Source organism: Dellaglioa sp. BT-FLS60, from assembly GCF_054941065.1.
Map to the genome: position 1 here is coordinate 1 of NZ_JBSOLI010000030.1, position 57,671 is coordinate 57,671.

The window sequence follows — 57,671 nt, forward strand, 5'->3', positions numbered from 1 at the left end:
TAGAAACTTTTATAGATTTCGCATCAGAATATTTTATACCCTTAAGATTCATACAAAAAAAGGCCTAATCACTAAGTGATTAGAACCTTCATAATATCATTCACCAACAACAGTTGACGAAGAACCCGAAAACAAGGATGCAACCCCGATATGGAGTTGCATCCTTGTTTTTTTGTAAAAAAAAACTTACCCGAAGGTAAGTTTTAAAGGCTTATAATTAAGCTTTAACAACGTTAGTTGCTTGTGGTCCACGATCAGAATCTTCAACATCGAAAGTAACTGCTTGGCCTTCGTCAAGTGATTTAAAACCGTCACCTTGGATAGCTGAGAAATGAACGAAAACGTCGTCGCCAGATTCGCGAGTAATAAAACCAAAACCTTTATCTGCATTAAACCATTTTACTGTACCTTGTTCCATAATATGAAACCTCCATGTGCTGTAAGCACTAATATATTTTGCATTTGTTGATTGAACTATTAAAAAGAAGTGTGTTCATAAATGAAACAAATCACCTTTAAATAACCGAACCATAAATACATAAGTTTAATATAACACCTAATGGCAATTAATGCAAACTTTATTTATCTGGTTTCATGTGTTTTTTTAGATAATGAAGTAATTCTGTTTCATTACGAAATTCGTGTGGACCTACATGATTATGGAGGCGAATCGTAATTTTATTAATTTTAATTCGACCAGTCCAAGTATACGTGTATTCTACGATGAATCTATTATTGAGATCATCTTCGTCTAAGCCAAAATTTAATACGTAAACACGATCTGGAACCATAAGTGGGTTGAGATGTTCTTTATCATAATAAATTTTGTTTGCTCTTAAGAATTTTTTTGTCTTACTTAACATAGTGTATAAACCTCCAAACTATTAATAGTGTATTCAAAATGAAGGAGACAGAATTGAACCGAAAATTTAAGCTGCTGTCACGTTATTATTTAGGTACCATCATTAAAATATCTCATTAAGTATATCATAAATTAAACATAAAATGAGAGAAAATTGCTAATTAGTTAAAAAAATATTTGACAATAAATAAAATTATGTTAAAGTTGAGACAGCTCAATATTAATATTCTTTAGTATAAATTATTCAGTTTGATGATTTCTATTCATTTATTCACGCTGGCGCAACCAAGGAGTTGCAAGGATGTAAAGTAGGTAGGGTTACATCGTTTAGAAGTAGAATTAGTAACTTATTTTAAAATTAATTAGATGAAATTAAATATAAATATTCAGTGAGAAGGCTACCAACAGAATTTGTTGGTAGCCTTCGTCAATTCTATAGAAGTTTTGCTTGCTATTAAGCCTGTATAATCCCCCTAGACAAATTTTGTTTAGGGGGATTTATTTGTCTAGGCAATTCTATTTCTAGAGTTGCTAGGACAGCGTGTTACGGCAGGTTCTATGTTAAAATAAAGACAGATTCTTGAAAAATTAAAGTGATTAATATAGTGGAAAAAGTTTTTTGTTCTATAAATAATGAGTGATTTTACAATCTATCAAAATAAAAAGATAATTTATTTGACTTGGAGTGCACTTCAAGTACTATACTGAATTTAAATTAGTAGAGGGAGGCTTTTATGAGCAACTTGAGTATTACTGAAATGAGTCAAAAATACAGTATTAAAGCGGATACGATTCGATATTATGAACGAATTGGGTTATTGCCTGATGTACCACGATTGAAGAATGGTAATCGTTATTTTGAAGAAGGCATGCAAGGTTGGATGGAGATGATTGTTTGTTTACGACACTCTGGTATGCCAATTGAAACTTTACATGATTATGCGACGATGGTTAGACAAGGGGACGATACCTTATCTGCCAGAAAAGAATTATTAGAGGAGCAAGAAAAAGAATTACTTAATAAACAAAAAGATATTCAGCGGTCAATCGATCGGTTGCATCATAAAATTAGTCTGTATGATACTGGTGAAATTAAAGAACAAAAAAGTTACTTTGAAGAATATAAAATTGCGGATGATTTAATTTAATAAAAATAAATGATTTAAAATAGAGGAGAATAAAAATGACAACAATGCAAAAAGAATTAAATATGCCAAAAATGGTTTTAGGAACTTGGGCTTGGGGCGATAATGGAACTGTATTTGGTAATCAATTAACTGAAAAAGATTATCAACCCGTTTTTGAAGCAGCAATGAAAAATGGGTTGAATTTATGGGATACTGCCGCTGTTTACGGAATGGGTGCCTCAGAAACGATTCTAGGTAATTTAGCACAAAAGAGTGACCGCGATAAAATTCTTTTTTCAACTAAATTTACACCACAAATTGCGGACGGTACAGATCAACCAGCTGAAAATATGATTGCGGATAGTTTAAAACGACTTCATACAGATTATGTAGATATCTACTGGATTCATAATTCAGCAGATGTTGAAAAGTGGACGCCAGAAATGGTTTCAGTAATGAAGAGTGGCAAAGCTAAATATTTAGGTGTTTCTAACCATAGTTTAGCGCAAATTAAACGTGTTCAAGAAATTTTAGCACAATATGATTTAAAATTATCAGCTGTTCAAAATCACTTTAGTTTATTAAATCGTGTTTCTGAAACAACAGGAATTATTGATTACTGTCAGAAAAATGACATGGATTTCTTCGCTTATATGATTTTAGAACAAGGTGCATTATCAGGTAAATACGATACAGCACATCCTTTCCCTGCCGGAAGTGATCGCGCTAATACGTATAATGATAAGTTAGCAGGATTGGAAAGCTTAATTACAAAAATGCGTGAATTAGCTGATAATCATCAGGCAACAGTTGCAGAAATTGGAACAGCATGGGCTATTAATAAAGGAACAACGCCAATTATTGGTGTGACTAGCGTAGGTCAAGTTGAGGATGCTGTTAAATCAAGTCAAATTACGTTAACTGCAGACGAAATGACAGAATTAGAAAAATTGGCTGATGAAACTGGTGTGAATACAGTGCGTGGTTGGGAATAATAGTGATCAGATAGTCCATGGATTAAATTAATGGCTAATTTTAATAAGAAATAATTCATATATTATAGAAGGTAGGTTATTTAAATGAAAACTATTTTAATTTTGGGTGCTTATGGTCAAACGGCTCAAATAGTTACAAAACGATTATTGGCAGAGACAGATGATCAGTTGGTCCTTTTTTTACGAAAAGCATCACGCTTGGCACAATATCAAAATGAACCAAGGGTATCGGTGATTGAGGGCGACACAAAAGAAGTTTCTCAACTAACACGTGCCATGGATAATGTTGATATTATCTATTCGAATGTCGGTGGGACTGATTTAGCTGAAACAACTAAAAGTATTTTGGCAGCAATGAAAGCAGCTGGAAAACAACGCCTGATTTTTTATAACGCTTTGGGCGCTTATCATGAAGTACCTGGCAAGTTTGGCGAATGGAATGAACAAGCAATTGGTGCTTATTTACCAGGATTCCGGGCATCAGCAACGTTAATTGATGCGGCTCCGATTGAAGCAACACAAGTTCGTCCGGCTTGGTTGACAGATAATGCTGAAATTGATTACGAGTTAACAAGTCGTGATGAAGCCTTTAAAGGGACTGAAGTTTCACGCCAAAGTGTTGCAGATTTTCTAGTTAAATTAATGAAACAACCTGACCAATATATTGGGGACAGTATTGGCCTTGATAAAGCAGGTACTGACGGCGACAAACCAGCTTGGATATAGGAGACTAAAAAATGACAACTATTGACGTTTTTGCACATGTTTTACCTCCTCATTTCTATAAAGAGATGTTAGCAATTGAGCCTGATTTACCTCAGAAGATGCCATTTATTAAGCAACCATTGTTGACTGATATTAAACAAAGACGTGATCTATGGGATGGTCAGGGACAACAAGTGATTTCTGCGGTTAATATTAATCCAGAAGATTATGTTGATCCTAAAAGAGCAGCCCAATTATGTTGGGAGGCTAATGCTGAAATCATTGACTTAGTACAAACAAATTCGGATATGTTCAGGGCAGGAATTGCGATGGTGCCTATGAACAATTTACTTGAAGCAATCCGAATTTTAGAAGAACAAGTGATGATAAATCCTGAACTAATTGGGATTCAACTCTTTACGCGTGCTTTAGGTGACTCAATTGCAGCTAAGCAGTATCGACCTATTTTTGAAAAGGCAGCGCAATTAAAGATACCTATTTTATTACATCCCATTTTTGATGCACGTAAGCCAGATAATAACATTATTTTTAGTTGGGAATATGAATTGACACAGGCTATGCTGCAATTAGTACAGGCTGATTTGTTTAAGGACTTGCCAACGTTAAAAATAATTGTTCATCATGCCGGCGCGATGGTACCTTATTTTGCAGAACGCATCAATCATATTTTGCCACCTGAGCAAGCTGCTGATTTTAAGCGTTTCTATGTCGATACAGCTCTGCTAGGAAATGCTAAAGCATTGGCACTAACCATTGATTATTATGGCATTCAGCACGTTCTATTTGGAACGGATGCACCATTAGGTATTGCGCCTGCTGGAGCAACAAGTGCAATTATGTCGGCACTTGATCAGCTTGACTTGCCAAAAGAACAACGCGCTTTAATTGATTATCAGAATTTTAATCATGTGATAGGACTGGATGAATAAAGATGGTAACTTTAAAAAAGGCACCTTTGTTAAGATTATTTAAATTAACGATTGATGCAGCTAATTCGACTCAGTACAAGGCGGTTGGCTTGCATAATCTAACGACTTCGATTCAACAAGAAAAAGGGACATTAGCGATGTATAGTGCGCATTTAGATTCAGCTGGGACCGATAATATTGTCATTGAGGCTTATCAGGATGAAGCGAGCTATGAAAAGCATGCGAAGTCCAGTCAATTTGGAGACTTTAAGACTGTTGCCGGTCAAATTGTGATTGATAAAAAGATGATTAATTTGAAGCCTGAATTATTATTGTCACAACCCATGCCGCTTTATGAAGTGACTCAGTTACGTAATCAATGTCGATTAACGCAATTGGAAATAAGACCGGATGCACAAGCTGATTTTAAAGTGGCACTAGTTGCGATGATGACACAATCATTGGAAAATGAGTCAGGGATGCAGGTTATGTATGCGGCAACAGATGAAAAAACACCTAATCAGTGGGTTTTAATTGAAATCTATCAGGATGTCGTGGCGGATGAAAAGCATCAACAAACAGGTTATTTTAAGCACTATCTTAAAATAACTCAAGGGATGATTAGTAGTCAGATTATTCAAAATCTGCAACCAGATGTATTAGTTAATCAAGGTGGCATCAGGTTCGAGTCATTAAATTAGCCGCAATTAACAATTGTTAATGAGACAAGGACGATTTTACGTTAATATAAATTTATTAACTAAAAGGAGTCCTATCAAATGAAAATTGTCATTGTCTTCGATCACCCTTATACTGCAGCTGCATCAAATAATGAACCACATAACCGCTCGTTTTTGGCGGCACTTTTAAAACAAATGACGACAAAGCTAAGTCGTGAAGGAAATGAGATTGATTTAATCGATTTACATGCGGATCACTTTAATCCTGTGATGACTAAAGCTGATTTAGCACATTGGCGACAAGGGAAACCCTGTGATGACCAAGTGGCTGATTATCAACAACGATTATTGGCAGCTGATCGCATTGTTTTCATGTTTCCAGTCTGGTGGGAAGTTATGCCCGCAATGACAAAAGGCTTTTTAGATAAAGTTTATGCTAAAAATATCCTTTACTCAGCTGAAAATATGAAAACGTTGATGGTTAAACAACCTAAGATTGATATTGTAACCACAATGAGCACGCCTAATTGGATCTATCGTCTTATTATTGGCGCACCATTGGCTAAAATGTTGTTCCGCGGGACTTTTTTAAAGACACGGTTACGTCATTTTAAATGGCATAATATGGCTAATTTAGATCATAAAACGGCTGAACAACGAGAATCAATTTTAACTCACTTTTCAATCTAAAAAACTAGCCTGTTTCATGGGTTAGTTTTTTTGGTTAATGATGTTTTACTGATTATTATTATGGTACGATAATCAGATAGAGGTGAGGACAAATGAATCAATTTTTACATGATAAAGTACCTGTTTTAGAGGCACATTGGGCTGAAATACACGCTTTATTTACGCATGAAAAGGTTTCAGCTAAAGAAACTTTGTTATTTGAAGGTGAAGTGGCCGAGAATATTTATTTTATTGAATCAGGTGCCTTGAGATTATGGAATAACGATGAAGGAAAGGATATTTCATTTCAATTTTTCTTTGAAAACCAGGTAGTCGCATCTTTTGAAAGTTTTTATTTAGGCGAGCCGAGCCAATTTTCACTCGAAAGTTTGGAACCAAGTGATTTAATGGTTTTGAGTAAGGCGCATTTAGATGAACTTATTCAAAAATATCCTGAAATTAATGAAGATATAACTAAGATATTTGCGGGACGTTTTATGGAATATACGAACTACTTTTTATCTCGCATTAAAGAAAATCCTGTTGATCGTTATCTTAGTTTGGTTGAGAATCAGCCGATGATTTTGAAGCGCGTGCCTGATTATCATATTGCGTCTTATTTAGGCATAACACCTGTTTCTTTAAGTCGAATTAAAAATAGAACAAAATAAAAGATAAAGGAGTCTTTTAAATGAAATATGCTAAGTTGGGTAATACCGATATTGAAGTTTCTAAAATATGTGCAGGGGCTATGAGTTTTGGTAAACCGGGGACTATGCATGATTGGACACTTGATGAAAATGCTAGTGAAAAAGTGATTAAACATGCACTTGATCAAGGAATTAATTTTTTCGATACGGCTAATGGTTATTCAAATGGAACTAGTGAAGAATATCTAGGTAAAGCACTCAAAAAAAATATTGCGCGTAATAAAGTTGTTATTGCGTCAAAAGTTTACTTCAATCCTGGACGACTTTCCTCAGAAGCGATTAACCGAGAGATTGATGGGACACTTTCTCGATTGGGAACAGACTATCTGGATCTTTACATTATTCATCGGTTTGACTACAACACGCCTATTGAAGAAACGATGGAGGCTTTGAACAATTTGGTTAAAGCAGGTAAGGTTCGAGCAATTGGAGCGTCTGCTATGTATGGGTATCAGTTCAATAATATGCAACAAGTCGCTAAAGAAAATGGCTGGGCTCAATTTCAAACGATGGAGAATCATTACAATCTGCTCTATCGTGAAGATGAACGAGAATTAATTCCTATTTGTAAACAAATGAATGTCTCATTGATGTCATATAGTCCCTTGGCAGCAGGTCATTTAAGCCATTTGGGTTGGCGGACAGATTCACTTCGTAGTAAAACTGATCGGATTGCAATGGGAAAATACGATAAAACAGAAGATGAAGATTATAAAATCGTTCAACAAGTTAATGAATTAGCACAAAAATATCATGTTTCCATGACTCAGATAGCATTAGCATGGCAATGGTTTAAAGGTGTTACAGCGCCTATTGTTGGAACAACTAAGCCTAGTCATTTTGATGATGCAGTGAATGCATTAGACGTAAAATTGACACAAGAAGATGTTAATCGTCTTGAAGAGGCTTACGTGCCACATAAAATTATTGGAGCAATTAATCAAAATCCACCAGAAGGTGCTGTCTTCATTGATGAGAAAAAATAATAGTCACTGATGCTTTTCCGTCAATTGAATAATATTAAAATAAAGTGCGTCATAATTGTTAGATAAACTCTGATAATTATGGCGCACTTTTTAGGTAAGGAATACTATATAAATGGGCAGTCAGTCATTTTTTTAATTAATAACAATAGAGCGTTCAAATGATAGACTGATTTTGAATATTGAAGTTATAGAATCATAATGTGGGTAAATTTGTGCTTTATTAATTGAAATTAGTGGGGTACAAATCATGTAATGACTACATAAGAAAGTTCACGGATGACTATTTATGATATTAGTAGTATAAAGGAGTGAAGGATAAATAAATACTTTTTGTAGGGGGAAATAATGGCAAAAAAATATTTAAGTGATCGAACAAGAACAGGACATACTTATGAATTTTATAAAGATAGACAAAATAATCCGCAATGGCGAGATGACTTTTTAAGGGTTAGAGCAACAAGAAGACGGAATATCGTGATTCAATTGTTTGTAGGAATAATCATAATTGGAATTCTTGCTGTATTAGGGTTATATTTTATGGCGGAAAGAAATACTGCTAAGAATATGACTACTCAAAGTACCAGCATTTTGAGTAGTAAGGCTTCCAGTGAAAATGTTGATTCAACTACAAATAGTTCTTCAGCTGATAGTTCTGATGAAGATAATATTCCTATTTCAGATGTTAATGAGACTAGTGTCTATCAAGCAACTACAGAAATAGGACCATATTCTGTTTCTACAGAGGATATGAATGCAGTTAAAATGTTTTCTTGGAACTTAGGTGCGGTAAATAGATATGAAAAGTTTTCACTAAAACTTAATAATCAAACTGGTGTGGGTACATTATTTGAGTATGATGATAGCATTGTAAAAAGGGGGCAAATAAAAGTACATTACCGTGAAATAAAAACTAAAAAAATTGTGGTTGCTGGCAGAACGGTAAAAGTAAATACTCTTTTAATCTCAAAGAATGCTTCTCCGAGATATGTATTTGAAAATAATAGTGGTGGTATTTCGATTGCTCAAGTGGTTACTGATAATTCAATTCCACACCCATTCTATGTTGAGGCAAAATAAAAGCTATTTTACATGTTCATTGTTAAGTAAATAAAAAGAGCCAACGTATTAACGTTATCTCTTTCTGCGCAATTAGTTTTAAGAATGAACAAATTTCAGATATTTGTGTTGAAAATACGCTATCCTACTCTGCTAAAAGTTAGGGATAGTTTATTTTTTTACACTTTTTTACTACTTTAAGGTGGGAATATACTGATTTCAATTTGATGGTTATAAATAAAAATACACTTACCTGTAAAAGCATCAAAAATTATTAATCTACAGGTAGTGGCAACTAATATGAATATTCTTCGCTTAATGAAAAATGTGACTGACTTGCATGACCTAGATATCAAGAAAAAATAAACTTATAAGATTTCGAACGGCAATGAGGCGAATGCTGACGTATAAATGGATTATAGAATACAGAAAGAAAATGGTGCTATTATGTGTATGTTCTAATGTGTTCTTAAATATGGAGGAGAAGATTATATGATAAAAAGTGTAAAAGTAGTGACAATAATGGTAGCTGTTATGATTTTAGGAGGAGCGGTTGCTCCATCAACCGTTGCATTCGCGAATAATATTAAAACTGATACGGTGGCTGATTCCAATTCTAATCGTAAAAGCTTTTCAGAGTTATATTCAGGATTATCTTCTGAAAAGAAAGATGAATTTCAAACATTAATTGAACATAGTAATCTTACTAAAGAACAACAGTATCAATTGTTACAAGATAGATATAACGAAAGTAATCAAATAACACCAAAATGGAAAGTTGCTCTTTTGAAAAAAGCTATTAAGTATGCTGTTAAACTTCTTCAAATAAAAATATCTTCAAAAAGTTTAACAGATTTTGTAAATTATTTAACAGATTTTGAGGGTGGTTTACAAAAAGGACTCGAGAAGGGTTTAATTAAATATGTACATATTAATAAGACCCTTGCAAAGTGGACAGCTAGAACTGTTTTCTTTATTTTCTTTTAGAAAGGGGTAAAACATGGGAAATTGGGTTAATCAACATAAATCAATATTATTTGTGAGTTTTGTTATACTATGGGCAGTACTATATGTGCTGTTTGGAACTAACATTATTAATTGTAATGTTAAGCAGTATATGTTTGAAAATTTTCCGATTTGGTTAAATTGTACGTTCATAGCAATACCAATCTTAATATCAATTTATTTATGGCCAAAAAAGTAGATCAGAATTTTGATTTGGGAACACTATTGGCAGTATAAAAGTAGGATAATAAATAGCAATCTTTTAAAATATAGCTATCGGTTTTAATGGTTTTATGCAAGAAGCCCTGTTGAAAAGTGGGGCTTCTTTTTGTATACGTTTTTTATAGCATATAAAACGTATTGGATTATTTATTGTCTAAATATTAGAAGCAACACAATATTGTTGCTTAAATAAAGCTATTTAGTGTTTTTCTGGTTGCCATTTCGTAGTAGTTAATTGATGTAGGTACCATTATTAATTATGTACGACTCACTAGAGATAAATAAAAGTACAAAAAAAGAACACCAACTTAGTTAGTGTCCGCCTAATCATGCCCTAAAAATTTTTTATATGGCTCACTACTCATGTAAATACGTGTAAATGAATAATAACCAATGAAATAGAAAACCTTTAGTGCCAAGCTTTTTGAAAGTCTATGCTAACGACTGACAACAAAAATTGGGTAAGTAGGGATCGAACCTACAGATTGCGGATTCAGAGTCCGGCGCCTTACCAGTTTGGCTATTACCCAGTAACAATTTAACTTCCTAATTTTAGCGATATAACGTTCTTTTGTCAAATGAAAAATGAATAAATAAGAAATAGTAAAGATGGTTAAGTATTGATAAAGAAACCTATCTTTACTATGATAATTATTTGAGAACGTTATAATAAAAGACATAAAAGATTACTTAATAGAGAAGTTTGAGGCGGATGCATTGGAAATAAAATTAAGACGTGAATTAAAAAAATTATACGTTAGATTGTTGATTGCGTGTGTGACGACGTTATTGATAGGGACGACAAGAATTATTTTACAATATGGATGGTTGTCGTTTGTTATGTGGGCTTCTGCATTGTACTGTCTCGGCTTGTATTTATATTGTTGTTTTATCCAAATTTTGATTTGGCATAAAAATCGTTGACATCAATTTTATATGGGTTATACTTAAAGGAGTATTTTTGCCCAATGGTCAAATTGGTTAAGACGTCGCCCTCTCAAGGCGGAATTACGGGTTCGAGCCCCGTTTGGGCGATAAAAATGTTTTTAAAGCGTCAAATAAAGGGTGATTAACACGTTATGTGCTAATCACCCTTTTTGTCTAGACATCTTGTTCGAACGAAAGTTCAATTAAATAGGTATTATGATGTGTCAGGTAAGTAGTAGTTACCCAAACGTCCATATAGTTAGGAATGGCATTTTCTAACTTGTTGCTGAAGTAGTCTAATAAATCACCATGCTTCGAAACAAATTCATCAGCAAGGCGGTTAACGCTTAATTTGTCAGGTAAAAAATAAATATCAGCGTCAGCTACTTTGACGCTTCCGGGTAAGACAACCGTAATTGAATTTGTATAAGTTAAACGTGAGAAGAAAACTTGATCTGGATGGCGTTTAATATACGATAAGACAAAGAATATAGAATCTGAATTGCTAGCCATAAGTGATAATCTCCTTTGAATGATTTACCTTATTATACCAAGTTAAATGAAAATGTTTAGGATTATTTTAATAGTGGTCATTAAGGTTGATTATTATAGATAGAAATTTATCTAAAATGTTGGCCTTTTTTTAGGAATAATTTGAATGGTAGCGTATACTTAAAAGTGCAATATAAAACAATTTTATGGGAGGTGCCGGCGATGAAGACGGTCCATTTTTATTTAGTAAGACACGGTCAAACACGTTTGAACAGATTGAAAAGATTGCAAGGGGTAACCAATTCTCGTCTGACACATAAGGGTCGAGAAGCAGCCAGAGCTTTGGGCACACAGTTAAGGGGCATAGATTTTGAAGCCGTCTATACGAGTGACTTAAAACGGACCCAAGATACTGCGAACTTTATTCTTGAAAAACATCAATCAGTATTTGAAATTCAACCACTTATGGGACTTAGGGAAGTTGATTTTGGTCGTCTGGAAGAAATGAAAAATAAAAATTTAATTCCATTACTTGTGAAAAAGTTTGGATTTTTAAAAGTGAGTCAAGCCGTGTTAGGACATGATCGGTTTAGAAATTTAGTGAACATGTTCGCTGAACTTGAAGGAACGAGCCAAGCGGAAACATACGATAAGATGACAAGTCGTATTATTGATACGTTAACGGATATTGGCAACCAATACCAAACCCGTGGTGGCAATATCTTAATTGTGTCACATGGCTTAGTTTTATCGAGCTTTATTGATAGTTTAGAAAAAAATCAATTACCCGTGATGCTATTAAAAAATGCTAGTGTCAGTAATGTTGATTTTAAAAAAGGTAAATTTACGATTGTTAAAATTAATCAAAAGGGGTGATTAAGCGTGTTATATCCTGAGACGAAAAATAAAATACAACAATTGGTCAATGAAGGGGTCGTTCCAGGAGCTTCATTTGGCATTATTCACCATAATGAGATAATGACCCAAAGTTACCTTGGTTATTCGCAATTAGTGCCTGAACGTGACGTATTAACTGCTGATGCGTTGTATGATGTTGCGTCATTAACCAAAGTAATAGGAACAACAACCTTGATTTTAAAATTACAAGAAGCGGGTCGTTTAAGTGTTGATGATTCAGTTACAAAATATTTACCAAATTACCAAGATGAACGAGTGACTTTGCGGCATTTACTAACACACACAGCCGATTTTCAAGGGTACATTAAAAATCGTAATCAGTTATCGGCACCAGAGTTAAAACAAGCTTTATTTGGATTAAGTAATGGCGAAAATCTTGGTAAAAAAGTTGTTTATAGTGATATTGGACTTATTTTTTTAGGCTTTATTATTGAATCTATTTTAGACATACCCGTTCAGCAGGCGATACAACAAGACGTTTTAATGCCGTTAGGGTTAGCTGATAGTACATTTAAGCCAGAAGTGGCAAGAAGTGTTCCAACGGAGATTATTCCTGAATTAGGTCTTTTAAAGGGAATTGTTCATGATCCTAAAGCACGCATTTTAAAAGCGCATTGTGGGTCTGCGGGCCTTTTTTCAACCTTGCCGGATACGTTAAAGTTTATGCAGTGGTTTATGTCAGATAATCCTGAACGACCTGTCTTGAAGCCGGAGACAACTCAAAAGTTGTTTCATGATCAAACGCCAACTGGGCAATTAGGTCGTTCACTTGGTTGGGACCTTCGAGGAGAATCCGTTTATCATACGGGTTACACAGGGACATTCATGTTAATGGATCAAGCCACACAAGATGGACTAGTTGTTCTAACCAATAGAGTACATCCAACGAGTAACAATCCGCTTTATCTTACAAAACGAGATGACATCGTTGCGACCTTTTTAATGGAGAAAAATGCGATTATTACGGATTAACCAGCAAAAATGTAACCGCTTGTGTTAAAATGAATTTATAATAAGTTAGATGAAGGAGAACATAATAATGACAGAACCTTTATTTTTAAAACCTGTATTACAAGAAAAAATTTGGGGTGGTAATCATCTTAAAACGGTCTTTGGTTACGATATTCCAAGTGATCATACTGGTGAACTTTGGGCTATTTCAGCACATTCACATGGTCCAAGTACTGTTTTAAATGGGCCATTTGCGGGTAAGACATTGAATGAAGTTTGGGATTCAAATCGTGAGGTTTTTGGGAATGTTAAAGGCGACGTTTTTCCCCTTTTAACGAAGATTTTAGATGCCAATCAAGATTTGTCGGTTCAAGTGCATCCAGATGATGCTTACGCCATGACGCATGAACATGAACTTGGTAAAACGGAATGCTGGTATGTAATTTCGGCTGAACCTGGTGCAGAATTGATCTATGGGCATCATGCTAAAACGCGTGAAGAATTAGCAGAAATGATTCATGATGAAAAATGGGCTGATCTGTTTACGCATGTTCCTGTTAAAGCAGGGGATTTCTTCTATGTTCCTAGTGGAACGATTCACGCTATCGGTTCGGGTGTAATGGTGCTTGAAACGCAACAAAGTAGTGATACAACTTACCGCGTCTACGATTTTGATCGTGTTGATGCAACAACTGGTAAAAAACGTGACTTACATATTCAACAATCAATTGATGTCACGAATGTTCCTAATGTTGTACCAAAGTTAAACATTCAGACAAAAATGGTGGGGGATGCTAAAGTCACAACCTTCGTTGAAGCACCTTTCTTTAGTGTCTATGAATGGTTACTCGCAAACGGCTCAGCAACATTTAAGCGAACAGTTGCTCCTTATACCCTTGTTTCAGTTTTAAAAGGTGACGGTCAGATTGAAGTCGATGGTCAGAATTTTGAACTTAAAATGGGGATGCATTTTATTTTACCTAATGAAGTTAAAGACTGGACAATCACAGGTAATATGCAAATTATTGCATCAGAACCTGGCGAAAAAGCCTAAAAAATAAAGATTCAAACAATAAGTAATTATTGTTTGAATCTTTATTTTGTTATTAAAATGTTGGTTCGATAACAAGGGCTTCTTGTTCACTAAAATCAACATCTGGGTATTTACGATGTAGGGCAATTAACAGTAAGCGTTTAGCTAATTCGCCATTTCTAGTTAAGATAGGGCCATGGAAGTATGAACCGAAGACATTTTTGTACATAACGCCTTCTGAGGCATCACTGCCATTGTTTCCTTTACCTTTGAGAACTTTACCAAGTGGTCGTTCGTCTTCACCAAGGAAGGTCATCCCATTGTGATTCTCAAAACCATGGTAAGTTTCACCGGTTTCCTCATTTTGAATGGTAATATCGCCAATAAAACGGTTATTATCTTGTGTTTCTGTATAATGGCTCATTGCGCCGATACCAGGAATTTTTTCACCATCGGCACCAACGTAATATTTACCAAGCAATTGATAACCACCACAGATTGCAAGTAGGGGACCATCATCTTCAATATAATCAGTTAAGTCTTTTTTCTTTTTTTGAATGTCTTTTGAGACAATTTTTTGTTCAAAATCTTGTCCGCCACCAAAAAAAGTTAAGTCAAAATGATTTTTTTCAAAGGGTTGGTCTAAACTAATGACCTCAGTTGTTAACGAAACGTCCATTTGTTTAGCGTAATAGGCTAGGGCAAGTAAGTTACCCACATCACCATAAGTATTTAATAAATCGCCATATAAATGGGCAACAGTCAAATGATATTTTGCCATGTTACATGCCCTCCTTAATATAACCATCATTTGCTAATGATTTGCGTAATTGTAATACTGCTGTATAAGTGGCTAGAACATAAATATGTTTTGTTGGGAACGTTTTAAGACGTTCAACGACTTTAGAGACATCGGGTTCTTTGATTAACTGGTTATCTTCAACGCCAGCTACTTTGAAGCGGAATGAAACGTCTTTGTAGCGTTCGCCACCAGTCATGAATTGGGGGATATTCATCTGTGTTAATTGTTCGAAATTACCATCCCAAATCCAACTCGTATCGATACCGTCCGCATAGTTTGCATTTAATAAGAAAGCTAATGAGAAAGGTGCGGTATCTGTTGCAATCATATCTAGGACTTGATCCAGTCCAACGGGATTTTTAACAAGAACTAATGTGATTTCTTTGTCATCAACTTGGATAACTTCTTGGCGACCAAAGACCTGTTCATCATCTTCACTTAACGTGTTACTGATGGCTGCAGGACCAACTTCAAAAACGCGACCGACTGCATAAGCGGCAAGTGCGTTATAAATGTTATACAAACCACCAACATGGATTTCCATAGGTTGTCCATCAATAACAAAACGAGATGATGTTGGTGTTTGTTCTAGAAGTGATGTTAATTGATAGTCTAATTCAGGTCGACTGAAATGACAATTAGGACAATAATACTTACCAAGATTGCCGTATGTGCGGAGCTTATAATGCAAAATATGCTGGCACACAGGACAAAGAACACCATCTGTATTAGTTGGGGCTAGGCTTTCTGTTTCTTCTTCATGATTGAAACCGTAAAAAGCAAAAGGATTGGGTAAGTCAATTGAATGGAAAATGGGGGCATCCCCGTTTGCGATAATGGTTGCTTCCGGTGCCAATTTAATCCCATCAATAATTTTTTTATACGTGGTATAAATTTCACCATAACGATCCATTTGATCACGGAAAATATTTGTTAGAACAAATGCTTTTGGCGTGATATATTGTGTCACTTTAATGACATTAGCTTCATCGACTTCAAGAATGGCAAGGGGCCGTTCGTTCTTTTTACGTTTATCTGTTAAAAAAGCAGTGATAATCCCTTGTTCCATATTTGAGCCTGCTGAGTTTGTTAAAATATGGTCATATTTAGCACCTAAAACCTTAACGGTTAAAGCAGTTGTCAAAGTTTTACCATTGGTTCCAGTAATGACGATAACGTCATAATTGGCTCCTAAAGTTTTTAGAATTTCTGGGTCTAATGCGGCAGTTATTTTGCCGGGTAATGAGCTACCACCTTTTAGGAAGGTATGTAAAAACCAATAAGATGATTTCCCGGCGGCAGTTGCGAGTGAACTTTTTATCGTCATTAAAATATCCTCCGTTAACAGAAAAATTGACTACATGCGATAAAATCCACGTGGTAGTCCAATTGACTGAATTTATATTATGTCTATAATAGCATAATTACAAAATTCTACATATAAAATGCTTAATATTAAGAAAAAATTTTTATTTAATGAAATTTAAGTGCAAATCGGATATACTTAAAGACGGAAATCTGAAAGATAAAAGAGGTTTATTATGGCGCAATTATTTTTTAAATACGGTGCAATGAATAGTGGTAAGACAATTGAAATTTTAAAAGTTGCGCATAATTATGAAGAACAAAATAAATCAGTCATTATTTTAACGAGTGGTATAGATGATCGAGACGGTGTTGGATTTGTTTCCAGTCGAATTGGGTTGAAGCGTGAAGCGACACCTATTTTTGACGAAACAGATGTTTTTGAGTTAGTTCAAAAAACGAATTCAACTGCAGCTTGTGTCTTGATTGATGAATCACAATTCTTAAAACAAGATCATATTATTCAGTTAGCCAAGATTGTGGACGAATTGAACATTCCAGTCATGGCTTTTGGACTTAAAAATGATTTTAAAAATGAATTATTTGAAGGCTCAAAATATTTATTATTGTATGCTGATAAGATTGAAGAAATGAAAACAATCTGCTGGTTCTGTCTTAAAAAAGCCATCATGAATTTACGTATTCATGACGGGAAGCCCGTTTATAATGGGGAACAAATTCAAATTGGCGGCAATGAAGCGTATTATCCAGTGTGCCGCAAGCATTATAACAATCCGTTAATGACACAATTACAATAATCAGCTAAACTAGAAGGATAGAGAATTAAAAGGAGACAATATAAATGGATGAAATGTATGACCAATTACAATCAGTCGATGATCGTTATGAAGAATTAGGCGAATTATTATCTGACCCAGAGATTATTTCAAATAATCAACGATTTATGGAATTATCAAAAGAAATGGCAAGTATCCGCGAAACCGTTGAAAAATACCGTCAATATAAGGTTGTTGTTCAAGAACTCGCAGACGCTGAAGAAATGTTGGGTGAAAATCTCGACCCTGAAATGGCAGAAATGGCTAAAGAAGAATTAGCTGATGCTAAAAAAGCCAAAACAGCTTTAGAAGATGAGATTAAAATTCTATTAGTGCCAAAGGATCCCAATGATGATAAAAATATTATCATGGAAATTCATGGTGCCGCTGGTGGCGATGAAGCCAGTTTATTTGCTGCTGATTTATTCTCAATGTATTCAAAATATGCCGAAAAACAAGGCTGGTCTATTGAAGTTGTGGATAAAAATGTGACTGAAGTCGGTGGCTTTAAAGAAATTGTCCTTTTAATTAATGGGGATAGTGTCTTCTCTAAATTAAAATATGAGAGTGGCGCACATCGTGTTCAACGTATTCCATCAACTGAATCAGCTGGACGTGTGCATACTTCTACTGCAACGGTTGGGGTCATGCCAGAAGCTGAAGATGTCGAAATTGAAATTGACGCAAAAGATATCAGAACAGATGTCTATCGCTCATCTGGTGCTGGTGGACAACATGTTAATAAAACTTCTTCTGCCGTACGAATGACGCATTTACCAACTAATATTGTTGTTGCTATGCAAGATGAACGGTCACAACAACAAAATCGTGAAAAAGCCATGAAAATTTTGAAGGCTCGTGTTTACGATTTCTACTCACAACAAGAACAAAGTGCTTATAATGAAAATAGAAAATCAGCCGTTGGTTCAGGGGACCGTTCTGAACGAATTAGAACGTATAATTTCCCTCAAAATCGTGTAACTGATCATCGAATTGGTTTATCATTGAATAAATTAGATCGTATTATGAATGGTGAACTTGAAGAAGTGATTGATGCCTTGATTTTATATGACCAAACACAAAAAATGGAAAACTTGCAAGGAAATGACTAATCCAACCTACTATGAAGCCTTGAAATGGGCTTCTTTGTGTATAGAGAAGCATAAGTTAGAAGTGGAAAGTGCGCAATGGCTGTTGTTAGAACGTTTGAATTGGTCAATGACAGACTTATTGATGCACTATCAGACGGAAATGCCTCAGGCTGATTGGCAACAATATCAGGTAGATATTGACCAATTTTGTGAAGGAATGCCAGCGCAATACATTGTTGGTCATGCTTACTTTTTTGGTATGCAATTGAAAGTTACCGAGGCTACGCTTATTCCGAGACCTGAGACGGAAGAATTGGTAGAATGGATGTTGGCGCTATTACCTGCCAATGAAAAGTTACGCATTGCTGACATTGGGACTGGAACTGGCGCAATTGCGCTAGCTTTGAAACAGCAACGTCCTAATTGGCAAATTTTTGCGAGTGACATTTCAGAAGCGGCTATTGCAGTTGCTAAAAAAAATGCAGAAGACCAACAGTTAGACGTGACTTTCTTGATTGGCGATTTAACTGAGCCGATTCAGTCGGTAGGGGTGGATGTGATTGTGTCCAATCCACCTTATATTGCTGAAAATGAACAAAATGTGATGGATAAGAGCGTTATTGAACATGAGCCACACCAAGCCTTATTTGCTACTGAAAATGGCTTGAGATTGTATCGAAGAATGATTGAAGAAATGGCCGATTTTACGAAACAGCCAGCCGATATTTTTTTTGAGATAGGCTATCATCAAGAAGCGCCTGTGATAAAGATGTTAACAAATGCATTTAAAGATGCCGATTTAATAGAAGGAAAAAAGGATAGTTTTGATAATCAGAGAATGATTCATGCAAAATTATAAAAAGGAGTGTTGACTTAATGGAAACAATTATTTATCAACCAAATGAAATAGAAGCTGCTGCAGAACTTTTAAAACAAGGTCAACTTGTTGCCTTTCCAACTGAAACAGTTTATGGCTTGGGTGCCGATGCAACAAATGAAGAGGCAGTCAAACAAGTTTATGCTGCAAAAGGGAGACCTAGTGATAATCCACTTATTGTGCATGTAGCCGATGTGGCAACAGTTAGAAAGTATGCACAGCCCCTTTCTGATAATGTGGAAAAGTTAATTAAAGCATTTTGGCCGGGTTCATTAACACTCATTCTGAAATTACAACCAGGTGCCCTTTCAAAGACAGTTACAGGTGGGTTAGAGACAGCTGCTTTTAGAATGCCTGATAGTAAGGTCACGTTAGCACTTATTGCTAAAGCAGGGGTGCCAATTGTGGGTCCTTCGGCTAATACGTCTGGAAAACCAAGTCCAACGATGGTAGAACATGTTGCACATGATTTAAATGGCAAAATTGCAGGTATTATTGATGATGGGCAAACAAAAGTTGGCGTGGAGTCAACTGTTTTAGATATGAGTACGGATGTGCCCACTATTTTGAGACCTGGGGCAGTGACCTTGCCACAAATTGAAGCAGTGATTGGGGGACCTGTTAGTGACGAGACGCATGAAGTTGCTGCAGGAGAAATACCTAAGGCACCTGGGATGAAATACCGACACTATGCACCCAGAGCACAAGTTGTGATTGTTGATTCAACACAAAATTGGTCTGAAATTTTAGATTGGGTAGCTAAACAGGATATTGCAATCGGGTTGATGGCCAGAGAGGGTCAAATTGACACAGATCAAATTCCTAAAAATAGTGGCTACTCATCTTTAGGAAAAACAATTGAATCTGCGAGTCAATCACTTTTTGATGGGTTACGTTACTTTGATGATAATCCTAATGTTCAACTAATATTGGTTGAAGGATTTGACAAAACTGGCTTAGGCATTGCCTACATGAATCGTCTAGAAAAAGCAGCAAGTCAACAAAATATTACTGAACTTTTGGAAGCTGAAAAAGTAAAATATAAATTGCAAGATAAGGCGTTATGGGATGCGATTGCGCATGAAGAAAAACGTCAAGAAGAGAACATTGAATTAATTGCGTCTGAAAACATTGTCTCAGATGCTGTGCGCGCTGCTCAAGGGAGTGTCTTAACAAATAAATATGCTGAAGGCTATCCCGGTAAACGTTATTATGGGGGTTGTGAGTATATTGATGTGGTTGAACAGTTAGCCATTGATCGTGCTAAAGAGTTATTCCATGCGGAATACGTCAATGTGCAGCCACATTCTGGCTCACAAGCTAACATGGCAGTATATCAGGCCTTTTTGGAACCTAATGATAAAATTTTAGGGATGAAATTAAGCGATGGTGGGCATTTAACGCATGGTTCACCTGTGAACTTTTCAGGTGAACTCTATAACTTCGTTAGTTATGGGGTTGATTCGGAAACGGAACGGTTAAATTACGATGCGATTCGAGAAATTGCACTTAAAGAAAAACCTAAGATGATTATTGCGGGTGCATCAGCATATAGCCGAATGATAGACTTTACAAAATTTAGAGCTATTGCTGATGAAGTTGGTGCCTATTTAATGGTAGATATGGCACATATTGCAGGACTTGTAGCGACAGGTTTGCATCCTAACCCTGTTGATGTTGCTGATGTTGTGACAACGACCACGCATAAAACTTTGCGTGGTCCTCGTGGTGGGATGATTCTTGCTAAAGAAAAATATGCTAAAAAATTAAATTCGGCTGTTTTCCCTGGAACACAGGGTGGTCCGTTAGAACATGTTATTGCTGGAAAAGCAGCTGCCTTTTATGAAGCAGCACAGCCAACATTCACAACTTACATGTATCAAGTTGTGCAAAATGCGCAAGCTATGGCTGGTGTCTTTGCACAATCAGATTTAGTGAGAGTGATATCAGGTGGGACGGATAATCATTTAATGAACTTAGATGTGACACCATCTGGTTTAAATGGAAAAGAAGTTCAAAACCTATTAGATCGTGTTCATATTACTGTGAATAAAAATACAATTCCAAATGAACAGTTGGGGCCCTTTAAAACGTCTGGTATTCGAATTGGCACACCAGCAATTACGACTCGTGGTTTTGATAGCGAAGATGTCAAAGTCATTGCAATTTTAATTTTGTACGCGATTCAATTCCACGATGATGATGAAAAATTGGCTGAAATCGGCTCACAAGTTTTGGCATTATCTAAAAATCATCCTATTTCACAAATTAAATACGTTTAGGACTAGTATTTCAAGGTAGAATTCGCTAAAATAGAATAGACTAAAATTAAGGGAGTGTTTCGTAATGGGTAAATTTCAAGTAATGGATCATCCGTTGATTCAACATAAATTAACGATTATCCGTGATAAAAACTGTGGAACAAAAGAGTTTAGAGAAGTTGTTAATGAAATTGCTGAACTAATGGTATATGATGTTTCTCGTGATTTCGCTTTAGAAGATGTTACTGTTGAAACGCCCATGGGTAAAACAACACAAAAAACATTAGCTGGTAAGAAAATTGCCGTTATTCCTATTTTAAGAGCTGGTTTAGGGATGGTTGATGGTATTTTAGAATTATTACCAGCAGCTAAAGTTGGACATATTGGTATGTACCGTGATGAAACAACCTTTCAACCAACGGAATACTTTGTCAAAATGCCAGAAGATATTGCTAGCCGTGATCTCCTGGTTGTTGATCCAATGCTTGCAACTGGTGGTTCTGCTATTATGGCTGTTGATGCCTTGAAGAAGCGTGGCGCAAAGGCAATTAAGTTTGTTTGTCTTGTGGCTGCACCAGAAGGTGTTGAAGCATTACGTGAAAAACATCCTGATATTGATATTTATACGGCAGCACTTGATGATCATTTAAATGAAGATGGTTATATTGTCCCAGGTTTGGGCGATGCTGGTGACCGATTATTCGGTACAAAATAATTAAATTGATGACTTTTAGAATGCTTATATATAAGTAGTCTAGGGGTCATTTTTCTTTGTGCCAAAAAAAAATAAAATAAGTTGGAAATTCCTTTGTATTTTGTATCAATTGGTGGTATGATTTCTTTTGTAATTGGAGAATATTTATAAAGTTATTCTCTTTAAGTTATACCGTTTTAAACGGTCAAATCATAGTTTGGAAAGAGGTGAAATTCTGTGAATGGAGAAGCTTTCGTTGTAAAGCTTTATGGACTGCCTTTCAACATTACGAATGTCGCTTCCGGGTTGGTTGCATGTGTGATTGTTGCAATTATTGCAATTGTTTTATCAAGACGATTAACCATGAAACCGACTGGAAGGCAAAATGTTTTGGAATGGCTCATTGATTTCACCAATGGGATTGTAAAAAGTGCAATGCCTGGAGAAGAGGGTAAGAAATTTAATTTATTAGCGTTTACGCTATTCTTATTTATCTTTGTATCTAACCAATTGGGTTTGTTTTTCCAAATTAGTTTTGGCGACAAGACGTTGATCAAAAGCCCAACGTCGAGTCCGCTAACGACACTAACGTTTGCATTTTTGATTCTGCTATTATCACATTTTATGGGAATCATTCAATTTGGATTTAAAGGATATATTAAAAATTCCTATTTAAGTCCAGTTGCTTTTCTTTTACCCATTAATTTGATTGAAGAATTTACAAACCTGTTAACATTAGCTCTTCGTTTGTACGGAAACATTTATGCTGGTGAAGTACTGTTAACGTTAATTGGTGGTGCGGTTTCTATGAGCCCGTTAATGACTGTCGTTGCTTTCCCAGTCGAAATGATTTGGCAAGGATTCTCTCTGTTTATCGGAAGTATCCAAGCTTACGTATTCGTAACATTGTCGATGGTTTATATTGGTGGAAAAGTACAAAAAGAATAAAAACAAGATATCTAAGGAGGAAACAAATATTATGGGATTATTAGCAGCAGGTATTGCAGCTGGTTTAGCCGCTGTCGCAACAGGTATTGGTAATGGTTTAGTTATTTCTAAAACAATCGAAGGTATGGCCCGTCAACCAGAATTATCAGGTCAATTACGTTCAACAATGTTCATTGGTGTTGGTTTGATTGAAGCCGTTCCTATTATTGCTATCGTTATTTCATTCCTATTGATGGCTAAATAATTTTTGAAATTAAGTTTGATCCTTCGTTGATACAACGAAATATATTAATTTTAAAAAGGAGGTGTCAATAGATGTTTTCAGATTTAGTTTTCGGTGCGGTTGGTAATTTCCAACTTGGTGATTTCTTATTTTATATCATCTCTTTTGTTGTTTTGATGTTAATCATCAAACATTATGCATGGGGTCCCGTCACAAAAATGATGAGCGATCGTGCAGATAAAATTGCGAATGATTTAGATTCTGCTGAGGATTCAAGAAAAAAAGCCGATATTTTGGCAACCGAACGACAAGACCAATTAGATAATTCACGTCAAGAAGCATCTGAAATTGTTAGTCGTGCAAAAGACAACGGTAAAAAGCAACATGATGATATCGTTTCTGGCGCTCAAGACGAAGCAACGACGTTGAAACAAAACGCTGTTAAAGATATTGAGCAAGAACGTCAAGAAGTATTAAATGGCGTTCAAAGCGATGTCGCTGAATTGTCTATTGAAATTGCTTCTAAGATTATTCAAAAAGAATTAAATGAGAATGATCAAAAAGACTTAATCAATTCTTATATTGAAGGGTTGGTAAAGTAAAATGAAATTAGATAAGGCAACCGTCGCTAATCGTTATGGTGAAGCTATCTTTGAAATTGCTGATGAACAGGGTAACATTGTTGCCTTCTCAGAAGAATTAGAAGAAGTTAGACAAGTATTCATTGCTAATCCACAATTAAGTGAAGTGCTCGTTGATGCACGTCTTAATTTATTAGAAAAGCAGGACCTTGTTAAAGTTTTACTGAAAGAGGCTTCTCCAATTATTGCGAACGTCATCCAAATGGTCTTTGATTATGGTCGAATGGGTGATATGGTCGGAATAATTGAAGAATTTGAACGATTATGTGATGTTAAAGAAAAAGTAGTCCATGCAACTGTGACAACTGCAGTGAAACTTGATGCTGATCAATTAAAAAAATTGTCAGCTAAGTTTGCAGAACGAATCGGTGCAAATAAAATAGTATTTAACAATATTATTGATGAAAAAATTATTGGTGGCGTTGTTATCGAAGCAAATAATCAGATTTTTGATGGCTCAATTTCATCAAAAATCAACAAAGTAAAACGATTATTAGCTGAGTAACATATTAAAGTAGTTAAGAGGTGAACCTTGTATGAGCATTAAAGCTGAGGAAATCAGTGCTTTAATTAAAGAACAATTGGAACAATATAAAGACGAACTTATCGTTGATGAAGTAGGTACCGTTACTTATGTTGGTGATGGTATTGCTCGTGCACACGGTTTGGATAACGCTTTATCAGGAGAATTGTTAGAATTTTCTGATGGTACTTATGGTATGGCTCAAAATCTAGAAACAAATGATGTTGGTATCGTTATTTTAGGTGGTTATGAAGGTATCCGTGAAGGCGATGTTGTCAAACGTACGGGTAGAATCATGGAAGTTCCTGTTGGTGCAGAACTTATTGGACGTGTCGTTAATCCTTTAGGTCAACCCATCGATGGTAAAGGCGATCTTAAGACAACCAAAACTCGTCCAGTTGAAAAAAAGGCTCCAGGAGTTATGGATCGTAAGTCAGTTGATCAACCTTTACAAACTGGACTTAAAGCTATTGATGCTTTAGTTCCAATTGGCCGTGGACAACGTGAATTGATCATTGGTGATCGTAAGACTGGTAAAACATCAGTTGCTATTGATACGATCTTAAACCAAAAAGACCAAGACATGATCTGTATCTATGTTGCTATTGGACAAAAAGAATCAACAGTTAGCGCACAAGTGGAAACATTACGTCGTTTAGGCGCTATGGATTACACAATTGTCGTTAGTGCTGGTCCTGCTTCTCCCGCACCATTATTATGGTTAGCTCCATATACTGGTTCAGCAATGGGTGAAGAATTCATGTATAACGGTAAACATGTCTTGATTGTATTTGATGATTTATCAAAACAAGCAACTGCCTACCGTGAACTGTCATTAATTTTGAGACGTCCGCCTGGTCGTGAAGCTTATCCTGGTGATGTTTTCTACTTACATTCACGTTTACTTGAACGTGCAGCTAAGTTAAGTGATAAATTGGGTGGTGGTTCAATGACTGCTCTTCCATTTATCGAAACACAAGCTGGTGATGTTTCTGCATATATTCCTACTAATGTTATTTCGATTACTGATGGTCAAATTTTCTTGGATAGTGATTTATTCTATTCAGGGACTCGTCCAGCTATTGATGCTGGTACATCAGTTTCTCGTGTTGGTGGGTCAGCTCAAATTAAGGCTATGAAGAAAGTTGCCGGAAGCCTTCGTTTGTCTCTTGCATCATTCCGTGAATTAGAATCATTTTCTCAATTTGGTTCTGATTTAGATGCTGCAACACAAGCTAAATTAAATCGTGGTCACCGTACGGTTGAAGTTCTTAAACAACCTTTGCACAAACCATTAGTTGTTGAAAAACAAGTTTTAATTTTATATGCGTTAACACATGGATTCTTAGATGCAGTTCCTGTTGATGATATTCTTCGTTTTGAAGGTGAAATTTCTGATTTCTTTGATAATAATCATAGTGATCTTTTAAATCACATCAAAGAAACAGGCGATTTACCTGATGAAGATAAATTTGACGCTGCAATCAAAGATTTTTCAGAAGGGTTCCAAGCAACTCCTGGAAAAAGCGTAAACTAAAAGTAAATGAAAGATGGTGAGAATTAATGGGTGCTTCATTAATGGAAGTAAAGCGTCGAATCGCTTCAACTAAGAAAACAGGACAAATAACTGGTGCAATGCAAGTTGTTTCGACTGCTAAGTTAAGCCAAATTCAACGTCATACTCAAAGTTATCAAATATATGCTTCTAAAATTAGAAGTGTCATTACCCATCTTGCCCAATCTCACCTTTTAGATGCTAAAGCTGGAAAAGCAAAACAATCAGCTGAGGATGATAATTCAGTATTTTCAGGCTTCGATATGCTACAAAAGAGACCTGTTAAGAAAAGTGGTTATTTAATTATTACGTCTGATCGTGGTTTAGTCGGTAGTTACAATAGTAACGTGATTAAGCAAACATTAGATTTAATGAAACAAAATGGTCACACTGTGGACAATGCTGTTGTTATTGCTGTTGGTGGTACTGGCGCAGACTTCTTTAAAAATAGAGGATATGATGTTGCCTACGAATATCGTGGTGTAAGTGATATTCCAACATTTGTTGAAGTTCGTGAAATTGTTAAATCAATGGTGACAATGTATAGCAGTGAAGTCTACGATGAACTATTTGTTTGTTATAATCATTTCGTTAACAGTTTACAATCAGACTTTCATTCTGAACAAATGCTTCCAATTTCGGAAGTGAATATGGATTCAGAAGATGTTGAAGCGTCTAATGTAATGGGGAACGAAGATTATGACATGGAACCTTCAGGAGATGCAATTCTTGAAGTTGTTCTGCCTCAGTTTGCGGAAAGCTTAGTATATGGTGCGATTTTAGATGCTAAAACAGCTGAACATGCTTCAAGTTCTACAGCAATGAAATCTGCGACAGATAATGCCAAAGATATTATTTCATCGTTAGAACTGACGTATAATCGTGCACGTCAAAGTGCTATTACAACAGAAATTACAGAAATTACTGGTGCAACAGCTGCTTTAGAGTAAAATGACAGGAGGAATACAGAAGATGAGTCTCGGTAAAGTTGTTCAAGTTATCGGGCCCGTCGTCGATGTACAATTCTCTTTAAACGAAACCTTACCAGATATCAATAATGCGTTAAAAGTTACCCGTGAAGATGGTTCTGTTCTAATTATTGAAGTTACGCTTGAACTAGGTGACGGAGTTATGAGAACAATCGCCATGGATTCTACGGATGGCTTGCAACGTGGAACGGTTGTTGAAGACACAGGTGCTTCAATTTCTGTCCCTGTTGGTGAAGATACTCTTGGTCGAGTGTTTAACGTTTTAGGAGATACCATCGATGGTGGTCCTGAATTTAGTAAAGATGCAGAACGTAGCAGTATCCATAAAGATGCTCCTACGTATGATCAATTAAGTGCAAGTACTGAAGTTCTTGAAACAGGAATTAAAGTTATTGACTTGTTAGCCCCTTATATCAAAGGTGGTAAGATTGGATTGTTCGGTGGTGCCGGTGTTGGTAAAACTGTTTTAATCCAAGAATTGATTCATAATATTGCTCAAGAACATAATGGTATTTCAGTGTTTACCGGTGTTGGTGAACGTACTCGTGAAGGTAATGACCTTTACTTCGAAATGAAAGAATCCGGTGTGTTAGAGAAGACAGCCATGGTGTTTGGTCAGATGAACGAGCCGCCTGGTGCCCGTATGCGTGTTGCATTGACTGGTCTTACAATTGCGGAATACTTCCGTGATGAAAAAGGACAAGATGTGCTATTGTTTATTGATAATATCTTCCGCTTTACACAAGCCGGATCTGAAGTTTCAGCCTTATTAGGTCGTATTCCTTCAGCCGTAGGTTACCAACCAACATTAGCTACTGAAATGGGTCAATTGCAAGAACGTATTACGTCAACTAAAAAAGGTTCAGTTACATCAATTCAAGCAGTATATGTTCCTGCCGATGATTATACTGATCCCGCTCCTGCAACAACGTTTGCCCATTTGGATGCAACAACTAACTTGGAACGTAGTTTAACGCAACAAGGTATTTACCCAGCTGTTGATCCATTGGCTTCAACTTCAAGTGCTTTGACACCTGAAATTGTTGGAGAAGAACATTATCGTGTTGCTACGGAAGTTCAACATATGTTACAACGTTACCGTGAATTACAAGATATTATTTCTATTTTAGGTATGGATGAATTATCTGATGAAGAAAAAGTGATTGTAGCACGTGCACGTCGTATTCAATTCTTCCTTTCACAAAACTTTAATGTTGCCGAACAATTTACAGGGAAACCTGGATCATATGTACCAATTGCTGAAACAGTTCAAGGATTTAAAGATATTCTTGATGGTAAATATGATGCTCTTCCTGAAGATGCTTTTAATGGTGTCGGCCCAATCGAAGATGTTATTGAAGCAGCAAATAAGATGGCAAAATAGGGGGTAATAACAGATGGCTGAAGATTCAGTTTTGACCGTTAGTATCGTCACTCCTGATGGTAGTGTTTATGACAATAAAGCTAAAATGGTTATTGTCAAAACGCCCAGTGGAGAAATGGGTATTTTACCCAATCATATTCCAGTTATTGCTTCCCTTGAAATTGACGCAGTCAGAATCAAAGTAAGTGATAGCCAAGAAGATAAAGTTGCCGTAAGTGGTGGATTCATCGAATTTTCAAAAAATGTCGCAACGGTTGTTGCAAATGCAGCAGAATGCCAAGAAGATATTGATGAAAAACGAGCACAAGCTGCTAAAGCGCGTGCTGAACAGATGATTTCTACAGCGAAAGAAACAAAAAATAAAAATGAACTTAAAAGATCTGAAATTGCGCTTAGACGTGCAATTAACCGGATTAAAGTTTCTAAACATTAATCGATTAAAGGACGCTGAAAAAATTCAGCGTCCTTTTTTTGTATACATATTAAATATTTCATTTTTGTTACAAATATTAGCGACAAGTCGTGCAAAATATGCTATGCTTATGACGAATAAATTTTAGGAGTGTTTTGATGAATACTGTGGGGATACAATCACTAGTCACTTTAATGAGTCATTTAATGTTTATCGTAATTGCTTTTTGGGCAATTCAAGGGTTACGGATAGACAGATTTTTCCCACAAAGTAACCAGCAAAGAATTAGAGTATTAATTGTTTTGTTGGCTATTTTGTTAGGATACACAAGTAGTACTTTTTTCTTAAATTTTATTGATAATGTACGTAATTTAGTTTTTTTAGTTAAATAATGACGGAGGAATAACAGTGGAAAAAATTATTGTCAAGGGTGGAAACACACTCAACGGAACAGTTCGCATAGAAGGCGCTAAAAATGCAGTATTACCCATTTTGGCAGCTGGCATTTTAGCAAGTACTGGCGAAAATACATTATCAAATGTGCCAGTTTTATCTGATGTTTTCACAATGAATAATGTGCTACGTTTTTTAAATTTAGACGTTGATTTTAATGAAGAAACTAATGAAGTCAAAATGAGTGCTGCTAAAGAATTATCACCAGAGGCACCATTCGAATACGTCTCAAAAATGCGTGCATCGATTGTGGTAATGGGTCCTCTTTTGGCACGTCTTAAACATGCAAAAATTGCAATGCCTGGTGGCTGTGCAATTGGTTCACGTCCAATTGATTTACATTTAAAGGGTTTTGAAGCAATGGGCGCACATATTGAACAATATGATGGCTACGTAGAAGCTACTGTAGATGAATTAAAGGGTGCCAATATCTATCTTGATTTTCCAAGTGTAGGTGCAACACAAAATATTATGATGGCAGTAACATTAGCTACTGGAACAACTGTGATTGAAAACGTTGCAAGAGAACCAGAAATTGTTGATTTAGCTAACATTTTAAATAAAATGGGTGCTAAAGTTCAAGGTGCTGGAACGGAAACAATCCGTATTCATGGGGTGAAAGAACTTCATGGTGCAGAACATGCGGTTGTCCAAGATCGCATTGAAGCAGGGACTTTTATGGTCGCAGCAGCAGTGACTCAAGGTAATGTTTTAATTGAAGATGCAATTGCAGAACACAATAAACCATTAATCTCTAAATTAGAGGAAATGGGTGTAACAGTTATACAAGAAGAAAATGGCATTCGAGTGATTGGAACAGATAAAATCAAACCAACAACCGTTAAAACGATGCCTCATCCAGGGTACTCAACTGATATGCAGCCTCAAATGACTGTCCTTCAATTAATGGCATCTGGGACAAGTGTTTTAACGGAAACTGTTTTTGAAAATCGTTTCATGCATCTTGAAGAATTACGTCGAATGAATGCTAATTTCAAAATTGAAGGAAATTCAGTTGTGATGTATGGACCAACAGATTTTAATGGTGCAGAAGTTGCTGCAACTGATTTAAGAGCAGCTGCAGCACTTGTACTAGCTGGATTAGTGGCTCGTGGATACACACAAGTGACACATCTTGAATATCTTGATCGTGGTTACTATCATTTTAACCAAAAATTAGAAGCTTTGGGTGCTGAAATTAAGCGTATTGATGATGATACACAAAATTTAATTATTAAGACATCAAGTGAAGCACAATAGAAGAAAATGTCCATTTTGGACATTTTTTTATTGTGCATGTATATGGTATAATGGCTACATTAGTATAAGTTTTTAAGCGCCGAGAGGAGAAACATAATGGCTAAAGATATTGGTATTGATTTAGGAACTGCAAACGTGTTAATTAATGTTCAAAATAAAGGAATTGTCTTAAATGAACCATCTGTTGTCGCAATCGACACAAAATCAGGTCGGGTATTGGCAGTTGGATCAGAAGCATACAAAATGGTTGGTAGAACACCTGGTAGTATTAGAGCAATTAGACCTATGAAAAATGGTGTTATCGCTGATTTTGATATTACGGAACAAATGTTAACTTACTTTATTAAAAAATTAAATGTGAGTGGTTTTTTATCAAAACCAAATATTTTAATCTGTTGCCCAACAAATATTACATCAATCGAACAAAAAGCAATTATTCAAGCTGCTGAAAAAGCTGGTGGTGGCAAGGTCTTCCTTGCTGAAGAACCTAAAGTCGCAGCTATTGGCGCGGGATTAGATATCTATCAACCTCGTGGTAGTTTAGTGATTGATATTGGTGGTGGAACAAGTGATGTTGCGGTTATTTCATTAGGTGATATTGTCGCAAGTCGTTCATTGCGTGTTGCTGGTGACCAATTGAACAATGATGTTATTAACTTTGTTAAACAAAAACATAGCCTTCAAATTGGTGAACATACAGCTGAAAAAGCTAAAATCGAAATTGGGACGGTTTTCCCAGATAATCGTGCCTTAGAAATGGAAATTCGTGGACGTGACGTTGTTACTGGTTTACCAAAAACAATCGTGATTACTTCTGCTGAAATTGAAGAAGCGACTCATGATACAATGCAATCAATCGTTGCCGCAACAAAAGAAGTGCTTGAACAAACACCACCAGAATTAGCATCAGATATTATTGATACTGGTATTATTTTAACAGGTGGTGGTGCGTTATTAAATGGGGTTGATTTATTAATGTCAACGAATTTAAATATTCCTGTCATGGTTTCTGAATCACCATTAGATGACGTTGCAAAAGGAACAGGATTCTTGTTAGAACATATTGAAAAACAAGGTAGATAACAACTGCAATACTGGTTATTATGGGAGGTCTATTAACGGGGCAATCTGTTGATGGACCTTTTAATATAGGAGGTGTCATTAATTGATGCAAAACTTAATGTTAGCACCAATCAAGTTTTATCAAAAATTTATTTCACCGATGTTTCCACCTAGTTGCCGGTATTATCCGACGTGCTCAAACTATATGATTAAAGCTATTCAAAAACATGGCGCAAAAGGCATTATTATGGGTATTGGTAGAATTTTACGATGCCATCCTTTTGTTAAGGGCGGATTTGATCCAGTGCCTGATTACTTTACCGTACGTAGAAATAAGAACCCAAAAGGAGAAAGTCAACATGTCTAAGAAAGAAAAAGAAATTGAAGTTGCAGAGAATGATATTAAAATTAACGGCGAAGACGCTGTTTCATTAACAGTCGGTGGCATTGAGATTGGGACAGTTATGGCAAAAGACACAAAATTTGTTGCAACGTTGAGTAATGGTGAAATATTTAAAGCAAAAACGCGCGATGAAGGAATTGATACATTATTACGTGATTTCCATTTGCATCGTGGCTAAGTAGTTTAAGTAACTATTAATGGTAGTTGATTCAGAAATTTAATGAAATAAGTAACACCGTGTGGAGGGAAATTCTATGAGTAGTAGAAAAGATGAGGTCGATAGTGAAGCAAGAATCGATTATGGGATTATTTTCGCTGTCCTAGTTTTAGCAATCATCGGACTTGCTTCAACTTATGTAGCGGCGTCCCATGATACTAGTACGACTTCAATTGTTAGTCAGATGGTTTCCCAGTTAATGTGGTACGCCGTTGGTATTATTGCAATTGTTGTTATTATGCAATTTGACTCAGAACAGTTGTGGCGCATTGCTCCCATTGGGTACGGCGTCGGAATATTTTTGTTGGCGATTGTCTTAGTAGTTTATAGTCGACCTTTATTTATCAGTACAGGGGCTAAAAGTTGGATACCGATTGCTGGTTCATTGACATTTCAACCGTCAGAAGTAATGAAACCAGCCTTTATCCTAATGCTGGCTCGCGTCGTTACGGTACATAATAATACGTATCCAACGCACAGGCTAAGTACGGATATGATTTTATTGGCCAAAATGATTGCATGGACGGTACCAGTTGCTGTTCTATTGAAACTTCAAAATGATTTCGGAACAATGCTAGTTTTCTTTGCCATTTTAGGTGGGGTTATCTTGGTGTCCGGCATTACTTGGAAAATTATTGGTCCGGCATTTGGTGCAGTGACGATTATCGGTGGAACTGCGTTATACATGGTTATTTCAACAACGGGTCGAGCAATTCTAGAAAAAGTTGGATTTGCTGCTTACCAGTTTGATCGGATTGATAACTGGTTAAATCCATCAAAGGATACATCTGGGTCTGGCTATCAAGTATGGCAAAGTATGAAAGCTATTGGATCAGGTCAATTGACTGGTAAAGGGTTCAATGTTTCAAATGTTTATGTGCCCGTTCGTGAATCTGATATGATTTTCTCTGTGATTGGAGAAAACTTTGGATTTATTGGTGGTTGTGTTTTAATTTTCATCTATTTTTTATTGATTTATCGAATGGTTCGAGCAACTTTTGATACAAAAAATGAATTTTATGCGTACCTATCTACAGGGGTTATTATGATGATTTTATTCCATGTTTTTGAAAATATTGGAATGAGTATCGGATTATTGCCTTTAACAGGTATCCCATTACCCTTTGTCAGTCAAGGTGGATCTGCCCTGATTGGGAACATGATTGGGATTGGATTGATTATGTCAATGCGATACCATCATAAGAGTTATATGTTCAGTAGCGAAGAGGAAGACTTTGATTAAATAATGGTGCAGTGATTCTATTTCAGAATCGCTGTTTTTTTAAAATTAGGAGGTTTCTGACAATGATAGACTTTTATTGGTATCCCAAATGCTCAACTTGTAGAAAAGCAAAACAATGGTTAGATGAAAATAAGGTTGATTACCATTTGATAGACCTCATTCAAGAGACACCAAAGGCAGATTTAATTGAAAAGTGGTTGACTGAATCCAATCAACCGATGACTTACTTTTTCAATACGCATGGTGATAAATATCGTGAATTAAATTTAAAAGATGAGTTGCCAACGATGTCTATTAGTCGGGCAAGTCACCTTTTGGCATCAGATGGGATGTTAATGAAACGACCTATTTTAACGGATGGGACGACAGTTACGACGGGGTTTAAAGAAGCAATTTTTAAAGAAGTTTGGTTAAATAAATAAAAGTATTGACATTAAATTTTAATCTAGTTATAATCAAATACAATAAGAAATACAGATAAGACGTTTAGAAAAGATGAGTAGATTTTGGTAATGAGTTAAGAGAGTCTCGGTAGCTGAAAAGGGATCGAAATTACGGAATTGAAGATGGTCTTGGAACGTTTGGTGGATGAGCAATGTTAATCCACCTTGGGTACGCCCAATACAGCGAAAGGGTATCGATTAAGTGATTAATCTGTACTTGATGAGATTGTTATCGTGAGATGGCAATAAAACAAGGTGGTAACACGTGAAGTTTATGGCTTCTCGTCCTTCCGTTTATTAAACGGGGGATGAGGAGTTATTTTTTTACAAAAAATGAGGAGGGATTTAGATGATTGAATTTAAAAATGTATCAAAAGAGTTCATCACAAATAACGGTAAAGTGAGTGCTGTTTCTGATTTAAACTTGTCGGTCGAAGATGGGAGTATTTTAGGAATCGTTGGTTATTCAGGCGCTGGTAAGAGTACTTTAATTAGAATGTTGAATGGATTGGAAACACCCACTTCAGGTGAAGTTGATGTTAATGGAGCTAAGATGGCCTCATTAACAGGGAAGGCGTTAAGAAAACAACGTCAAAAAATTGGTATGATTTTTCAACATTTCAACTTACTCTGGTCACGAACGGTTGTGGAAAATATTATGTTTCCATTGGAAATTGCTGGGTTAAGTAAAACTGAACGTTTGGCTAAAGCTGAGGAATTGACAGCATTAGTTGGCTTAAAAGGAAAAGAAAATGCATATCCTTCTGAATTATCGGGTGGACAGAAGCAACGTGTGGGGATTGCCAGAGCATTAGCCAATGATCCCGAAATTCTTATCTGTGATGAAGCAACTAGTGCCTTAGATCCACAAACGACGGATGAAATTTTAGATTTATTACTTCAAATTAATCATAAATTGAATTTAACAATTGTCTTAATTACACATGAAATGCACGTCGTTCGTAAAATATGTGATCATGTTGCTGTGATGGAAGATGGTAAATTAGTTGAAAGTGGACTTGTCTTAGACGTCTTTAAACGACCAAAACAAAGTGTGACAAAACGATTCGTTAACCAAGAAGTGACACCAGCTTTGCATGATACTGAAATTGCGGTGAATGAATTAATCGAAGCTTATCCACAAGGCTTGATTGTGCAATTAACCTTTCATAGTACGCAAACGCAAATGCCGATTATTTCTGAAATGTTAAGACAGATACCAGAAGTTGATTTTAATATTGTTGAAGGGTCAATTCATCAAACACAAGGTGGGCCAATTGGAACGTTATATATTCAATTAACTGGGCCAAAAACCAGCTTGGACCAAGCAATTCCATTCTTACAAAAAATGAAAGTAGAAACGGAGGTACTTCATTATGGGGACTAATACGTGGGCATCATATTTTAATTTTAGCGCTGTTAATTGGGCTGATTTTTGGTCAAATACTTGGGAGACAATTAGTATGACCTTAATTTCCACAGTGGCAGTTGTTATTTTGGGTATTCTTTTAGGACTTTTTTTATTTGAAACGAAGCAGAAAACGACTGGTAAAATTACGTTCTGGGCTAAAGTCATTAATTGGGTTGTTTCAGCTTTAGTGAACATTTTCCGTTCTATTCCATTTATTATTTTAATTGTGCTATTATTGCCATTTACAAAAGCGTTAGTTGGATCAATTATTGGACCAGTAGCAGCGTTACCTGCTCTAATTATCTCGGCTGCACCATTTTATGCACGAATGGTTGAACTTGCATTTCGTGAAATTGATTATGGTGTAATTGAAGCCGCAGAAGCAATGGGCGCTAACAAAGGCCAAATTATTTGGAAAGTCTTATTGCGAGAAAGCCTACCTGCGCTTATTTCAGGAGCTACCGTTACCGGCATTACAATTATTGGATATACCGCAATGGCTGGAACAATCGGTGCTGGTGGATTAGGAAATTGGGCCTTCATTGAAGGTTATGGTGCCAATAATAATACGGTGACACTAGTTGCTACTGTTACAATCATTATCATTGTTGCTATTTTTCAACTGCTTGGTGATCGTTCAGCTAAATTAATTGATAAACGGAATAATTAGGAGGGCAGCATGAAAATAAATAAAAAAATCATTTTTTTGCTTTTCTTCTTACCCCTTTTATTAGCTGGGTGTGGCAAGAAATCAAGTGACATGACTACTTTGACAATTGGAGCTAGTAATCTACCGCATGCGGAGATATTAGCTCACGTAAAACCAATATTGGCAAAAGAAGGCATTGATTTAAAAGTAAAAGTTTTCCAAGATTACGTCATGCCTAATAAAGCGACTGAATCTGGTGATTTAGATGCCAATTATTTCCAACATAAACCCTTTTTAGATAATTGGAATAAACAAAATAATGGTGATTTGATAAGTGTTGGAAATGTTCATCTGGAACCAATTGGGGTCTATTCTAAACGAGTGACTCATTTAGCCGATTTGAAAAAAGGGAGTACTATTTTAGTGTCTAATAGCATTTCAGATTATGGTCGTGTGTTAACTATTTTTAAAGATGCAGGTCTAATTACCTTGAAAAAAGGGGTAGATGTTGCGACGGCAAACTTTAACGATATTAAAACAAATAAATTACATTTGGTTTTTAAACATACGTATGAACCTAAATTAATGTCTGATTTGTATGAAAATAACGAAGGTGCGGCGATTGTGATTAATGCCAATTATGCGGTTGAAGCGGGATTGAATCCGACGAAACAAGCCATCGCGTTAGAGCGTAATACATCGTCATATGCGAATTTAGTCGCTGTGACACCAAAGAATAAAAATAATCCGGCCGTAAAAAAATTAGTCAAAGCATTACAATCAAAAAACACCCAAAAATGGATTTTGAAGACATACAAGGGTGCAGTAATTCCAGCAAAATAGAAAGAATTGAAATTAGTCAGTGAAAGTGGGCTAATTCCAATTCTTTTTATTTTATTAATTAAATAAAGATTGTGAGTCGCGGGACTTTATTGAAATGGACAATTTATTGGGATAGAATGAACTATATTAATGAATCGGAGGAATACTAAAATGTCGACACTTGAAGTTAAAAATTTACATGTAGAAATTGAAGATAAAGAAATTTTAAAAGGCGTTAACTTAAAGATGGCGACTGGTGAGGTGCATGCCATCATGGGACCAAATGGAACGGGTAAATCAACTTTATCTGAAGCTATTATGGGAAATCCAGCGTATAAAGTGACAGAAGGCGAAGTGTTACTGAATGGCGTGAATATTTTAGATTGGCCTGTTGATGAACGCGCTCGAGCAGGGCTATTTTTGGCAATGCAATATCCTTCAGAAATTCCTGGTGTGACTAATGCGGAGTTCATGCGTGCAGCCATTAATGCACGCCGTCCAGAAGATGACCAAATACCAATTCGAGAATTCTTAAAAAAATTAGATAAAATGATGACCACTTTAGATATGACAGAGGAAATGTCTGATCGTTATTTGAATGAAGGTTTTTCGGGTGGCGAAAAAAAACGCAATGAAATATTACAATTAATGATGATTGAACCTAAATTTGCCATCTTAGATGAAATTGATTCTGGTTTGGATATTGATGCGCTAAAAGTAGTTTCTCGAGGCGTCAATGAAATGTTGAAAAAAGCTGAATTTGGCACCTTAATGATTACGCATTATCAACGTTTATTGAATTATATTGTGCCTGATGTTGTACACGTTATGATGGATGGACGTGTTGTCAAAACGGGTGGCGCTGAACTTGCAGAAAAACTGGAAGAAGAAGGCTATGCTGGTTTACGTGACGAATTGGGGTTAGAAGTGACTTTAACAGATGAGAACGTTTAATGGAGGCCGTGAAATGAGTGATTTGAAGGTCTTAAAACAAAGTATTAGTGATTTTTCTAATCTAAAACAAGAACCCGATTGGTTCCAACACTTGAGAAGTGCTGCTTTTACAAAAATGACAACGTTAGAGCTTCCTTCATTTGAGAAAATTAGATATCAAAGATGGCCCATTGTACCGGAACAAGTGGTTTCAGAATCAGGTGTAATTGAGGGTGATGTCAAAAAAATGGCTGAAAATACGTTCAGTCAAGTTGGGTCACGGACTTTAAGTTTGAATTTATCAGATGAGTTGAAAGCCAAGCACGTTATCATTTGTGATTGGTCAACAGCGCTATTAGAACATGCTGAGTTAGTCCAAAAGTATTTTATGACTAAAGCAGTTAAATGGGATGATGACCGGTTAACAGCAACTCATTTGGCCCAATTAACGAGTGGGCTGTTTATTTATGTCCCTAAAAATGTAGTCCTAGATCAACCTATCACCACTTATTTAACGCAGGATGCACGTGATGGCCAGGATTATGTCCATCACGTCTTAATTGTTGCAGCTGAAAATAGTCAGTTCTCTTATTTAGAAAATCGTTCTACCTTAGGAAATAAGGCAGCAACTGCGAATATTATTGTTGAAGTGATTGCTGAAGCGAATAGCCAAGTTAAATTTGCTGGCGTTGATCAATTAGGTGAACAGACCACTGCCTATATTAATCGTCGTGGCTATTTACTCGATAACGCAAAAATTGACTGGTCAATCGGATTACTTAATGATGGCAATATTATTGGTGATTTCGATTCTGATTTAATTGGTGCGGGGTCGCATGCTGATGTTAAAGTGGTTGCGATTTCGACGGGTAATCAAGTTCAAGGAATTGATACGCGTGTGACGAATTATGGCAAACATTCAATTGGGCAAATTCTGCAACATGGGGTGATTTTATCGCGTTCAACGCTAACGTTTAATGGAATTGGCCATATTATTAAAGGTGCAAAGGGTGCAAATGCACAACAAGAAAGTCGCGTGCTCATGTTATCCACAAAAGCTCGGGGTGACGCCAATCCTATTTTATTAATTGATGAAAATGACGTTCAAGCGGGGCATGCTGCGAGTGTCGGACGTGTCAATCAGGAACAACTCTATTATCTGATGAGTCGTGGGCTACACAAAGAAGAGGCAGAACGACTTGTTATTCGGGGATTCTTAGGCCCTGTGTTAACGGCAATTCCAGCAGTTGATGTTCGAGCAAGACTCATTGAAACAATAGAAGGGAAACTCATTAATGGCCAAAAATTTGAAAAAGTATCGCAATGATTTTCCTATTTTAAAACAACTTGTAAATGACGAACCGCTGATTTACTTTGATAATGCAGCGACTGTTCAGAAACCACAGAAGGTTATTGACGCTATCTCAAAGTATTATGAAAATGATAATGCAAATGTCCATCGTGGTGTGCATACGTTAGCTGAGCGTGCGACTGAACAATTTGAAGCTACACGACAATTAGTGGCTGATTTTATTCAGGCAAAAAGTGCGTCTGAAATTTTATTTACAAAAGGGACAACTGAAAGCTTGAACTGGGTGGCACGAGGGTTTGCACAAAATCGATTAGAGGCTGGGGATGAAATTTTGATTTCCATTATGGAACATCACAGTAATCTCGTCCCTTGGCAACAAGTCGCCAAAGCGACTGGTGCCAAATTAGTTTACGTCGGTCTAACAGATGATGGTCAGTTAGATGTTGACGATGCAAAATTAAAAATGACAGCCAAAACGAAAATTGTATCGTTAACGCAGATTTCAAATGTGTTAGGGAGTATTACGCCAATTAAAGAATTAACCGCGATGGCACATGTAGTTGGTGCAATCGTCATTTGTGATGGCGCACAGTCAGTTCCTAATATGCCAATTAATGTACAAGATTTGGATGTTGATTTTTTTGCATTTTCAGGTCATAAAATGGGCGCCGCAACTGGAATTGGTGTTTTGTATGGAAAAAGAACGTATTTAAATGACATGCAACCCCTTGAATTTGGTGGTGAGATGATTGAACTTGTTGAAGAACAACAGTCAACTTTTAAAGAAATTCCATGGAAATTTGAAGCAGGGACACCTAATATTGAAGGGGTTATCTCTTTGGGTGCAACCATTCATTATTTAAACGAAGTGGGAATGGCGAATATTCATGCACATGAACAGATGCTAGTTAAGGACTTAATGCCTAAATTAAAAGCGATTCCAGGTGTGACGGTTTATGGACCAGCTGATAGTGACAAACGTTCAGGCGTTATTTCCTTTAATTTGGCAGGATTGCATCCACATGATGTTGCGACGGCGCTAGATATGCAAGGAATTGCGGTCCGCGCTGGACATCATTGTGCACAACCACTTATGAAACGAATGGGTGTTTCATCAACCGTTCGGATCAGTTTTTACCTTTATAATACATTGGCAGAAAATCAAAAATTTATTGAAGCGTTAATCGCCACAAAGGAGTTCTTTAAATATGGGACTATCTAAATTAGATCATTTATACCGACAAGTTATTTTGGAACATGCAACGCATCCGCATCATCATGGGGCGTTAGTTAATGGGCAGAAAGCGATTGAACTTAGAAATCCAACTTGTGGGGATGTCTTGAAAGTTGAACTCGTGATGGCAGATGATAAAGTTCAAGAAGTGGCTTTTTCGGGGACGGGTTGCACAATTAGTCAGGCGTCCGCAAGTATCATGACAGATGAAATAATCGGTAAATCAAAAGAAGAAATAGAAGAAATGGTAACGACATTTTCAAAAATGGTCACAGGTGAAGCAATTGACGATGCTCTTTTAGGTGAAGCAGCTATTTTAGAAGGTGTCGCACAATTTCCCGCACGGATTAAATGTGCAACATTAGCTTGGAAAGCAGCTTATCAAGCTGTTAATTTAGAAAATTAGAAAGGAGGAATCAGTATGAAAGAATTAGATGTTGGTGGCGAATACGAATACGGATTTAAAGATGATTTTGAACCGATTTATTCAACTGGACGTGGCTTAACTGAAGCAATTGTTCGAGAAATTTCGGCAGTCAAGAATGAACCAGCGTGGATGTTGGATTACCGGCTTCGCGCATTTGCCTTGTATCAAAAGATGCCAATGCCAAGTTTTGGTCCTGATTTATCCAAATTAGATTTGGCTAACATGCGTTATTTTCAACGTGCCAGCGATAATGTCGCTAGAGATTGGGATGATGTTCCAGATAAGATTAAAGAGACATTTGATCGACTTGGTGTACCAGAAGCTGAACGTCAATATTTGGCTGGTTCTTCGGCGCAATATGAGTCAGAAGTAGTTTATCATCATATGCGTGAAGATTTTGAAAAATTGGGTATTATTTTTATGGATACTGATTCTGCCGTTCAAGAATATCCCGAATTAGTGAAACAATATTTTGGTAAATTAGTGCCTGCTTCTAATAATAAGTTTTCTGCTTTAAACTCAGCGGTTTGGTCTGGTGGCACTTTTATTTATGTGCCTAAAGGTGTGAAGACGGAAGTGCCTATTCAAAGTTATTTTAGAATTAATGCTGAGAATACAGGGCAGTTTGAGCGGACTTTGATTATTGTTGATGAAGGCGCAAGTGTGAACTATGTTGAGGGATGTACAGCACCTAATTATTCTGCAGATAGTCTGCATGCTGCAGTGGTTGAGGTCAATGTCATGAAAGACGCTTACTGTCGATATACAACGATTCAAAACTGGTCGGATAATGTGTACAGTTTAGAGACGAAACGGGCAAGAGCTTTGGAAAATGCGACAATGGAGTGGGTTGATGGTAACCTTGGCTCAAAAGTCACAATGAAATATCCAAGTATTTATTTGGATGGTCAAGGGGCTCATGGCACAATGTTATCAATTGCGTTTGCGGGTGGTAACATCATTCAAGATACTGGTGCAAAAATGATTCACAATGCGAAAAATACAACTTCTTCGATTGTCTCTAAATCATTATGTAAAGATGGTGGTCGGGTTGATTATCGTGGCTATTTAAAATTTGGCCGACATAGCGATGGCTCATTTGCGCATGTTGAATGTGATACGATTATCATGGATGATCAATCTGCGAGTGATACGATTCCTTTTAATGAAATTTTGAATGGGAATGTTTCAATGGAACATGAAGCAAAAGTGTCTAAAATTTCTGAAGAACAATTATATTATTTGATGAGTCGTGGCATTTCTGAAGCTAAGGCAACAGAAATGATTGTGATGGGATTTGTTGAACCTTTTACGAAGGAATTACCGATGGAATACGCCGTTGAATTGAACCGTCTGATTGAGTATCAGATGGAAGGGTCAGTGGGGTAGTCTTAGAACATAGGGCTTTAAGTATTGATATATCAGTACTTAAGGCTTTTTTTATATCAAAAATTAATATACTGAAATTCTTGAAGTATCAATTCTTCAAGAAAAAAATGCTAAAATTTCTATTTAAATATTAATATAATGAGATTTATCGTACGGCAAAAGTATATAGTTTTGAATATGAATAAGATATTTCGTTATAAGTGGTCTTTGAAAAAAATTTTATCATAATTTATAGTTTGTTAGAAAATATAAATGGCTAGGTAGAAGAATATAAAGTATTTGATGTGAACGTAATGATAGGGATTATTTTGTTAGTTTTTCCGCTAAAAAATGTTCCATCAATAATAAAAAATAAAAAAAGAATAACAGATACTTTTTAGATGATCCAAGAATACTAGTAGCTAAAAATTCAAACATGGGTAGCAATTTGAATATGAAAAAAATATGCTTTTTTATTCAGTATTTTATTGTCAGTAATATTAATTATATCGGGAATATATTTCATTGTAGGCTGAAATATGTAAAAGAAAAAATTATTTTTAAGTAAATGAAGTGCAACAAAAAAATTAGACATTTAACCATTATTTAAGATGCTAAGACATGATTTCGATATTCTATCGGAGTCATGTCTTTTAATTTACAAGAGATACGATTATTATTATTAAACCATTCTACGTAGCATTTATTAATTGAAATTGGATTAAAGTTGATTACATAATCCATCGCTCATGAAGAGTTTTTTGCTAATAAGGATTACTTTTTAAAAGAACCAGAAATTTTTTTTCGTATATTAATAAGATGAAATGTTACTGAAAGTAATATTTTGATGGAATGTCAAAATAAGTTTTTAATTTAATAGATTATACAAAATATCTGATTTTAAAGAAAATACAGAACATATTTGTTAAGAAATTAATTCATAATTTTCACCTATATTTTATGGTAGTTTTCCGTTTCATAGAAATATCGTAGCTATTTTAAAATATTTAATGAATTTTTATTCTGGTAGTGAGTATTAGATTTTTATTTTTAATAATTAGTTGACAAATTTTGATATTTAAATTAAAGTATAATCAACGTTGAATATACAAAGGAGAAATTTAGTGACTAAATTATTGGTTTTAGCTATGTTGGGTCTGCAGCCCATGTCTGGGTACGAAATTAAAGCTATGTTAGAAATGAATGATGCACAAAGATGGGCTGGTGTTTTGACTGGTTCAATCTACAATGCATTAAAGAAGCTTGAGAAAGACGGTTATATAAAAATAGCAAGTATTGAAAGTAATGGGCACCGCCAAAAAGCGATATATGAAATTACTGCTAAAGGAGAGCAGTATCAAAAGCAATTAATAATTGAATGTTTAGCCAGTTCAAATATTAATTATCCTACAGATTTATTTTCAGGTATTTCTCTTGCCTACCAATTACCGAAAGAAGAGGCTATCGAGCAGTTAAATAAAAACAAAGAACAATTATTAAATGAATTACTAGTTGTTAAAAGTGGAATGAATATTAAAGAAAAAGTATTACAGGGTGAAATTCCTCGATTAACACAGCTAATTTTTGAGCATATGTTTGAAATTATTAATTCACAAATTAGATTCATTGATGATGCCATAGCTATACTTGAACATGAAATGTGAGCCATTTATATGGCTTTATTTTATGGCGTATAGTCAAAGTTGAATATACAAAGGAGAATTAAATTGAAATTGATGGAATTTAAAAATGTTGAAAAATATTTTAAAAAACGAAAAATTATTAAAAATCTGAGTTTTTCTATAAATAAAAATGAAGTTATAGGACTGATTGGTACAAATGGTGCCGGTAAAACGACAACTATACGTATGATATTGGGCCTAAGTAAACCAGATAGTGGTGAAATTATATATGGAAGTAAAAATAAAAAACCTGAAATTGGTGTTCAATTACAAACAACACCATTTTTTGAAGGATTTACAGTAGAAGAAAATTTAAAGTTGTTTGGAACATTTCAAAATTTAGATATGACTAAAGAAAATATTCAAATTGCTCTTGAAAATTATACAATTGTTCAAGAAAAACGCACTTTAGCATCTAAGTTATCGTTAGGGCAGCAAAAGAGGTTAGCCCTATGTATTGCAACGTTGCACGATCCTGAATTAGTCATTTTAGATGAACCCTCTGCTGGTCTTGATCCAAGTGGACAAAGGGATATTCAAAAGATGGTACTCCAATTGAAAAATAAAGGGGAAACAGTATTATTTTCCTCACATGATATGTTAGAAGTACGTAATATAGCAGATAGAATAATGATTATGGACAGGGGCATATTATTAGAAGAAGGTACTCCAGAAGAGTTAATTAAAAAATACAATGTTAAGAATTTAGAAGAAGTATTTTATAAATCAATTGGAAAGGAGGAAGATTATGATTAATATAATTGAGATTACATTTAAGAAGAATATCAAGGATATTTATTTGTTATTTTGGTCAATATGTTTACCATTGGGAACTATAATAAGTTTATTCTATTTTGAAATAGAGGTGAGTAGAAATAAATTGTTAGGTATACTTACTGTGGGTATTTTTTTCTATTGTTGTACAACAAGTTCCTTTTCAATATTAGCTCAAAGAAAACGTGGCGTATTTGATTTATTAAAAATTACTTCTTTTTCACTTTGGAAATATCTTATCAGTGTTACTATTAGCCAAACGTTAATTGCAGTGGTCATTTCTGAACTACTATTAGTAGTTGAAAATTACCTTTTTAGTTATAATTTATCTGGATTACAATTTATTTTTTTTATTCCTGTATTTTTTTTAGCTGCATCTATTTTTACTTTAATTGGATTTTGTTTATCATCTTTTCCTAGTAATGAGGGGCAATTAAGTATAACTACTAATTTAGTAATGATACCTTTGATAATTTTTAGTAGTATTTTTTTAAATTTAAATAGTGAATCAAATTGGATTTTTTGGTTAAGCTTAATAAACCCAGTTGAATGGATACAAAAAAGTTATGTAGCAATATTAAGTAGTACGGCTAGCCAATATATGATTTCGGTTTTAGCTCTTTTAATTTTTTTTGGATTATTTCTATATTTTTCAAAAAAATCATTTCAAAAAGATGAAAGCTGAGATAGAATGACTATAGATTTAAGTAAAATTGGACAATACTATTTATAGGAAAGTAGGCGGTGATTTTATGAATACTATCGTGGCAAATAATAATTTGAAAATTGCACTCGCACAAATGGCTTCAAATGATGGGGATATTGAATTGAATGTCCAAAAAGCCGTTGAGGTTATCATTGCTGCCGCTAAAGAAAAAGCAGCCATCGTTATTTTTCCCGAAGAGTATTTAACTGGATATGCGCCTGAATTGATTAAATCTGATGTCACTCGTTACACGCTTACTGCTAATGATGAACGCTTGAATCCGTTATTAGCAGTTTGCAAACAACAACAGATTGCAGCAGTGATTGGGGCTCCTACCAGAGTGAATGACAAAATTTTTATTTCATCAATTGTCATTGATCAATTTGGGGTAGAAAAAATCAGATACAATAAAATAAATCTTGATGAAGATGAGAGAAAAATTTACACTGCTGGGTCTAATCTTGTGATGTTAGAATTAAATGGATGGAAAATAGGTTTAGCAATCTGTTATGATTCCGCTTTTGGCGAACATGCACGATTATTGGCACAAGCTGGATGTCAGGCCTATTTGGTTAGTGCACTAATTACTAAAGGAAATGGCTATGATGGATCTGTAATTCGTTTCGCAGCAAGAGCGCATGATAATACCATGTATACGACAATGACTAATTATTGTGGTTATACTGAATCAAGAGAATCATGTGGGTTAAGTCGCGTGTGGGATCCGAAAGGTAACGTAATTAAAATGGCATCAGTTGAAAAGCAAGAATTATTGTATACAGAGTTTGATTCGGAACGTTTGGCTGAAATAAGGCAAGAAAATCCTGTATTAATTGATTCAAAGAAGTATCAGATAAATGAAATGAAACTAACGACTGTAAAGCTATAATAGCTGACCGACTGTACCTAGAAATTATTTTCTTAGGTACAGTTTTTTTAATTTGGCAGAAATAGCTAATCAATTTCTGAGTAAATGATTATTAAATCTCCATCATAACGTTTATACTAGATTACATATTAAACTAAAAAGGAGATAAAATAATGACTGTAAACAAGCAATTAATTAAAGATGATTTATATGAAGCCGTGAATGGCGAATGGTTGAAAACTGCTAAAATTCCAGATGACAAACCAGCAACGGGTGGTTTTAATGATTTAGCTGATGAGATTGATAAAACATTGATGAGTGATTTTGAAAAAATGGCAGCTGACTCAAGTGAAAAGTCAGCCTTAATGCAAGAATTCTTAAACTACTATGCGTTAGCGGCAGATTTTGATCGACGTGCATCAGAAGGAACGGCACCATTGAAGGCCGTTTTAGCACCTTTAGAAAATTTAGCTACATTAGCTGATTTTGATACTAAATGGGCTGATTTTGTTCGTGCCGGTTATCCGACACCAATTGGTTTTGATGTTGATGCCGATATGAAAAATGCTCAAATCAATGCGTTATTTGCGGCAGCTCCAGGGTTGATTTTGCCAGATAAAACGTATTATGAAGAAGACAATCAGCAAGCTGCAGGGTTACTTCAAGTATTTAGCCAAATGATGACTAAATTGTTAGTTGCTTTAGATTATAGTGAAGAAGACGCTAAACAAGTCATTTCACAAGCATTAACTTTTGATCGAAATTTAGTGCCACATGTGAAAAGTGCTGAAGAATCAGCTGATTACAGCAAAGTATACAATCCTCAAACTTTTGAAGAATTTGGCTCACAAAGTAAAAATTTAGATTTAAAAGCCATTGTTAAAAATCTTTTAAATGGCAATGAACCAGAAAAAATAATTGTAGCTGAACCTAAGTATTTAGCGGCGATTGATGAGATTTTAAATGCAGACCACTTTAATGACTTTAAAAGCTGGTTAATTGTTAAAACAGTAGGAAGTCTTAGTTCATTCTTATCAGATGATTTACGTGTTATTTCTGGTGAATATGGACGCGCGTTATCCGGAAGTAAAGCACCGAAGAAACAACAGAAATTTGCTTATTATTTAGCTATGGGAACTTATAGTGGCATTGTTGGCGAATATTATGGACATAAATATTTTGGTGAAGACGCTAAAGCAGACGTCCACCAAATGGTTGAAAAAATGATAGGTGTCTACCAAAATAGGTTGGCTAATAATACGTGGTTAACAAGTGCGACACGAGATAAAGCCATTTTAAAACTAAGTAAATTAGGTATTCAAGTTGGTTATCCAGATAAAATTAACCCATTGTATCAAAAAATGCATGTTGATGCTGATAAAACATTATTAGAGAACGCAATGGCTTTTGACGAATTAGCGACTGAAGATATGTTTAGTAAATGGAACCAACCAGTTGATCGTGATCTCTGGGAGATGAGTGCTGCAACAGTTAACGCTTATTATCATCCATTTAAAAATATTATTGTCTTTCCAGCAGCAATTTTACAAGCGCCATTTTATAGTTTAGAACAGAGTAGTAGTGCTAACTATGGTGGAATTGGGGCTGTGATTGCTCATGAAATTTCGCATGCTTTTGATAATAATGGGGCGTTATTTGATGAATATGGTAATTTGAATAATTGGTGGAGTGAAGCTGATTTAGCTCATTTTAAAGGATTATCACAACAAATGATTGATGAATTTGATGGAACTGAGTACGCTGGTCAAAAAGTTAATGGGACTTTAACGGTTTCTGAAAATATTGCTGATGCAGGTGGACTGAGTTGTGCATTGGAGGCTGCCAAAGCAGAAGATGATGCTGATATTGAAGCATTTTTCATTAATTGGGCGCAAGTCTGGCGCATGAAGGCAGCGACGCAGTACATGCAATTGTTATTATCAATTGATGTCCATGCGCCAGCCAAGTTACGGGCTAATATTCAGGTTCAAAATTTAGCTGATTTTTATGACGCCTTTGGTGTTGTTCCAGGCGATGATATGTATAGAATTCCTGATGAACGCGTTAACATTTGGTAATAAATAGATAAGACAGTAAAAAGACTCTATCTCAAATAGCGTTGATGAAGCAAAAAATGATAAAATTAAAGCTGAAGAATCTTACGATTTAGATTCTTCACTTGAACACATAAATTTTGCTATTTTCTGCAGAAAAAAATCCAGAATAATAGTAAGAATAAAGGTTCTATACTTTTGAGTGTTGATGAGAAATCATCGACACTATTTTTTTGCTTTATCAACGCTATTTGACATAGAGCCATTGTTTCTGAACTTTATCTATGATTTTTATTTATGTGTCTTTGATTAAATAATAGTTAGATTACCATGATTCTAGTTATAGATTAAAGATTGTGTAGAAAAGTAATATTAAAATAGCTATACCTACTAAAATCCAAAAAAACTTTCCTACTGGATGGTTAGGATTAATTGTTATTCCAAGACCATATACTTTTGGTATAAATAATGGTTGTGGGACATTCTCTGCCTTGGGGTAGAAGGATTTGTACAATATATAGTTAGAAATGGTAAGCGGAATACATATAAGTATGACGCATAGAGCAATAAAATTTTCATTTACTCTGTTCTTTAAAAATAAGCCAGTGAAACAAATTAGAGCAATTAAAACAAGAGAAATAGCGGTAACAATACTTGCAATTCGTTCTTGTTTTCTTCTTTTGATAAGCTTGTAATTATCATCTACTTCTTTCATAAATTGCATATCTCCTTTCAATAACTACGATAGACACCCCCAAAAACGTCTAGCAAGCTTTAGGTGACAATTCATCATTGATTTATAAAACGTCATTCTCAGTAATTTTTTCTTCCAAAACATCAAAATTGTATTTAGAAAGTTCTTTTAAGCCATTCTTATTTTCATCAAAGAAGGCCGTTAAACTTTCAGATAACATTAAGTTAATCACGCGACCAGCTTCAAATTGGACTAAAATAACGGGAATATGAGCTTCAACAGCCATGCCAACTTCAAACATAGTTCCGGAGTCGGGCTCATTACCTTCGTCATCTTTGTAATCAAGGATAGCGACAACAACGTCAGCACGATGAACTTGTCGTGTATCAGCTAGGTAAACAGCACGTTGCCATGGTTTACTGAATTGTTCGTATTGCTCACTTTGATTATCTTGGGGTAAGTAGATATTATCACTATCAATTGTTTTGTTCTCTTTTAAGGCTGCGACAACCTGAGCAACGCGGTTACGTTGTTTGTCGTCGAAAAAAGGACCTGCTAAATAAACTTTATTCATTAATTTCGTCTCCTGAAAGATGTATTTGTTTTTTTAAGTATAACATGATAGTTAAAAATCGGGCACAAAAAAAGAAGACAACATGTCTTCTTTTGAATGCTTAAACGCCATAAACGAATTGACCCGAATTAAAGTGGTCAGCCGAGATAACGTAGACATCGCCACTATTACGTAACGTAAAGTTAGCTAAATCATTTAATAGGTTATTGGTTGTTTTGCCAGGTTCGGTGTCAACGATTTGACCATCAACAATTAAACCGGGGAAAGTTGCATCTTTATTAATTAACAAAGTTTTAACACGATGCTGTGTTAATAAAGCGAACAAATCAACTGGGCTTGATTCACTTGGATTAAATTCATCGAGTGAACGAGCATGATCTAATAATTTTTCAACGGTTTGATCAATTAAGAGTTGATTTTGGTCTAATAATTCTTTTTCAATTTCTGCAGTTGTCAAAGCGCTAGGTGATTTTTTAATCGTAATTTCTGAGTTAATTGTTTTTAATTTCGTTAATTCACGGAATAGGCTTTGGTTTTTAGGTAAACCAATAAGGAAAAGACGTTTGTAAATTAATTCTGGATGAGCCATTAAAAATTGCTCAATTGCTAAATAGTAATTTTTGTTATCAATCGCTTTTTCTTCATCTTTAGTGTTTAAACCGTGAAGGGCACCTGTAGGACCATGAGTCGTTGTTGTATCTGTTCTTTCAGGACCAAGTGCTGAGATCATATCAATAGGAGCGTCTTTTGGTAAGGCTTGTTTTAACAAGACACCTTCTTTAAATTGGTGTAGCTCGAATGAATCACGATGTAAACTCAAGATTGTTCCTGATAATTTTGTGGCTTGTTGAGCAAGTAATGGTAACGTGTACGCTTCAGGACCAACAATAACTTGGTCAGATTCAATTGCGTGATTCAAATTGAATTTAAAGTAATCAGTTGGTGTTAAATAAAGTGCAATGCTAGGGAATTGACCAATTCTATCAGCAATATCATTGATGAACTGGGTTAATTGCGCTTCAATTGTAACCCAAACTTTTTTATCAATTTCTGCGTGTTCTTCTTTTGCAGTTTTCAAACTAGTTTTGAGTTTCAATTGATTCTTTGCGGCAAAATTAATTCCTGGGTATGTCTTGATAAAGATTGATACAACTGGTCCTTCTTTGATTGTTAGTAATTGTTTCAAATTGTTATGCATTGACATAATGATTCCCCCTTTATATGATTAACCTTAGTATAACATCATAAAATCCTTTATCCAACTGATATGGTTGCGGTTACAATGGAAGGGGAAAAAATGATTAATTTTGAGAGAAATCATGAAAATGTTGAAAAAATGGAAGCCTATATGAAAAATCAGTTTACTTTTTTAGGAATTCGGGCACCAAATCGGCGTGACTTAACAAAAGATATAATGAAAGAATCAAAGGGATGGTCACTGGATGAGCTTTTAGCACAAATTGTGGCTTACTACGATCGAGAGGAAAGGGAATATCAATATGTTGCAATAGATTTAGCACAAAAAAATGTGAAACGACTCACAATAGATGATATTCAAGTACTCATTGATTTAGTTTCTGTTAAGGCTTGGTGGGATTCAGTTGATAGTTTACGTAAAGTTATTAGTGATTTTGTGCGATTACATTCAGAAACTTTTGATTCTATTAGTCAACAATTTGAAAATCATGACAATTTTTGGATGCGACGGGTTGGCATTACGCTCCAGTTGGGTTATCGGAAAGAAACGCATTTGGATTATTTAACAAAAATGATTTTAAACGATAGGACAACAAATGAATTTTTTGTTCAAAAAGCAATTGGCTGGTCGTTGCGTGAATACGCTAAAACCGATATGAATTGGGTTAAAGATTTTGTTGAAAATCATGAGTTAGCTGTTCGAGAAGGACTTAAACATGTGAAGACAAAATAAAAAGACTGAAGAAATTCAGTCTTTTTATTTGTTAGTTGTCATTGTTAAAAAAGTATCGCCTGCTAAGTCTCTATAGAATGCGACATAGGTTGTTGATTGGTAAGGTAAAACCCAGATTGTACTAATTCCAAAAGTAATGGTAGAAAGTAAGTTCCAACCTAAAAAGCTAAGTTCTAGAACAAATAGGTCGAATTTATGACCTTTCATTAATTTGGCACTTAATTTTAATTTTTGACGTGCGGTTAGTTCTGGATGATTTGGATTTTCTGCCAAGTCCTTATTTATTAAGTACACTTGTGAATAACTATATTTTTTTATAATACCAGGAACCCATAATAGTAATGCCCAAAGGGTTGTGAAAAAATATTTAACGATAGCAGTCCAGATTGTTGATAAGAAAAATTCATTAGAAAAGATTTGGAAACTATCTCTAACGGGTGTTTTTGAAAGTTCTTTTGAATCAAACCAATTTAGAAATGAGTAATTAACGCCAATTAAGATGAATGATGCGGCGAACGTTAAAATTAAATAGATACTAAATGAGGTTGTATAAATGGCCGTTTTTGAGCCTGCTTTTATTGATCCTAGATAAGCATGAAGATAGAAACTATTCGCGATAATTGTTAACGCAGATACAATTAAACTAGTTAAAATTGCTGTTTTCCAATGTTCCTTAAATAGTACTTTTACGCTATTTTTTAATTCACGACGTGTTTTTAATGGTTTATCCATCATGTCATCTCCTGATATTTTTAGATTATGTTCCAATAAAGCGTACAAAAGTTGGACGTAAAAGTCAATTAAATCTGAGTATAGCTATTATTTTACTAAACTGTAGTAAGATAACTATTAGACGCTACATTAAATGAAAGAAGAGATAAGTAATGGCAAATAAAATGAAGGCAATTGCAGCATTTGGTCAGTTTAAGACGGAAGATATAAGAGCTTTACGGAATATCAGAATTGATAAACCGGTGCCTGAAAAACACGATATTCTAGTGGAAATAGCAGGCGTTTCAGTTAATCCGATAGATTATAAATCAAGAATGAGCATTGATTCTGAAGATAAATCACTTATTTTAGGTTTTGATGCCATTGGGACAGTCTCAGAAATTGGGTCAGAGGTTACTAATTTTGCTGTTGGTGATCAGGTTTTTTACCTTGGTGTGAATAATCGTCCAGGAAGTAATTTGGAATATCAATTAGTTGATGAACGACTTGTTGGGCATGCACCCAATAAAATTTCAAATGCTGAGGCAGTTGCGATGCCATTAACGGGTGTTACAGCATGGGAAGCTTTATTTGAAAAATTAGACTTTATTCCAGAAAAAAATGCTAATCAAGGACAATCTGTCTTAATTATTAATGGAGCGGGTGGCGTTGGTTCAATTGCCATCCAATTGGCTAAATGGGCAGGCTTAACAGTGATTACGACTGCTTCAAGATCAGAAACGAGTGATTGGGTCAAAAAAATGGGTGCTGACATCATTATTAATCATCGAAAAGATTTAAAAGAACAACTAGCAAAATTAGATATTAATGAAGTTGATGCTATTTTAATTTTACACTCAACGGAGCACTATTTTAGTGTAGCAGCGGATTTAATTAAACCACAAGGTATTATTACTTCTATTGTAGGGACAGCAACAGAACTGCCAATTAGTCTTTTAAAGAATAAAAGTAATGATTTTAAATGGCTAACGGTTTTTACAAAAGGGGTTTATTATACGGCAGATATGGGTTCACAAGGGACGATACTCAATCGATTAGCAACACTATTGGATGCGGGAGAGTTAAAATCAACGATGACCAAAACAGTCACAGGACTTAACGCTGACACATTACGAGCAGCTCATAAAATAGTTGAAGCTGACGGTATGATTGGCAAACTTGTCATAACTGGCAAATTTGATGCAGAGGTGTGAGCGATTGGATAAACAAGCAATAAGACAAGTAATTATTCAGAAAATGACTGATTTATCTAAAAATAAGGTATTAGAAAAAGAGGCACAAGAAGCCACTATTATTGATAAAGTCTTGCAGTCAGCTGATTGGCAGTCAGCGCATTCAATTGGTGTAACACTGAGTCAACCGATTGAATTTAAGACAACTCAATTATTGGCAGCTGCGCTATCTCAAGGAAAAAAAGTATATGTGCCAAAAACAATGCCTGAAAAGCAATTAGCATTTTTACCATATCTATCTCGTGAACAAGTATTGATAAAAAGTGATTATGGTATTTTGGAACCTGAGTATAATGCTGCGCTTGAAAATAATGAGTTGGATTTAGTGATTGTACCAGGAGTGGGTTTCAATTTGAAAAATCATCAAAGAATCGGATTTGGTGGTGGCTATTATGATCGATTTATTGCCAAATATCAGCCTAAAACAGTGGCACTTTGTCTTGATGTCCAAAATATAACTTCTGAAAAATGGGACATTGATCCATTTGATATCAAAATTGATAAAATTATCACAGTATAAGAAATACTTAACGAAATTTCGTATATTAATGTCATTTACATTAATATACGAATATAGTACAATAGTAATTGCTCGTTAGAGAGATAAACACGAACAAATGCATTTATAAAAAGGAGATTTAAAATGATTAATCGCATTAAATCATATTTTGAAATTGATCAGTTGCATACAACCGTAAAACGTGAGGTTTTGGCTGGGTTTACAACTTTCATTTCAATGGCCTACATATTATTCGTCAATCCTACAGTTTTAAGTGCCTCAGGGATGGACAAGGGAGCAGTCTTTACGGCAACTGCCTTAGCAAGTGCCTTAGGTTGTATCTTAATGGGTGTTTTAGCTAAATATCCAATCGCAACTGCACCAGCATTGGGAATTAATGCTTTCTTTTCATATTCAGTTGTTATCGGTATGGGTATTCCATGGCAAACAGCTTTAGCTGGTGTATTTGTAGCTTCGTTAATTTTCATTTTAATCACAATTTTTAAATTGCGTGAAATGATTATTAATGCAATTCCAAGTAATTTAAAATATGCAATTTCAAGTGGTATTGGTTTGTTTATTGCCTTTATTGGGTTACAAGACGGTGGGTTAATTGTCGCAAATAAATCAACAGTGGTTGGGTTAGGATCATTAACAGTTGGAACAACGTGGCTAACTATTTTTGGCTTAGTCGTTACTGCAATTTTAATGGTGAGACGTGTTCCAGGTGGTATTTTCATCGGGATGTTCGCAACCGTTATTCTTGGATTTGTTACTGATTTAATTAAAGCACCAACAGGAATTGTTTCTGGTGCACCAAGTTTGGCACCTACATTTATGCAAGGTGTTAAGCATATTGGTGACATCAATACCATTCAATTATGGGTGGTTGTTTTAACTTTCTTATTGGTTACTTTCTTTGATACTGCGGGGACTTTAGTTGGTCTAGCACAACAAGCAGGATTCATGAAAGATAACAAAATGCCACGAGTTGGTAAAGCTTTAGTTGCTGATTCAACAGCAATGCTTGCTGGTTCAGTTCTAGGAACATCACCAGTTGGGGCTTACGTTGAATCTTCAGCAGGTATCGCAGTTGGTGGACGTTCAGGGTTAACTTCTGTTACAACAGGTCTCTTATTCATTGTTGGGATATTCTTTTCACCATTATTATCAGTTGTGACGACACAAGTTACTGCACCTGCATTAATTATTGTTGGTGTGTTGATGGCACAATCGTTAACAAAAATTGAATGGTCAAAAATGGAAATTGCAATTCCAGCATTTTTAATCGTCATTGGGATGCCATTAACGTATAGCATCTCTGATGGGATTGCATTGGGTATGATTTTCTATCCAATCACAATGATTGCTGCTGGTCGTCGCAAAGAAGTTCATCCTATTATGTATGGGTTATTCTTCGTATTCTTACTCTTCATGTGGATATTAAATGTTTAAATTAAAATAAATGATTTAGGTTAGACCACTAATCTCCGATAATGAATTGGAGATTAGTGGTCTATTTTTTTTTAAAGTAAGATTATATGAGTTGACTTGGAGTGAACTCAAAGGACTATACTGAGACTAATAAATGTTAAGGGGGTAATAAAATGATGACAGAACATGAAAAATTATTAGCGGGTCAAGAGTATGATTATCGTGATCCAGAGATTCAACAAATGCTTGCTCGAGGAAAAAGTTTAATCAACACGATTAATACAACGATAGATCAAGAACAACGGACAGTGGCTATTAAAGAGTTACTTGGAAAATCAGGTGAGCGTTTAGCGATTAATGGACAGTTTACCGCAAATTATGGGTCACATATTCAAGTTGGTGATGATGTTTTTATTAATGGAAACTGTACATTTCAAGATTCAAATTTGATTACGTTGGGTGATCGTGTTGTGATTGCACCTGATACGAAATTATATTGTGGGGCACATTCACTAGATGCAAATAAACGATTCGGTACTCGAGAAGATGGGAGTCACTATTTAATATCCTTTACTAAGCCAATCACAATTGGTAGTGATGTATGGATTGGTGGCAATGTTACTATTATCGGTGGGGTGCATATTGGTAATAATGTCATCGTTGGTGCAGGTGCGGTAGTGACTAAGGATGTTCCTGATAATACGGTTGTTGGTGGTGTACCAGCAAAAATGATTAAAATGTTAGCACCATTGGGTTAGAAAATAGTTAAATAATCAAAATTAAGTACTATAAAGTGGTTTTCATAGTGCTTAATGTACAATGTAAAGTAGAAAAGGGGCTTTAATAATGGAATATGTTACGTTAAATGATGGAAATAAAATGCCTGTTATGGGTTTTGGTGTTTATCAGATTACTGATTTAAAAGTAGCTGAACAATCTGTAGTAGATGCGATTCAAGCGGGTTATCAATTAATTGATACTGCACAGGCTTATGGTAATGAAGAAGGTGTTGGCGCAGGAATTAAGCGTTCTGGGGCTAAACGAGAAGATCTTTTTATTACAACTAAATTATGGATTAGCAATTTTGGTTATGAAAAAGCTAAAGCATCGTTAGATGAAAGTTTACGTAAACTTAAGTTAGACTACGTTGATTTAGTTTTATTACATCAACCATATGCAGATACTTACGGTGCTTGGCGAGCACTAGAAGAGGCTCAAAAAGAGGGCAAAGTTAAATCGATTGGTGTTTCTAATTTTTATAATGATCAATTAACTGATTTAGCTGTGTTTAATAATGTTAAACCAGCAGTTAATCAAATTGAATTAAATCCTTTCTTTCAGGAAAAAGAATCAGTAGATTATATGCGTAGCTATAATGTACAGGCAGAAGCATGGGCGCCATTTGCTGAAGGCCGTAATGGCTTATTCACCAATCCAATTTTGCAAGAAATTGCGAATAAGTATCAGAAAAATGTGGGTCAAGTTGTACTACGTTGGTTAACGCAACAAAAAATAGTTGCATTGGCAAAATCAGTTCATAAGGAAAGAATTGTTGATAATTTGGCTATTTTTGACTTTAAATTGACTGATGCTGAAATGAAAATGATTAACGATATGGATACTAATACAAGTCAATTTTTTGATCATCGAGATCCCGAAACAATTAAAAGTTTAAGTGGACATATCGCTTAAGATAATAATTAAAGAAAAGCTAATTAGAAACCAAATTTGGTTTTTAACTAGCTTTTTATTTTACGTTTAAATTTTAAACTAAATTATTTATCCAAGCAGATTTATGGCATATAAATTGATTAAGGGTGTCATAACCTTACTTTTTAGGGGGTTATTAAGATTTTTTTGACTTTTAACTAGCTTAAAGAACTGATAAATAACGGTCTTTATTTATTAGTTAAGCTTATTTTAAGGTTAATCATTAAATTATGTATAAAATAGTAAAAGTAAATGACAAAATTGGTACGAACATGGTATTATTAAGATTAAGGATTTAGACGAGTAAAAAATATAACACAAAGAGGAATGGATATATGATGACAAACAAGAAGATACACATCGGATTACTTTTTGGTGGTAATTCATCAGAACATGACGTGTCAAAACGTTCAGCACATAATATTTATGATGCAATGGATAAAAATAAATATGAAGTTAGTTTATTCATGTTTACAAAGACAGGTGTATTACTTGGCGATGCTGCTTCACGTCGTATCTTTGACGGCGAACCAGAAGCACAAGTGGTTGCTGACGTTTTACCAACGATTGATTTCACAAACCCATTAGCTAACATTATGAGTTTAACTGAAGTGAAAGATATTGATTTATTCTACCCAGTTATCCATGGTAACATGGGTGAAGATGGCACAATCCAAGGGCTATTCAAGCTTTTAGATAAGCCTTACATTGGTAGTGATGTTCGATCATCAGCAATT

Annotated in this window: 63 protein-coding genes, 2 tRNA genes and 1 pseudogene (1 of these 66 running past the window's edge); 55 read left to right on the plus strand and 11 right to left on the minus strand. The window is 35.3% G+C overall.

The genetic code is table 11. The annotated features are described in order from the left end of the window. Positions 1-217 precede the first annotated feature (217 nt). Complete coding sequence (locus ACVQ8P_RS02560; protein WP_057973786.1) at positions 218-418, minus strand: cold-shock protein; 201 nt, start codon at positions 416-418, stop codon at positions 218-220. A gap of 160 nt (positions 419-578) precedes the next feature. Then, a complete protein-coding gene (locus tag ACVQ8P_RS02565) occupies positions 579-863 on the minus strand; it encodes a hypothetical protein (protein WP_462297337.1) in 285 nt (94 codons plus the stop codon). Positions 864-1,596: 733 nt separating this feature from the next. On the opposite strand from ACVQ8P_RS02565, the gene ACVQ8P_RS02570 reads away from it, so the two are divergent. The 10 genes from ACVQ8P_RS02570 (at position 1,597) to ACVQ8P_RS02615 (ending at position 9,706) form a co-directional block, all read left to right on the plus strand. Continuing rightward, the gene (locus tag ACVQ8P_RS02570; protein ID WP_462297338.1) at positions 1,597-2,010 is read left to right on the plus strand and encodes a MerR family transcriptional regulator; all 414 of its coding nucleotides are present in this window, start codon (positions 1,597-1,599) and stop codon (positions 2,008-2,010) included. A 35-nt stretch (positions 2,011-2,045) separates the two neighbouring features. Next, positions 2,046-2,984: an aldo/keto reductase gene (locus ACVQ8P_RS02575; RefSeq protein ID WP_462297339.1), complete on the plus strand. Its 939-nt coding sequence runs from the start codon at positions 2,046-2,048 to the stop codon at positions 2,982-2,984. A gap of 84 nt (positions 2,985-3,068) precedes the next feature. Further along, on the plus strand, positions 3,069-3,710 hold the full coding sequence (locus tag ACVQ8P_RS02580; RefSeq protein ID WP_462297340.1) for an NAD(P)H-binding protein: 642 nt from the start codon (positions 3,069-3,071) through the stop codon (positions 3,708-3,710). An 11-nt stretch (positions 3,711-3,721) separates the two neighbouring features. Continuing rightward, the gene (locus ACVQ8P_RS02585; protein ID WP_462297341.1) at positions 3,722-4,639 is read left to right on the plus strand and encodes an amidohydrolase family protein; all 918 of its coding nucleotides are present in this window, start codon (positions 3,722-3,724) and stop codon (positions 4,637-4,639) included. A gap of 2 nt (positions 4,640-4,641) precedes the next feature. Further along, positions 4,642-5,319, plus strand: coding sequence for a putative quinol monooxygenase (locus ACVQ8P_RS02590; protein WP_462297342.1), 678 nt, complete (start codon positions 4,642-4,644; stop codon positions 5,317-5,319). Between the two features lie 78 nt (positions 5,320-5,397). After that, positions 5,398-5,988, plus strand: coding sequence for an NAD(P)H-dependent oxidoreductase (locus tag ACVQ8P_RS02595; RefSeq protein WP_462297343.1), 591 nt, complete (start codon positions 5,398-5,400; stop codon positions 5,986-5,988). Positions 5,989-6,080: 92 nt separating this feature from the next. Further along, positions 6,081-6,638 (plus strand): Crp/Fnr family transcriptional regulator, encoded by a 558-nt coding sequence (locus ACVQ8P_RS02600; protein WP_462297344.1) that lies wholly within the window; start codon positions 6,081-6,083, stop codon positions 6,636-6,638. A gap of 20 nt (positions 6,639-6,658) precedes the next feature. Next, complete coding sequence (locus ACVQ8P_RS02605) at positions 6,659-7,663, plus strand: aldo/keto reductase (protein WP_462297345.1); 1,005 nt, start codon at positions 6,659-6,661, stop codon at positions 7,661-7,663. Positions 7,664-8,008: 345 nt separating this feature from the next. Beyond that, positions 8,009-8,740, plus strand: coding sequence for a hypothetical protein (locus tag ACVQ8P_RS02610; RefSeq protein WP_462297346.1), 732 nt, complete (start codon positions 8,009-8,011; stop codon positions 8,738-8,740). A gap of 471 nt (positions 8,741-9,211) precedes the next feature. Continuing rightward, positions 9,212-9,706: a hypothetical protein gene (locus ACVQ8P_RS02615; protein ID WP_462297347.1), complete on the plus strand. Its 495-nt coding sequence runs from the start codon at positions 9,212-9,214 to the stop codon at positions 9,704-9,706. A gap of 697 nt (positions 9,707-10,403) precedes the next feature. Here ACVQ8P_RS02615 and ACVQ8P_RS02620 read toward each other — a convergent pair. Continuing rightward, positions 10,404-10,476: transfer RNA gene (locus tag ACVQ8P_RS02620), tRNA-Gln, on the minus strand. Positions 10,477-10,908: 432 nt separating this feature from the next. Between ACVQ8P_RS02620 and ACVQ8P_RS02625 the strand changes: the two genes are divergently transcribed. After that, positions 10,909-10,981: transfer RNA gene (locus tag ACVQ8P_RS02625), tRNA-Glu, on the plus strand. Positions 10,982-11,047: 66 nt separating this feature from the next. Here ACVQ8P_RS02625 and ACVQ8P_RS02630 read toward each other — a convergent pair. After that, positions 11,048-11,386 (minus strand): hypothetical protein, encoded by a 339-nt coding sequence (locus ACVQ8P_RS02630; RefSeq protein WP_462297348.1) that lies wholly within the window; start codon positions 11,384-11,386, stop codon positions 11,048-11,050. A gap of 201 nt (positions 11,387-11,587) precedes the next feature. Between ACVQ8P_RS02630 and ACVQ8P_RS02635 the strand changes: the two genes are divergently transcribed. The 3 genes from ACVQ8P_RS02635 (at position 11,588) to manA (ending at position 14,288) form a co-directional block, all read left to right on the plus strand. Continuing rightward, entirely contained in the window at positions 11,588-12,241 is a 654-nt protein-coding gene (locus ACVQ8P_RS02635; RefSeq protein ID WP_462297349.1) for a histidine phosphatase family protein, read from the plus strand. 6 nt (positions 12,242-12,247) lie between these two features. Continuing rightward, positions 12,248-13,255, plus strand: a complete 1,008-nt coding sequence (locus ACVQ8P_RS02640) for a serine hydrolase domain-containing protein (protein ID WP_462297350.1) — start codon at positions 12,248-12,250, stop codon at positions 13,253-13,255. 67 nt (positions 13,256-13,322) lie between these two features. Then, positions 13,323-14,288 carry a mannose-6-phosphate isomerase, class I gene (gene manA, locus ACVQ8P_RS02645; RefSeq protein WP_462297351.1) on the plus strand — a complete coding sequence of 322 codons (966 nt, stop codon included), beginning with the start codon at positions 13,323-13,325 and terminating at the stop codon, positions 14,286-14,288. A gap of 52 nt (positions 14,289-14,340) precedes the next feature. Here the strand turns inward: manA and ACVQ8P_RS02650 are convergent, their stop codons facing one another. Both ACVQ8P_RS02650 and ACVQ8P_RS02655 read right to left on the minus strand, forming a co-directional pair. Further along, entirely contained in the window at positions 14,341-15,048 is a 708-nt protein-coding gene (locus ACVQ8P_RS02650) for a type 1 glutamine amidotransferase (protein ID WP_462297352.1), read from the minus strand. A 1-nt stretch (position 15,049) separates the two neighbouring features. Then, a complete protein-coding gene (locus ACVQ8P_RS02655; protein WP_462297353.1) occupies positions 15,050-16,396 on the minus strand; it encodes a MurT ligase domain-containing protein in 1,347 nt (448 codons plus the stop codon). Positions 16,397-16,610: 214 nt separating this feature from the next. On the opposite strand from ACVQ8P_RS02655, the gene ACVQ8P_RS02660 reads away from it, so the two are divergent. The 29 genes and pseudogenes from ACVQ8P_RS02660 (at position 16,611) to sufB (ending at position 42,066) form a co-directional block, all read left to right on the plus strand. Further along, the gene (locus ACVQ8P_RS02660; RefSeq protein WP_462297354.1) at positions 16,611-17,192 is read left to right on the plus strand and encodes a thymidine kinase; all 582 of its coding nucleotides are present in this window, start codon (positions 16,611-16,613) and stop codon (positions 17,190-17,192) included. 44 nt (positions 17,193-17,236) lie between these two features. Continuing rightward, complete coding sequence (gene prfA / locus ACVQ8P_RS02665; RefSeq protein WP_462297355.1) at positions 17,237-18,322, plus strand: peptide chain release factor 1; 1,086 nt, start codon at positions 17,237-17,239, stop codon at positions 18,320-18,322. Next, the gene (gene prmC, locus ACVQ8P_RS02670; RefSeq protein WP_462297356.1) at positions 18,315-19,160 is read left to right on the plus strand and encodes a peptide chain release factor N(5)-glutamine methyltransferase; all 846 of its coding nucleotides are present in this window, start codon (positions 18,315-18,317) and stop codon (positions 19,158-19,160) included. Before prfA ends, prmC begins: the two co-directional genes overlap by 8 nt. Before the next feature lie 17 nt (positions 19,161-19,177). Next, a pseudogene (locus tag ACVQ8P_RS02675) lies at positions 19,178-20,164 on the plus strand (L-threonylcarbamoyladenylate synthase); the annotation flags it as partial. A 33-nt stretch (positions 20,165-20,197) separates the two neighbouring features. Then, entirely contained in the window at positions 20,198-21,460 is a 1,263-nt protein-coding gene (gene glyA / locus ACVQ8P_RS02680; protein ID WP_462297477.1) for a serine hydroxymethyltransferase, read from the plus strand. Between the two features lie 64 nt (positions 21,461-21,524). Further along, on the plus strand, positions 21,525-22,154 hold the full coding sequence (gene upp / locus ACVQ8P_RS02685) for a uracil phosphoribosyltransferase (protein WP_462297357.1): 630 nt from the start codon (positions 21,525-21,527) through the stop codon (positions 22,152-22,154). A 216-nt stretch (positions 22,155-22,370) separates the two neighbouring features. After that, positions 22,371-23,081 (plus strand): F0F1 ATP synthase subunit A, encoded by a 711-nt coding sequence (gene atpB / locus ACVQ8P_RS02690; protein ID WP_462297358.1) that lies wholly within the window; start codon positions 22,371-22,373, stop codon positions 23,079-23,081. 31 nt (positions 23,082-23,112) lie between these two features. Then, positions 23,113-23,325, plus strand: coding sequence for a F0F1 ATP synthase subunit C (gene atpE, locus ACVQ8P_RS02695; protein WP_409022303.1), 213 nt, complete (start codon positions 23,113-23,115; stop codon positions 23,323-23,325). 71 nt (positions 23,326-23,396) lie between these two features. Continuing rightward, entirely contained in the window at positions 23,397-23,906 is a 510-nt protein-coding gene (atpF, locus tag ACVQ8P_RS02700; protein ID WP_462297359.1) for a F0F1 ATP synthase subunit B, read from the plus strand. Position 23,907: 1 nt separating this feature from the next. Beyond that, positions 23,908-24,450, plus strand: coding sequence for an ATP synthase F1 subunit delta (gene atpH / locus ACVQ8P_RS02705; RefSeq protein ID WP_462297360.1), 543 nt, complete (start codon positions 23,908-23,910; stop codon positions 24,448-24,450). 31 nt (positions 24,451-24,481) lie between these two features. Then, positions 24,482-26,005 (plus strand): F0F1 ATP synthase subunit alpha, encoded by a 1,524-nt coding sequence (gene atpA, locus ACVQ8P_RS02710; protein WP_462297361.1) that lies wholly within the window; start codon positions 24,482-24,484, stop codon positions 26,003-26,005. Between the two features lie 26 nt (positions 26,006-26,031). Continuing rightward, positions 26,032-26,973, plus strand: a complete 942-nt coding sequence (locus ACVQ8P_RS02715; protein ID WP_462297362.1) for a F0F1 ATP synthase subunit gamma — start codon at positions 26,032-26,034, stop codon at positions 26,971-26,973. 22 nt (positions 26,974-26,995) lie between these two features. After that, positions 26,996-28,396, plus strand: a complete 1,401-nt coding sequence (gene atpD, locus ACVQ8P_RS02720) for a F0F1 ATP synthase subunit beta (protein WP_462297363.1) — start codon at positions 26,996-26,998, stop codon at positions 28,394-28,396. A 13-nt stretch (positions 28,397-28,409) separates the two neighbouring features. Then, positions 28,410-28,829 carry a F0F1 ATP synthase subunit epsilon gene (locus ACVQ8P_RS02725; protein WP_462297364.1) on the plus strand — a complete coding sequence of 140 codons (420 nt, stop codon included), beginning with the start codon at positions 28,410-28,412 and terminating at the stop codon, positions 28,827-28,829. A 137-nt stretch (positions 28,830-28,966) separates the two neighbouring features. Next, positions 28,967-29,200 (plus strand): DUF1146 family protein, encoded by a 234-nt coding sequence (locus ACVQ8P_RS02730; protein WP_462297365.1) that lies wholly within the window; start codon positions 28,967-28,969, stop codon positions 29,198-29,200. A gap of 16 nt (positions 29,201-29,216) precedes the next feature. Then, positions 29,217-30,521: a UDP-N-acetylglucosamine 1-carboxyvinyltransferase gene (gene murA / locus ACVQ8P_RS02735; protein WP_462297366.1), complete on the plus strand. Its 1,305-nt coding sequence runs from the start codon at positions 29,217-29,219 to the stop codon at positions 30,519-30,521. A gap of 96 nt (positions 30,522-30,617) precedes the next feature. Beyond that, positions 30,618-31,604 carry a rod shape-determining protein MreB gene (mreB, locus tag ACVQ8P_RS02740; RefSeq protein WP_462297367.1) on the plus strand — a complete coding sequence of 329 codons (987 nt, stop codon included), beginning with the start codon at positions 30,618-30,620 and terminating at the stop codon, positions 31,602-31,604. A gap of 85 nt (positions 31,605-31,689) precedes the next feature. Then, complete coding sequence (gene yidD, locus ACVQ8P_RS02745; RefSeq protein ID WP_462297478.1) at positions 31,690-31,950, plus strand: membrane protein insertion efficiency factor YidD; 261 nt, start codon at positions 31,690-31,692, stop codon at positions 31,948-31,950. Then, complete coding sequence (locus ACVQ8P_RS02750; RefSeq protein ID WP_462297368.1) at positions 31,943-32,164, plus strand: DUF2969 domain-containing protein; 222 nt, start codon at positions 31,943-31,945, stop codon at positions 32,162-32,164. Before yidD ends, ACVQ8P_RS02750 begins: the two co-directional genes overlap by 8 nt. Positions 32,165-32,240: 76 nt before the next feature. Continuing rightward, complete coding sequence (locus ACVQ8P_RS02755; RefSeq protein WP_462297369.1) at positions 32,241-33,446, plus strand: FtsW/RodA/SpoVE family cell cycle protein; 1,206 nt, start codon at positions 32,241-32,243, stop codon at positions 33,444-33,446. Positions 33,447-33,508: 62 nt separating this feature from the next. Continuing rightward, the gene (locus ACVQ8P_RS02760; protein WP_462297370.1) at positions 33,509-33,868 is read left to right on the plus strand and encodes an arsenate reductase family protein; all 360 of its coding nucleotides are present in this window, start codon (positions 33,509-33,511) and stop codon (positions 33,866-33,868) included. A 370-nt stretch (positions 33,869-34,238) separates the two neighbouring features. Beyond that, positions 34,239-35,276 (plus strand): methionine ABC transporter ATP-binding protein, encoded by a 1,038-nt coding sequence (locus ACVQ8P_RS02765; RefSeq protein ID WP_462297371.1) that lies wholly within the window; start codon positions 34,239-34,241, stop codon positions 35,274-35,276. After that, on the plus strand, positions 35,266-35,970 hold the full coding sequence (locus ACVQ8P_RS02770) for a methionine ABC transporter permease (protein ID WP_462297372.1): 705 nt from the start codon (positions 35,266-35,268) through the stop codon (positions 35,968-35,970). Before ACVQ8P_RS02765 ends, ACVQ8P_RS02770 begins: the two co-directional genes overlap by 11 nt. 9 nt (positions 35,971-35,979) lie before the next feature. Further along, on the plus strand, positions 35,980-36,792 hold the full coding sequence (locus tag ACVQ8P_RS02775; protein ID WP_462297373.1) for a MetQ/NlpA family ABC transporter substrate-binding protein: 813 nt from the start codon (positions 35,980-35,982) through the stop codon (positions 36,790-36,792). 150 nt (positions 36,793-36,942) lie between these two features. Continuing rightward, positions 36,943-37,725, plus strand: a complete 783-nt coding sequence (gene sufC / locus ACVQ8P_RS02780) for a Fe-S cluster assembly ATPase SufC (RefSeq protein WP_462297374.1) — start codon at positions 36,943-36,945, stop codon at positions 37,723-37,725. Between the two features lie 13 nt (positions 37,726-37,738). Next, complete coding sequence (gene sufD, locus ACVQ8P_RS02785; protein ID WP_462297375.1) at positions 37,739-39,031, plus strand: Fe-S cluster assembly protein SufD; 1,293 nt, start codon at positions 37,739-37,741, stop codon at positions 39,029-39,031. Next, complete coding sequence (locus ACVQ8P_RS02790; protein WP_462297376.1) at positions 39,000-40,238, plus strand: cysteine desulfurase; 1,239 nt, start codon at positions 39,000-39,002, stop codon at positions 40,236-40,238. The genes sufD and ACVQ8P_RS02790 overlap by 32 nt, the downstream gene beginning before the upstream one ends. Further along, positions 40,225-40,656, plus strand: a complete 432-nt coding sequence (sufU, locus tag ACVQ8P_RS02795; RefSeq protein ID WP_462297377.1) for a Fe-S cluster assembly sulfur transfer protein SufU — start codon at positions 40,225-40,227, stop codon at positions 40,654-40,656. Before ACVQ8P_RS02790 ends, sufU begins: the two co-directional genes overlap by 14 nt. Before the next feature lie 15 nt (positions 40,657-40,671). Beyond that, positions 40,672-42,066, plus strand: a complete 1,395-nt coding sequence (gene sufB / locus ACVQ8P_RS02800; protein WP_462297378.1) for a Fe-S cluster assembly protein SufB — start codon at positions 40,672-40,674, stop codon at positions 42,064-42,066. A gap of 585 nt (positions 42,067-42,651) precedes the next feature. Here the strand turns inward: sufB and ACVQ8P_RS02805 are convergent. Further along, a complete protein-coding gene (locus ACVQ8P_RS02805; protein WP_462297379.1) occupies positions 42,652-42,789 on the minus strand; it encodes an IS3 family transposase in 138 nt (45 codons plus the stop codon). Between the two features lie 380 nt (positions 42,790-43,169). Between ACVQ8P_RS02805 and ACVQ8P_RS02810 the strand changes: the two genes are divergently transcribed. The 5 genes from ACVQ8P_RS02810 to ACVQ8P_RS02830 all read left to right on the plus strand — a co-directional run bounded on the left by ACVQ8P_RS02810 (position 43,170) and on the right by ACVQ8P_RS02830 (position 48,153). Beyond that, positions 43,170-43,709: a PadR family transcriptional regulator gene (locus ACVQ8P_RS02810; protein ID WP_462297380.1), complete on the plus strand. Its 540-nt coding sequence runs from the start codon at positions 43,170-43,172 to the stop codon at positions 43,707-43,709. A gap of 72 nt (positions 43,710-43,781) precedes the next feature. Beyond that, complete coding sequence (locus ACVQ8P_RS02815; RefSeq protein WP_462297479.1) at positions 43,782-44,483, plus strand: ABC transporter ATP-binding protein; 702 nt, start codon at positions 43,782-43,784, stop codon at positions 44,481-44,483. Further along, positions 44,476-45,186: an ABC transporter permease gene (locus ACVQ8P_RS02820; RefSeq protein ID WP_462297381.1), complete on the plus strand. Its 711-nt coding sequence runs from the start codon at positions 44,476-44,478 to the stop codon at positions 45,184-45,186. The genes ACVQ8P_RS02815 and ACVQ8P_RS02820 overlap by 8 nt, the downstream gene beginning before the upstream one ends. 67 nt (positions 45,187-45,253) lie before the next feature. After that, on the plus strand, positions 45,254-46,096 hold the full coding sequence (locus ACVQ8P_RS02825; RefSeq protein ID WP_462297382.1) for a carbon-nitrogen hydrolase family protein: 843 nt from the start codon (positions 45,254-45,256) through the stop codon (positions 46,094-46,096). A 152-nt stretch (positions 46,097-46,248) separates the two neighbouring features. Next, positions 46,249-48,153 carry a M13 family metallopeptidase gene (locus tag ACVQ8P_RS02830; protein WP_462297383.1) on the plus strand — a complete coding sequence of 635 codons (1,905 nt, stop codon included), beginning with the start codon at positions 46,249-46,251 and terminating at the stop codon, positions 48,151-48,153. Positions 48,154-48,469: 316 nt separating this feature from the next. On the opposite strand, the gene ACVQ8P_RS02835 is transcribed toward ACVQ8P_RS02830, so the two are convergent. The 3 genes from ACVQ8P_RS02835 to ACVQ8P_RS02845 all read right to left on the minus strand — a co-directional run bounded on the left by ACVQ8P_RS02835 (position 48,470) and on the right by ACVQ8P_RS02845 (position 50,601). Then, entirely contained in the window at positions 48,470-48,844 is a 375-nt protein-coding gene (locus tag ACVQ8P_RS02835; RefSeq protein WP_462297384.1) for a hypothetical protein, read from the minus strand. A gap of 82 nt (positions 48,845-48,926) precedes the next feature. Next, positions 48,927-49,397, minus strand: a complete 471-nt coding sequence (locus ACVQ8P_RS02840) for a nucleoside 2-deoxyribosyltransferase (RefSeq protein WP_462297385.1) — start codon at positions 49,395-49,397, stop codon at positions 48,927-48,929. A gap of 100 nt (positions 49,398-49,497) precedes the next feature. Next, on the minus strand, positions 49,498-50,601 hold the full coding sequence (locus ACVQ8P_RS02845; protein ID WP_462297386.1) for a baeRF6 domain-containing protein: 1,104 nt from the start codon (positions 50,599-50,601) through the stop codon (positions 49,498-49,500). Between the two features lie 93 nt (positions 50,602-50,694). On the opposite strand from ACVQ8P_RS02845, the gene ACVQ8P_RS02850 reads away from it, so the two are divergent. Next, positions 50,695-51,327: a DNA alkylation repair protein gene (locus ACVQ8P_RS02850; RefSeq protein WP_462297387.1), complete on the plus strand. Its 633-nt coding sequence runs from the start codon at positions 50,695-50,697 to the stop codon at positions 51,325-51,327. 24 nt (positions 51,328-51,351) lie between these two features. Here the strand turns inward: ACVQ8P_RS02850 and ACVQ8P_RS02855 are convergent, their stop codons facing one another. Then, positions 51,352-52,059, minus strand: coding sequence for a DUF975 family protein (locus tag ACVQ8P_RS02855; RefSeq protein WP_462297388.1), 708 nt, complete (start codon positions 52,057-52,059; stop codon positions 51,352-51,354). A 152-nt stretch (positions 52,060-52,211) separates the two neighbouring features. On the opposite strand from ACVQ8P_RS02855, the gene ACVQ8P_RS02860 reads away from it, so the two are divergent. From ACVQ8P_RS02860 to ACVQ8P_RS02885, 6 genes are all read left to right on the plus strand, one after another. Further along, positions 52,212-53,252, plus strand: coding sequence for a zinc-binding alcohol dehydrogenase family protein (locus ACVQ8P_RS02860; RefSeq protein WP_462297389.1), 1,041 nt, complete (start codon positions 52,212-52,214; stop codon positions 53,250-53,252). A 4-nt stretch (positions 53,253-53,256) separates the two neighbouring features. Next, entirely contained in the window at positions 53,257-53,811 is a 555-nt protein-coding gene (locus ACVQ8P_RS02865) for a 5-formyltetrahydrofolate cyclo-ligase (protein WP_462297390.1), read from the plus strand. Positions 53,812-53,934: 123 nt separating this feature from the next. After that, positions 53,935-55,245 (plus strand): NCS2 family permease, encoded by a 1,311-nt coding sequence (locus tag ACVQ8P_RS02870; RefSeq protein ID WP_462297391.1) that lies wholly within the window; start codon positions 53,935-53,937, stop codon positions 55,243-55,245. A 152-nt stretch (positions 55,246-55,397) separates the two neighbouring features. Further along, positions 55,398-55,982 (plus strand): sugar O-acetyltransferase, encoded by a 585-nt coding sequence (locus ACVQ8P_RS02875; RefSeq protein WP_462297392.1) that lies wholly within the window; start codon positions 55,398-55,400, stop codon positions 55,980-55,982. A gap of 88 nt (positions 55,983-56,070) precedes the next feature. Continuing rightward, positions 56,071-56,916 (plus strand): aldo/keto reductase, encoded by an 846-nt coding sequence (locus ACVQ8P_RS02880; RefSeq protein ID WP_462297393.1) that lies wholly within the window; start codon positions 56,071-56,073, stop codon positions 56,914-56,916. Between the two features lie 356 nt (positions 56,917-57,272). Beyond that, positions 57,273-57,671 carry the beginning of a D-alanine--D-alanine ligase family protein gene (locus tag ACVQ8P_RS02885; protein ID WP_462297480.1) on the plus strand. Its footprint extends 708 nt past the window's final position, so the window shows 399 of its 1,107 coding nt (coding positions 1-399); it begins with the start codon at positions 57,273-57,275; the stop codon falls past the right edge of the window.

Coding starts and splice junctions, on each gene's coding strand:
- ACVQ8P_RS02570 (WP_462297338.1), top strand. CDS start 1,597: ATGAGCAACTTGAGTATTACTGAAATGAGTCAAAAATACAGTATTAAA.
- ACVQ8P_RS02635 (WP_462297349.1), top strand. CDS start 11,588: ATGAAGACGGTCCATTTTTATTTAGTAAGACACGGTCAAACACGTTTG.
- sufU (WP_462297377.1), top strand. CDS start 40,225: ATGGGACTATCTAAATTAGATCATTTATACCGACAAGTTATTTTGGAA.
- ACVQ8P_RS02805 (WP_462297379.1), bottom strand. CDS start 42,789: ATGGATTATGTAATCAACTTTAATCCAATTTCAATTAATAAATGCTAC.
- ACVQ8P_RS02575 (WP_462297339.1), top strand. CDS start 2,046: ATGACAACAATGCAAAAAGAATTAAATATGCCAAAAATGGTTTTAGGA.
- ACVQ8P_RS02775 (WP_462297373.1), top strand. CDS start 35,980: ATGAAAATAAATAAAAAAATCATTTTTTTGCTTTTCTTCTTACCCCTT.
- ACVQ8P_RS02880 (WP_462297393.1), top strand. CDS start 56,071: ATGGAATATGTTACGTTAAATGATGGAAATAAAATGCCTGTTATGGGT.
- ACVQ8P_RS02610 (WP_462297346.1), top strand. CDS start 8,009: ATGGCAAAAAAATATTTAAGTGATCGAACAAGAACAGGACATACTTAT.
- ACVQ8P_RS02855 (WP_462297388.1), bottom strand. CDS start 52,059: ATGGATAAACCATTAAAAACACGTCGTGAATTAAAAAATAGCGTAAAA.
- mreB (WP_462297367.1), top strand. CDS start 30,618: ATGGCTAAAGATATTGGTATTGATTTAGGAACTGCAAACGTGTTAATT.
- ACVQ8P_RS02590 (WP_462297342.1), top strand. CDS start 4,642: ATGGTAACTTTAAAAAAGGCACCTTTGTTAAGATTATTTAAATTAACG.
- atpF (WP_462297359.1), top strand. CDS start 23,397: ATGTTTTCAGATTTAGTTTTCGGTGCGGTTGGTAATTTCCAACTTGGT.
- sufD (WP_462297375.1), top strand. CDS start 37,739: ATGAGTGATTTGAAGGTCTTAAAACAAAGTATTAGTGATTTTTCTAAT.
- ACVQ8P_RS02820 (WP_462297381.1), top strand. CDS start 44,476: ATGATTAATATAATTGAGATTACATTTAAGAAGAATATCAAGGATATT.
- ACVQ8P_RS02875 (WP_462297392.1), top strand. CDS start 55,398: ATGATGACAGAACATGAAAAATTATTAGCGGGTCAAGAGTATGATTAT.
- ACVQ8P_RS02790 (WP_462297376.1), top strand. CDS start 39,000: ATGGCCAAAAATTTGAAAAAGTATCGCAATGATTTTCCTATTTTAAAA.
- ACVQ8P_RS02870 (WP_462297391.1), top strand. CDS start 53,935: ATGATTAATCGCATTAAATCATATTTTGAAATTGATCAGTTGCATACA.
- atpH (WP_462297360.1), top strand. CDS start 23,908: ATGAAATTAGATAAGGCAACCGTCGCTAATCGTTATGGTGAAGCTATC.
- ACVQ8P_RS02585 (WP_462297341.1), top strand. CDS start 3,722: ATGACAACTATTGACGTTTTTGCACATGTTTTACCTCCTCATTTCTAT.
- ACVQ8P_RS02770 (WP_462297372.1), top strand. CDS start 35,266: ATGGGGACTAATACGTGGGCATCATATTTTAATTTTAGCGCTGTTAAT.
- ACVQ8P_RS02845 (WP_462297386.1), bottom strand. CDS start 50,601: ATGTCAATGCATAACAATTTGAAACAATTACTAACAATCAAAGAAGGA.
- ACVQ8P_RS02850 (WP_462297387.1), top strand. CDS start 50,695: ATGATTAATTTTGAGAGAAATCATGAAAATGTTGAAAAAATGGAAGCC.
- ACVQ8P_RS02750 (WP_462297368.1), top strand. CDS start 31,943: ATGTCTAAGAAAGAAAAAGAAATTGAAGTTGCAGAGAATGATATTAAA.
- prfA (WP_462297355.1), top strand. CDS start 17,237: ATGGATGAAATGTATGACCAATTACAATCAGTCGATGATCGTTATGAA.
- upp (WP_462297357.1), top strand. CDS start 21,525: ATGGGTAAATTTCAAGTAATGGATCATCCGTTGATTCAACATAAATTA.
- ACVQ8P_RS02630 (WP_462297348.1), bottom strand. CDS start 11,386: ATGGCTAGCAATTCAGATTCTATATTCTTTGTCTTATCGTATATTAAA.
- ACVQ8P_RS02655 (WP_462297353.1), bottom strand. CDS start 16,396: ATGACGATAAAAAGTTCACTCGCAACTGCCGCCGGGAAATCATCTTAT.
- ACVQ8P_RS02755 (WP_462297369.1), top strand. CDS start 32,241: ATGAGTAGTAGAAAAGATGAGGTCGATAGTGAAGCAAGAATCGATTAT.
- ACVQ8P_RS02580 (WP_462297340.1), top strand. CDS start 3,069: ATGAAAACTATTTTAATTTTGGGTGCTTATGGTCAAACGGCTCAAATA.
- ACVQ8P_RS02765 (WP_462297371.1), top strand. CDS start 34,239: ATGATTGAATTTAAAAATGTATCAAAAGAGTTCATCACAAATAACGGT.
- ACVQ8P_RS02815 (WP_462297479.1), top strand. CDS start 43,782: ATGGAATTTAAAAATGTTGAAAAATATTTTAAAAAACGAAAAATTATT.
- prmC (WP_462297356.1), top strand. CDS start 18,315: ATGACTAATCCAACCTACTATGAAGCCTTGAAATGGGCTTCTTTGTGT.
- ACVQ8P_RS02595 (WP_462297343.1), top strand. CDS start 5,398: ATGAAAATTGTCATTGTCTTCGATCACCCTTATACTGCAGCTGCATCA.
- ACVQ8P_RS02660 (WP_462297354.1), top strand. CDS start 16,611: ATGGCGCAATTATTTTTTAAATACGGTGCAATGAATAGTGGTAAGACA.
- ACVQ8P_RS02835 (WP_462297384.1), bottom strand. CDS start 48,844: ATGAAAGAAGTAGATGATAATTACAAGCTTATCAAAAGAAGAAAACAA.
- atpA (WP_462297361.1), top strand. CDS start 24,482: ATGAGCATTAAAGCTGAGGAAATCAGTGCTTTAATTAAAGAACAATTG.
- ACVQ8P_RS02650 (WP_462297352.1), bottom strand. CDS start 15,048: ATGGCAAAATATCATTTGACTGTTGCCCATTTATATGGCGATTTATTA.
- ACVQ8P_RS02725 (WP_462297364.1), top strand. CDS start 28,410: ATGGCTGAAGATTCAGTTTTGACCGTTAGTATCGTCACTCCTGATGGT.
- ACVQ8P_RS02730 (WP_462297365.1), top strand. CDS start 28,967: ATGAATACTGTGGGGATACAATCACTAGTCACTTTAATGAGTCATTTA.
- ACVQ8P_RS02830 (WP_462297383.1), top strand. CDS start 46,249: ATGACTGTAAACAAGCAATTAATTAAAGATGATTTATATGAAGCCGTG.
- ACVQ8P_RS02605 (WP_462297345.1), top strand. CDS start 6,659: ATGAAATATGCTAAGTTGGGTAATACCGATATTGAAGTTTCTAAAATA.
- ACVQ8P_RS02715 (WP_462297362.1), top strand. CDS start 26,032: ATGGGTGCTTCATTAATGGAAGTAAAGCGTCGAATCGCTTCAACTAAG.
- ACVQ8P_RS02600 (WP_462297344.1), top strand. CDS start 6,081: ATGAATCAATTTTTACATGATAAAGTACCTGTTTTAGAGGCACATTGG.
- ACVQ8P_RS02560 (WP_057973786.1), bottom strand. CDS start 418: ATGGAACAAGGTACAGTAAAATGGTTTAATGCAGATAAAGGTTTTGGT.
- ACVQ8P_RS02840 (WP_462297385.1), bottom strand. CDS start 49,397: ATGAATAAAGTTTATTTAGCAGGTCCTTTTTTCGACGACAAACAACGT.
- ACVQ8P_RS02860 (WP_462297389.1), top strand. CDS start 52,212: ATGGCAAATAAAATGAAGGCAATTGCAGCATTTGGTCAGTTTAAGACG.
- ACVQ8P_RS02615 (WP_462297347.1), top strand. CDS start 9,212: ATGATAAAAAGTGTAAAAGTAGTGACAATAATGGTAGCTGTTATGATT.
- manA (WP_462297351.1), top strand. CDS start 13,323: ATGACAGAACCTTTATTTTTAAAACCTGTATTACAAGAAAAAATTTGG.
- ACVQ8P_RS02760 (WP_462297370.1), top strand. CDS start 33,509: ATGATAGACTTTTATTGGTATCCCAAATGCTCAACTTGTAGAAAAGCA.
- sufB (WP_462297378.1), top strand. CDS start 40,672: ATGAAAGAATTAGATGTTGGTGGCGAATACGAATACGGATTTAAAGAT.
- ACVQ8P_RS02565 (WP_462297337.1), bottom strand. CDS start 863: ATGTTAAGTAAGACAAAAAAATTCTTAAGAGCAAACAAAATTTATTAT.
- sufC (WP_462297374.1), top strand. CDS start 36,943: ATGTCGACACTTGAAGTTAAAAATTTACATGTAGAAATTGAAGATAAA.
- ACVQ8P_RS02825 (WP_462297382.1), top strand. CDS start 45,254: ATGAATACTATCGTGGCAAATAATAATTTGAAAATTGCACTCGCACAA.
- atpE (WP_409022303.1), top strand. CDS start 23,113: ATGGGATTATTAGCAGCAGGTATTGCAGCTGGTTTAGCCGCTGTCGCA.
- atpD (WP_462297363.1), top strand. CDS start 26,996: ATGAGTCTCGGTAAAGTTGTTCAAGTTATCGGGCCCGTCGTCGATGTA.
- yidD (WP_462297478.1), top strand. CDS start 31,690: ATGCAAAACTTAATGTTAGCACCAATCAAGTTTTATCAAAAATTTATT.